Source organism: Psychrobacter cibarius, from assembly GCA_030686115.1.
Lineage (GTDB): Bacteria > Pseudomonadota > Gammaproteobacteria > Pseudomonadales > Moraxellaceae > Psychrobacter > Psychrobacter cibarius_C.
The window spans coordinates 115,343-173,013 of sequence record CP131612.1 but is presented as its reverse complement, the minus strand read 5'-3'; the positions used below and the strand labels follow the sequence as shown (position 1 = coordinate 173,013).

At 41.9% G+C, this 57,671-nt stretch carries 43 protein-coding genes and 1 riboswitch (2 of these 44 running past the window's edge); of the genes, 7 read left to right on the top strand and 36 right to left on the bottom strand.

Translation table 11 applies throughout. The annotated features are described in order from the left end of the window. The 20 genes from Q6344_00730 to sdhC all read right to left on the bottom strand — a co-directional run. Positions 1-793 carry the 5' portion of a UDP-glucose/GDP-mannose dehydrogenase family protein gene (locus Q6344_00730; protein WLG13914.1) on the bottom strand. 629 nt of this gene lie to the left of the window's left edge, so the window shows 793 of its 1,422 coding nt (coding positions 1-793); its start codon is at positions 791-793; the stop codon falls past the left edge of the window. A 40-nt stretch (positions 794-833) separates the two neighbouring features. Then, positions 834-2,501: a glucose-6-phosphate isomerase gene (pgi, locus tag Q6344_00725; GenBank protein ID WLG13913.1), complete on the bottom strand. Its 1,668-nt coding sequence runs from the start codon at positions 2,499-2,501 to the stop codon at positions 834-836. A gap of 3 nt (positions 2,502-2,504) precedes the next feature. Then, a complete protein-coding gene (locus Q6344_00720) occupies positions 2,505-3,377 on the bottom strand; it encodes a UTP--glucose-1-phosphate uridylyltransferase (protein WLG13912.1) in 873 nt (290 codons plus the stop codon). Positions 3,378-3,450: 73 nt separating this feature from the next. Beyond that, positions 3,451-4,458 (bottom strand): glycosyltransferase, encoded by a 1,008-nt coding sequence (locus tag Q6344_00715; GenBank protein WLG13911.1) that lies wholly within the window; start codon positions 4,456-4,458, stop codon positions 3,451-3,453. Positions 4,459-4,665: 207 nt separating this feature from the next. Next, positions 4,666-5,418, bottom strand: a complete 753-nt coding sequence (locus Q6344_00710; protein WLG13910.1) for an IS5 family transposase — start codon at positions 5,416-5,418, stop codon at positions 4,666-4,668. A 684-nt stretch (positions 5,419-6,102) separates the two neighbouring features. Continuing rightward, complete coding sequence (locus Q6344_00705; GenBank protein WLG13909.1) at positions 6,103-7,278, bottom strand: SGNH/GDSL hydrolase family protein; 1,176 nt, start codon at positions 7,276-7,278, stop codon at positions 6,103-6,105. A gap of 78 nt (positions 7,279-7,356) precedes the next feature. After that, positions 7,357-9,555, bottom strand: a complete 2,199-nt coding sequence (locus tag Q6344_00700) for a hypothetical protein (protein WLG13908.1) — start codon at positions 9,553-9,555, stop codon at positions 7,357-7,359. A gap of 50 nt (positions 9,556-9,605) precedes the next feature. Then, the gene (locus tag Q6344_00695) at positions 9,606-12,560 is read right to left on the bottom strand and encodes a hypothetical protein (protein ID WLG13907.1); all 2,955 of its coding nucleotides are present in this window, start codon (positions 12,558-12,560) and stop codon (positions 9,606-9,608) included. A gap of 16 nt (positions 12,561-12,576) precedes the next feature. Then, positions 12,577-13,824 (bottom strand): UDP-N-acetyl-D-mannosamine dehydrogenase, encoded by a 1,248-nt coding sequence (gene wecC / locus Q6344_00690; protein WLG13906.1) that lies wholly within the window; start codon positions 13,822-13,824, stop codon positions 12,577-12,579. Between the two features lie 39 nt (positions 13,825-13,863). Beyond that, positions 13,864-15,003, bottom strand: a complete 1,140-nt coding sequence (gene wecB / locus Q6344_00685) for a UDP-N-acetylglucosamine 2-epimerase (non-hydrolyzing) (protein ID WLG13905.1) — start codon at positions 15,001-15,003, stop codon at positions 13,864-13,866. A 39-nt stretch (positions 15,004-15,042) separates the two neighbouring features. Further along, positions 15,043-16,074: a UDP-glucose 4-epimerase GalE gene (galE, locus tag Q6344_00680; protein WLG13904.1), complete on the bottom strand. Its 1,032-nt coding sequence runs from the start codon at positions 16,072-16,074 to the stop codon at positions 15,043-15,045. A gap of 99 nt (positions 16,075-16,173) precedes the next feature. After that, the gene (gene sucD / locus Q6344_00675) at positions 16,174-17,049 is read right to left on the bottom strand and encodes a succinate--CoA ligase subunit alpha (protein ID WLG13903.1); all 876 of its coding nucleotides are present in this window, start codon (positions 17,047-17,049) and stop codon (positions 16,174-16,176) included. A 152-nt stretch (positions 17,050-17,201) separates the two neighbouring features. Then, complete coding sequence (gene sucC, locus Q6344_00670) at positions 17,202-18,368, bottom strand: ADP-forming succinate--CoA ligase subunit beta (GenBank protein WLG13902.1); 1,167 nt, start codon at positions 18,366-18,368, stop codon at positions 17,202-17,204. Between the two features lie 156 nt (positions 18,369-18,524). Next, positions 18,525-19,979, bottom strand: coding sequence for a dihydrolipoyl dehydrogenase (gene lpdA / locus Q6344_00665; GenBank protein WLG13901.1), 1,455 nt, complete (start codon positions 19,977-19,979; stop codon positions 18,525-18,527). 221 nt (positions 19,980-20,200) lie between these two features. Next, entirely contained in the window at positions 20,201-21,442 is a 1,242-nt protein-coding gene (gene odhB / locus Q6344_00660; GenBank protein WLG13900.1) for a 2-oxoglutarate dehydrogenase complex dihydrolipoyllysine-residue succinyltransferase, read from the bottom strand. 153 nt (positions 21,443-21,595) lie between these two features. Continuing rightward, the gene (locus Q6344_00655) at positions 21,596-24,478 is read right to left on the bottom strand and encodes a 2-oxoglutarate dehydrogenase E1 component (GenBank protein WLG13899.1); all 2,883 of its coding nucleotides are present in this window, start codon (positions 24,476-24,478) and stop codon (positions 21,596-21,598) included. A gap of 923 nt (positions 24,479-25,401) precedes the next feature. Then, positions 25,402-26,112 (bottom strand): succinate dehydrogenase iron-sulfur subunit, encoded by a 711-nt coding sequence (locus tag Q6344_00650; GenBank protein ID WLG13898.1) that lies wholly within the window; start codon positions 26,110-26,112, stop codon positions 25,402-25,404. Between the two features lie 211 nt (positions 26,113-26,323). Then, positions 26,324-28,174 carry a succinate dehydrogenase flavoprotein subunit gene (gene sdhA, locus Q6344_00645; GenBank protein ID WLG13897.1) on the bottom strand — a complete coding sequence of 617 codons (1,851 nt, stop codon included), beginning with the start codon at positions 28,172-28,174 and terminating at the stop codon, positions 26,324-26,326. A 341-nt stretch (positions 28,175-28,515) separates the two neighbouring features. Further along, positions 28,516-28,902, bottom strand: coding sequence for a succinate dehydrogenase, hydrophobic membrane anchor protein (gene sdhD, locus Q6344_00640; GenBank protein WLG15105.1), 387 nt, complete (start codon positions 28,900-28,902; stop codon positions 28,516-28,518). 20 nt (positions 28,903-28,922) lie between these two features. Beyond that, positions 28,923-29,309: a succinate dehydrogenase, cytochrome b556 subunit gene (gene sdhC, locus Q6344_00635; GenBank protein WLG13896.1), complete on the bottom strand. Its 387-nt coding sequence runs from the start codon at positions 29,307-29,309 to the stop codon at positions 28,923-28,925. A gap of 1,029 nt (positions 29,310-30,338) precedes the next feature. Here sdhC and gltA point away from each other — a divergent pair. Beyond that, complete coding sequence (gene gltA, locus Q6344_00630; GenBank protein WLG13895.1) at positions 30,339-31,619, top strand: citrate synthase; 1,281 nt, start codon at positions 30,339-30,341, stop codon at positions 31,617-31,619. A 172-nt stretch (positions 31,620-31,791) separates the two neighbouring features. On the opposite strand, the gene Q6344_00625 is transcribed toward gltA, so the two are convergent. After that, positions 31,792-32,739, bottom strand: a complete 948-nt coding sequence (locus tag Q6344_00625; protein WLG13894.1) for a hypothetical protein — start codon at positions 32,737-32,739, stop codon at positions 31,792-31,794. 72 nt (positions 32,740-32,811) lie between these two features. Next, entirely contained in the window at positions 32,812-33,318 is a 507-nt protein-coding gene (locus Q6344_00620) for a type IV secretion protein Rhs (protein ID WLG15104.1), read from the bottom strand. Between the two features lie 439 nt (positions 33,319-33,757). On the opposite strand from Q6344_00620, the gene Q6344_00615 reads away from it, so the two are divergent. Together Q6344_00615 and ribBA are read left to right on the top strand one after the other, a co-directional pair. Then, positions 33,758-35,047 (top strand): replication-associated recombination protein A, encoded by a 1,290-nt coding sequence (locus tag Q6344_00615; GenBank protein WLG13893.1) that lies wholly within the window; start codon positions 33,758-33,760, stop codon positions 35,045-35,047. 325 nt (positions 35,048-35,372) lie between these two features. Further along, positions 35,373-36,485 (top strand): bifunctional 3,4-dihydroxy-2-butanone-4-phosphate synthase/GTP cyclohydrolase II, encoded by a 1,113-nt coding sequence (gene ribBA / locus Q6344_00610; protein ID WLG13892.1) that lies wholly within the window; start codon positions 35,373-35,375, stop codon positions 36,483-36,485. A 118-nt stretch (positions 36,486-36,603) separates the two neighbouring features. Here the strand turns inward: ribBA and Q6344_00605 are convergent, their stop codons facing one another. The 6 genes from Q6344_00605 to Q6344_00580 form a co-directional block, all read right to left on the bottom strand. Next, positions 36,604-37,092, bottom strand: a complete 489-nt coding sequence (locus Q6344_00605) for a thioesterase family protein (protein WLG13891.1) — start codon at positions 37,090-37,092, stop codon at positions 36,604-36,606. Positions 37,093-37,144: 52 nt separating this feature from the next. Further along, positions 37,145-38,122: a hypothetical protein gene (locus Q6344_00600; GenBank protein ID WLG13890.1), complete on the bottom strand. Its 978-nt coding sequence runs from the start codon at positions 38,120-38,122 to the stop codon at positions 37,145-37,147. Between the two features lie 101 nt (positions 38,123-38,223). Then, a complete protein-coding gene (locus tag Q6344_00595) occupies positions 38,224-39,213 on the bottom strand; it encodes a uroporphyrinogen-III synthase (protein WLG13889.1) in 990 nt (329 codons plus the stop codon). A 98-nt stretch (positions 39,214-39,311) separates the two neighbouring features. Continuing rightward, positions 39,312-40,346 carry a hydroxymethylbilane synthase gene (gene hemC / locus Q6344_00590; GenBank protein WLG13888.1) on the bottom strand — a complete coding sequence of 345 codons (1,035 nt, stop codon included), beginning with the start codon at positions 40,344-40,346 and terminating at the stop codon, positions 39,312-39,314. 217 nt (positions 40,347-40,563) lie between these two features. Beyond that, on the bottom strand, positions 40,564-41,301 hold the full coding sequence (locus tag Q6344_00585) for a LytTR family DNA-binding domain-containing protein (protein WLG13887.1): 738 nt from the start codon (positions 41,299-41,301) through the stop codon (positions 40,564-40,566). A gap of 304 nt (positions 41,302-41,605) precedes the next feature. Then, positions 41,606-42,757, bottom strand: a complete 1,152-nt coding sequence (locus tag Q6344_00580; protein ID WLG13886.1) for a histidine kinase — start codon at positions 42,755-42,757, stop codon at positions 41,606-41,608. Positions 42,758-42,882: 125 nt separating this feature from the next. Here Q6344_00580 and argH point away from each other — a divergent pair, with 125 nt between their 5' ends. Then, positions 42,883-44,256 carry an argininosuccinate lyase gene (gene argH / locus Q6344_00575; protein WLG15103.1) on the top strand — a complete coding sequence of 458 codons (1,374 nt, stop codon included), beginning with the start codon at positions 42,883-42,885 and terminating at the stop codon, positions 44,254-44,256. A gap of 306 nt (positions 44,257-44,562) precedes the next feature. Then, a complete protein-coding gene (locus Q6344_00570) occupies positions 44,563-44,853 on the top strand; it encodes an oxidative damage protection protein (protein ID WLG13885.1) in 291 nt (96 codons plus the stop codon). A 90-nt stretch (positions 44,854-44,943) separates the two neighbouring features. Here Q6344_00570 and phoU read toward each other — a convergent pair whose 3' ends face one another. The 5 genes from phoU to pstS all read right to left on the bottom strand — a co-directional run bounded on the left by phoU (position 44,944) and on the right by pstS (position 50,194). After that, a complete protein-coding gene (phoU, locus tag Q6344_00565; GenBank protein ID WLG13884.1) occupies positions 44,944-45,762 on the bottom strand; it encodes a phosphate signaling complex protein PhoU in 819 nt (272 codons plus the stop codon). Positions 45,763-45,881: 119 nt separating this feature from the next. Continuing rightward, the gene (pstB, locus tag Q6344_00560) at positions 45,882-46,640 is read right to left on the bottom strand and encodes a phosphate ABC transporter ATP-binding protein PstB (protein WLG15102.1); all 759 of its coding nucleotides are present in this window, start codon (positions 46,638-46,640) and stop codon (positions 45,882-45,884) included. A 265-nt stretch (positions 46,641-46,905) separates the two neighbouring features. Then, entirely contained in the window at positions 46,906-47,811 is a 906-nt protein-coding gene (gene pstA / locus Q6344_00555; protein WLG13883.1) for a phosphate ABC transporter permease PstA, read from the bottom strand. Positions 47,812-47,902: 91 nt separating this feature from the next. Then, on the bottom strand, positions 47,903-48,856 hold the full coding sequence (gene pstC, locus Q6344_00550) for a phosphate ABC transporter permease subunit PstC (protein ID WLG13882.1): 954 nt from the start codon (positions 48,854-48,856) through the stop codon (positions 47,903-47,905). Positions 48,857-49,030: 174 nt separating this feature from the next. Continuing rightward, positions 49,031-50,194 carry a phosphate ABC transporter substrate-binding protein PstS gene (gene pstS / locus Q6344_00545; GenBank protein WLG13881.1) on the bottom strand — a complete coding sequence of 388 codons (1,164 nt, stop codon included), beginning with the start codon at positions 50,192-50,194 and terminating at the stop codon, positions 49,031-49,033. Positions 50,195-50,486: 292 nt separating this feature from the next. After that, positions 50,487-50,629: riboswitch (TPP riboswitch) on the top strand. 248 nt (positions 50,630-50,877) lie between these two features. Here pstS and thiC point away from each other — a divergent pair. Beyond that, complete coding sequence (gene thiC, locus Q6344_00540) at positions 50,878-52,755, top strand: phosphomethylpyrimidine synthase ThiC (protein WLG13880.1); 1,878 nt, start codon at positions 50,878-50,880, stop codon at positions 52,753-52,755. A gap of 85 nt (positions 52,756-52,840) precedes the next feature. On the opposite strand, the gene Q6344_00535 is transcribed toward thiC, so the two are convergent. The 3 genes from Q6344_00535 to Q6344_00525 form a co-directional block, all read right to left on the bottom strand. Further along, positions 52,841-53,581, bottom strand: a complete 741-nt coding sequence (locus Q6344_00535; protein ID WLG13879.1) for a hypothetical protein — start codon at positions 53,579-53,581, stop codon at positions 52,841-52,843. Between the two features lie 94 nt (positions 53,582-53,675). Then, positions 53,676-54,578: a fructose bisphosphate aldolase gene (locus Q6344_00530; GenBank protein ID WLG13878.1), complete on the bottom strand. Its 903-nt coding sequence runs from the start codon at positions 54,576-54,578 to the stop codon at positions 53,676-53,678. A 192-nt stretch (positions 54,579-54,770) separates the two neighbouring features. Further along, a complete protein-coding gene (locus Q6344_00525; protein WLG13877.1) occupies positions 54,771-55,619 on the bottom strand; it encodes an EamA/RhaT family transporter in 849 nt (282 codons plus the stop codon). A gap of 318 nt (positions 55,620-55,937) precedes the next feature. Here Q6344_00525 and Q6344_00520 point away from each other — a divergent pair, with 318 nt between their 5' ends. Continuing rightward, positions 55,938-57,671: the 5' portion of an ABC transporter ATP-binding protein gene (locus Q6344_00520; protein WLG13876.1), read on the top strand. 174 nt of this gene lie beyond the right edge of the window; the window shows 1,734 of its 1,908 coding nt (coding positions 1-1,734); it begins with the start codon at positions 55,938-55,940; its stop codon lies off the right edge, out of view.

Genomic DNA, 57,671 nt, shown 5'->3' with positions numbered 1-57,671 from the left:
AGCGTGACATCTCATTCATAAAACTCACTCGCGTCGCCAGCATCGCCATGATACTGCTACGGGCAAACTCTATCGTTGCGATATCAGCGTGATGAGCGGCACGCGCATGCTGCATTAACGGCTTCAATACTTCTAGATGCTGGCTACTGTTGGCTGTTTTTTCACCAAGCAACCATAGTGAAGGATTTAACATTGAGCTATAAGCATCAACGTCTTGCAAGAATACAAACGGCACATAGTAGACCCACGCGCGCTGTAAACGCTGAGCCAGTGCTGAGACAACCCCTAGTTTCTCAATGCCACTTATAATCACGGGTAGCGATTGCCGATGGCTATGGTTGAATGCGGTAATCCAGCTGGCTTCTGCCCATACTGGCTTGATACTGTCTAAAAATAACCAATAAAGCGCAACGGTGCTTTGGTCGTCAACCTTACTAACCTCATTGCTCTCATTGATGTGACGACTGTCGCTAAAATTTGTCGTTTCATAATACTGTATTAACGTGTCAGCGCTAGCCGGTAATGCTGTATTGATAATAACCTGCTGCTGCTCATACATCTGCCACAGTGCTTGTAAATGATGCTCAAAGCCGTATTGCTGTATTTGCTGCGTCAATAGCTCAATATCTGCATAAAGATGCACGCGCTGACCTAGACTTGCCAGCACCACGGCGCTAGTAATGGCCTCAATGCTATGACCAATAAGCACACAAACTTCCTTGCTTGCAGTGCTTTGTGATCTAGATTCATGCGTATATTTAGGTGTATTGTCATTTATAGAAACAGCGCTCATGCGTTCACCTTTAATGATTATTGACTTAGTAGCAAAACGATCAAGACAGCTGCTGAATATGTTTTAACAGCTGGTTAGTGGAGCTGTCAAACTGACTCTCACCTGCTTGCTGCATGGCTTGATGTACGGACTCTGCCATTTGCTTGCCCATCTCGACGCCCCATTGATCAAACGGGTTAATATCCCAAATGCTGGCCATGACATAGACTTTATGTTCATAAAGCGCAATCAGTGCTCCCAAACTGTGCGGCGTTAGCTCGTCGATAAGTAGCGTAGTTGAAGGCTGATTGCCACGGTAATATTTGTATTTATCAGCGGCAGAAGCTACTTGAACCTCAGACTCTTGAAGCGCGGCATTACCAAAAGCCAGCACTCGGCTCTGTGCTAGACAATTGGCCAAAGACAGCTCATGCTGCTGCTGTAATGGCGCATTTTGCGATTGACCACTATAGCGGCGCACACAAGCGATAAAGTCACAAGACACCTGCTGTGTGCCTTGATGTAGCAACTGATAAAAGGCATGCTGCGCGTTAGAGCCAATCTCGCCCCATAAAATTGGGCAAGTATCATAATCAATATGATCACCGTGTTGAGTCACTGATTTACCATTACTCTCCATCTCAAGCTGGGTTAAGTAGCTTGGTAAATAGCTAAGCCGACCATCATAGGGCAATACGGTATGAGCATTCACTTGTAAAAAGGTACTGTTCCAAACAGCAAGTAAACCCAACAATACTGGTAAATTTTCTGCAAAATCAGCCTGAGCAAAGTGCTCATCCATACTATGCGCACCAGCTAATAACGCTTTAAACCCTGCCATGCCGATACGAATGGCAATCGCCAATCCAATCGCCGACCATAAAGAAAAACGCCCACCAACCCATTCCCAAAGCTGTAGCTGATGCTCAGGATGAATACCCCAAGCACTCATTTTTTCGCTGTTAGCGGAGATACCAATAAAATGGCGGCGTAGCACACTGTCTTCAGTACCTGCACGCCGCTTGGCAGTGGCAAGCAGCCATGATAATGCTGTTTTAGCATTAGATAACGTATCAACCGTACCAAAGGATTTAGATGAAATAATAAACAAGGTGGTCTCAGGATTGAGGTGCTTGAGCAAGTTATCAAGCTGAGTACCGTCCATATTAGAGACGAAATGTACTTCAATGTCGGTATCTGCCCACTCATCTAGCGCGGTCGTCGCCATAAGCGGGCCAAGATCAGAGCCACCAACGCCAATATTGACCACATCCGTAATAGCTTGACCAGAAAATCCGCGCCATGTACCACTACGGACACGTTCAGATAAACGTGCTACTTGCGATAGACTATCATGCACATCAGCGACGACATTTTGCCCATCAACGTCTAGTTTGGCAGACTCTGGCAATCGTAGTGCTGTATGCAAGGCAGCACGCTCCTCGCTAGTATTGACCATCGCACCTTGCATAAGTGCATCAATCCTTGTGGACAATTCACAGCTTTCTGCTAACTGCAAAAGACTTGCCAGTACCTGCTCGTCAATACATTGCTTGCTATAGTCCATATATAGCGCGCCAGCTTGCATGCTAAAGCGCGTTGCACGACTGTCATCTTGTGCAAACAAAGCTGCCAGTGACCATGGCTGCTTTGCTAGCATTTGTAGCTGCTGCCAGTATGTAGAGTTTCGAGCACTGTTATAAGCGCTATTGCCCTTTATCTCAGCCATCAGCTATTCATCTTCTGCTAATTGCTGCTCGGCAAAATAGATAAATGCTTGCATATATGAGCGCATATCGCCTGCATCATAGCTGTCGCCACGCATGGTTGTGACATTCACGCCGTATTCACTAATCAAGGCATCAATCGCATCGGTCAGCTGAATTTCACCACCGACCGAGGCTTCGGTATTGGCCAAATAGTCAAAAATGTGATTGCTAAAGACATAACGACCAACGACTGCTAACTTAGAAGGAGCATCGGCTAAGTTAGGCTTTTCTATAAATCCCGCGACTTTAAAGCTGGCATTTATGTCTATTTGATCATCAATATTGCTGGTATCACTCAGCTTAGCAATACCATATTTATGCACATCTTCATCAGCGACTTTATCAACCAATATCTGTGAATGGTTGTCTTCAGCAAAAGCATCAATCATAAAGGCTAAGTTCTCAGTAGCCATGTCGCCCGTAAAAGGATCAAGCACAACGTCGGGCAACAATACGGCAAAATCATGCTCACCAATAATGGGGCGAGCCGCGAGTACCGCATGACCCAAACCTAACGCCTTACCTTGACGTATCATCGAAACTGTCACATCGTCTGGTAGCCAGTTCAAGCTATCGGCTAGCTCATCCTTACCTTTATGACGCAGCTGGTTGTCCAGCTCAGCATTGATATCGAAATAATTTTCAATCGCGCTCTTTTGTGCATGACCAACCAAGACAATATGCTTAATACCAGCAGCAATCGCCTCTTCAACCACATAGTGAATAGCGGGACGGTTACCAAGTGGCAATAGCTCTTTTGGCACAGATTTAGACAATGGCAACATACGTGTACCAAAGCCTGCAACAGGGATAACGGCGTGGGTGATTTTTTTCATAATTTTTAAACTGTATTAAAAGAAGATTTAGATAAAAATAGCACGTTAAAATCGGTCATTTTAGTTCCATTACTTATAATTCAATAAATTCTACAATGTGCTTTATCCATTGATCATAAGTATAGTTTTGCAATACATGGTCACTGGCATAGCGCATCATCTCTACCTGTTGTTTAGTATAGCCTTTAGATAACTGTGCGAACAATTTATCTGCCTGCTCTTTGCTATCAATGACTTCGCACATCCCTTCAAAGCGGGTACTGACCGATAAGCTAGGATTGGTCACTGCCAGTCTCCCACATGCCATAATCTCAATCAGACGGCGGGAAAACATACTTGGAGAGTCGGTCACGGTGTTGACGTTAAGGCAGTGCGAGTACTGTCTAAAAAGCTCACCCGTCTGGTCGTAGGGCACAGCAGGCTTGATAGTCATATTTGGTAGGTCAGGGTAACGATAGACATCAGACTTACGATCAGAGTTACGGTCAACGATGGTCAGTCCATAAGGAGAGGCTGTAGTAAACGCCATATCCTGCCATTGCTGGCGCGCATTGTGAATATGATGACTATAACTACCAACAAACAGACTTTCATTATAGCGAGGTGGAAAATCAGTGGGATGATGAAACTTAGGCTGCACTGCAAAAGGCAGCACCCCTACTTTCACACTATTACCCAAAATAGCTTGGTAGCGCTCAACACAGTTTTCATCAACGGTTAGCACGTACTTGAATAGACTGGCAGAGTCAATGAAACGGTTAAAGTGAGCACCGTCTTCTTTATTCCAAAATACGGCAGGAATATTGTATTTATCTGCTAGCTCTAGGAGCTTGCGCAACTCGACATTGTTACGTCCAGGGTAGTCGGGATAATTGGCAATCTTATAACGCCACTTGTCTTTGTAGCCTCGCCATGCTGATTCGACTAGGATGATGTCAGGTTTATTTACTTTAAACAACCAATGCCAGTTGTTATTCGCTATATATTTAACTTTAGTATCTTTTTCTTTAACTAAAGATATAGCAGTGAGTTCATCCGTAATTACTGCTATTTTAAGGTCTTTGGAAGTTAATGGATACATGCTTAAAACTCTTAAATACAATATTATTGATTATATCATTTTTCTATAGTCGGTTTTAGTCAAACAGTTCTTACATCTTAATTAGTATAGTTAGGACGTGTAATCAATTAGCACAGTTATTTTAGGATAAGTTATACTAGGGCGTATTGAACATTGTTAATAAATTGATGGCAAAAAAATAGCAAACAGTTAGGGCGTGTTGAACATTCATAATTTCAGCCAGATATAGGCACAAGCGAGAGCCACTGTGTTCTCATAACTTTGTTTGAGCTTATCAAATCTAGTTGCAACCGCCCTGTAGTTTTTTAACTTAGCAAAAGCATTTTCTACTAAGTGCCGAGCCTTGTACAAGTGCCAGTCCATATGGTTATTGGTGAACTTAGTATTCTGTTTTCTAGGAATATTATTGAAGCAACCCGCTTGTTCAATATGGTCTCGCAGCGGATCAGAATCATAGCCCTTATCGGCACATAGCATGTCTGTACCACTTAAATTAATCTTATCCACTAAATCTGGTGCTACCTTTACATCGTGAGTCGTGCCATCTGATAAGATAAAAGTAATAGGATTACCGTGAGCATCAACCGCTAAATGAATCTTGGTGGCGCGTCCTGCCACACTTTTACTAATGGCTTGTTCCACCTCATTGCTACCATTACTGTGCTGATGCGCTTTAATGTGTGTGCCATCGATAAATACCCATTCACAGTCTGAGTCTTTAATTAATAAAGCGAACAGTGCAATCAGTTTATTGCTACGAAACCAGCGCTGATAAGCCTTGTAGACGGTATTAGGCTTACCAAAGTAAGGTGGCAGATCACGCCAAGGACAGCCAACACGCATACGATATAATACGCCTTCGACTGTTTGTCTAAGATTTCCTTTGTCATAGATATTAAGTTCTAGTAATATAGGTCTTAGTCTTGTCCAGTGTTGATCTTTGAGCATTGTACGAGGCATAGCAAACGAGGTCTTTTTTGTGTGAGAACTTAAAGACTAACCGTTTGCTATTTTTTTGCCATCGTTTTATTCCCAATGTTCAACACGCCCTAGTCTTTAAGTTCTCATAAAAAAAAGGCATATGGGATCAGATATTTAATCAGCTATCTGAACAATCAGATGATGAACATGCCATGCTAGATGCTACTATTGTTAATAGCACATTAGGACAGCGCTGAAAAAAGGGATAAAGCCATTGGAAGCAGTAAGTGTGTACTAACGACTAAAATACATACTCACACTGATGCGCTAGGTAATCCTACTGGCTTTTATCTAACAGAGAGCGTGTCTCAAGACCTATATGGATCAGATGAACTGCTCGATGTGAGTATTAGCTAAGTCTGTCTTGCTGATAGACCTTACGACGGTAATGTACATGTCACTAGAAAGATCAAAGCGCTACAAGGCACTGCAGTTATACCGTCTAAGTGTCACCGACTACAGCCAAGAGTCTTTGATAAAGAGCTTTATAAAGCGAGGCATATGATCGAGAACTTCTTCGCCAAGATTAAACACTACCGTGCGATTGCTACTCGCTAAGATAAGTTAGGTAGTCATTTACTCAGTGCAATTTATCTAGTTTCTTATGTCATCTGGCTGAATTGATGACACGCACTAGTTGCACCTATTTAATTATTAAATTAATCATGCATTAACTACAGAAACAGATGCTTTTATAACTCTTACCTGCTGACTCTTCCAACTTCTTAGTCCGAAACGTATTTTCTCACAGCCATTTGGAACTTTTAAATCAATTAACAGTTCCACCCTCTTGCCAGCAGGTGCAGATATATACTTGAAGTAGCCTATTTCACTATTCTCAGACTTAGGTAGTTCACTCTGAATATCTTCCTTCCCATAATCAATAGATAACAGCATTTGCTTGCTAGAAGAATCCATAGGAAAATCAGCATCAATGATAACTCTAATAGTACTACCAATTAGCAGCTTTATACTCTCAGACCAAATCATTGTGTTAGTCAAAACCATATCATTACATATATCATAGATAGATAGATAAGCTAAGCTATTAGACACTAAAGTAGAATTTATAGCGTCAAACACACCCTCAGAATAATAAATACTCCCTGACGGCAGAAGATGCAGACTGTCATAGAAATAATCCTTACCTTCTTTAAAAACAGGCTCAAAGTTAATAAATGGAACTTTTTTATGTGAACAAACTTCTGATGCTATTTTATTTAATTTCTCATAAACGGTATTTTCACCATTATAAATTATTGATGTCATAAAAAGCTTTAAATTTAAGATATCGCATAACGCAATAATCATCTTTATATTCTTTTCAAAAGGTTCATAATCAATTTTTTCTGCGCGGGTTGAGATCCTGTTAAAAGCTGGTACTATAGAAGAGTACCTCCAATGATCACTGAAATAGTTATTTTTAAGATCTAATGCACCTTCGTCGTTACTAGGTATAGAAACAACTAAAGTAGATCCTGGCTTATTACCTAATTTATTAATAATTAAGTTAACGATATTAAGTGTTTGAGAGCCAGATACACCTAAATTATACACAGAATATTCAAAGCCATTCTCTAAAAGCATTCTTTCTAAAATAGATTGAGGTTTCATGCTTAGTCTTAAATAGATAGACTCTACTGAAGAATCCCCTAACAGAAAAACATTATTTTCTGACTTAAAACCCCAAATACTATCTTGGTTACCATCAGAATTAGTTTTAGCTAAATATATTTCATTTTTCTGTAACTTGGTATTAATTAAGTACTCATCACTTGGTACATAATTATTAAGCAAGCCAGGCTTTAGTTCTTTCAGACGGATATATCTTTTCGTCATTACTAAATCTCATCCAAATCATGTCATTATAGAGTCTACTAAATGACCACTATGAAATTATTAATATAAAAACATTGATTAATCAATGATACTATGCTCTCTAAGAATAGTTATAATATCGGCTTCTTTGATACTACTATTAATGCATCTTATAAAGGTAATCAGACAATGATTATTTGAAAAATCAGAACTAGTGTTTGAAATACAACCATCAATGAGTTCAATATTATCACCAATGCTACTTATTAGAAAACTATGATTTCCCAGACTACCATCCACCTCATTCCGATAAAAACTCTCATGTAGATTTAAATGAAATTTAGCTTCAGGAATTATCTGGTTTGGAGATACAATCTTATCCACTATAATTAAGTTGAATTTGCTTTCTTTTAATATTACATAATACCTAATATGTTCTTTTATTAGGGGTGAGTCTCTATAGATAAAATACGAATAAGTTTCGTGCTTAAAAACATATAGATCATTATTTTCTATTAACTTTGCAATATTACCATTTATATTTCTGGGTAATTTATACTCATTAATATCCAAATCTTCAGCTGAAACCACTATATCATTAATCAGTAATTCTTTAATTAAAACAACGTTATGATTCCTTATATCTAGTCCTTGTTTTTTTATAAATAAATTACCCTTGCTATCATCTAGATAAAAAGAACCCAAGTCGTTATCTTTATTATGGGTCTTATGTAACTTCGAACCATTTATCCAAAGATAAAAATTATTTTCTAAATTATAATGTTTGATGCAAGTAAAACCATTAATTTCAAAAACATGATATTGAGTATGTATACTTTTAACTCTATCAGTTCTTTTAACTACTCGATTCTCGTAGTTCAAGAATTGGTAATAAAGCTCATTTTTCCCATTAGAAGTATCAAAATCAAAGTCTAACTTACCTTCCGTTCCATTTAGTTGAATCACAAACTTTAAAACAGAAACAAACCATTTAGGGTTAGGTTCACAATCTCCATAAACTGCAAAATATTTCCCTGTATTCTGGTTAGTAACAGCATTAATGAAAATCAATGATGAAGACAACTCTTTAAATTCGCTATCTCCAAGCTCTGCTAATGTTAATGATGTCAACTTAGAAAGATAATGAAATAATGGTATTAACTCTAGAGCAACGAATTGGAAATATGAAACACTCTCAAGATAACTTCCATCTGCAAAAGATTTAGCTATAATTTCTTTGAGATCATTGTACAGTAAATCAACTTTTTCATTCTTAAAAACCCCTAGTACGCACGCCCCAACTAGTATCGTAGACAGTATAACAATTCCATGATTAGTGGATCTATTAACCCAATGAACTACGGGAGGAAATTTCTCGATCATTCTAATATCTTGAACGTTTCTTTTATCAACCAGCCAGTCTATTCCTTTAGTAAAGAAATCATCAAAGCTCTCTTTTTGTAATATTTTTGAAGCCAGTGCATATGCACCTGGAATATAGCCATTACACCAGTTGTTTGTCTCCCATGTCCCTTCACCTAGCGATGTATAACTACTTGGTCGCCATTTCGGCCAAGCAGTAAGGATTTTAAATACTAAATCTGCAAAGCTAAATATCTTTTTTTCTAAATCACTACTTATATTAGCTTTTTTATTTATGAGCTCACACGCTATTAATAGCGCATGATAAAGCTCTTTAGATCTATGTTCCCAAAGAAGAACATACTTAGGTGAGGTATTATAGATCTCATTGCTAACAGTATTATTTAAGTATCCAAACTCTTTAACCTTTAGATTCCATGTTTCATCATAAAACTGTTGGCTTAATAAGGATATGCTCGTACTGTGAACTTTAATAAACAACCATTTTATTTCAAAATCAGTTACATTTTCTCTTAAAGAAAACAACCTTCTTTCATTAATCGCTAAGTACAACTCATTATTTACTATACGCATGCAAATAGTAAAATGTTTTTGAATAGGTAATGATGCAATTTGTCTTTCTAAATGATGAACCTTCCCTCTTTTGTCACCAATATTTTTAATCAGTTTTAAATTAACCTCACCAATCGATATTTCTATATCGTACTGATTTTCATCTTCAACTACAAATTCAAGATTAAATGAGATAATATTCTCTACAATAATTTCATTATATATATTATTAACTTTTAGACCATAAATTTTTGGATACTGAGACAGAGGCATAAATATTTTATGCATATTCTTATCATTTGGTGAAAGATAAGAATCAATAATACTTTCTATTAAATCAGATTGAACACTAAAAATACTCATAAAATCAGCCAAAAAAATTGTAGTAAAGAGTTTAATTTTCTATATAATTTTTAAAGAATAAATCTATTCAGATGATTACTTATCACTTTGAAACTATACTCATTAGTTAAATGAAGTCTATTTTCGGCCTTAAGATTATTGATATTATTATTACTCATATAACTCTTAATTAGCTCTTGTGCTTCGTTAATATTATTGATTACCCAATTTTTAGGATAAATAACATCTGCCTCTTTCCAGTTCCATATCACAGGCAAGCACCCCGATAGCACACCGTCAGCTATTGCATAGTGAAATGATTCATTCTCCGAAGGAGATAAAATAATATCTATGCCTTCATACCAACTACGCACATTAGCACTCCATCCTTCAAAATCAACATAATCACTTAGCTTGAGATCTTCTATCATTTTATATGTATCATAATAATGATCTAACTCCTTGACTCGTGAAGGTGCATGCATAAATTCCAGCTCTTCAGGTCTATGACCTTTTACACTCAGCGTTGCATCAACTCCAGACTTACGCAGAGAATCTAAAAGTAATACAGCTCGATCCAATCGCTTTGTTTGTGGAACAAACCCGAGCAAACCTAAAACTACGCTATTTTTACCTTTATTTTTTTTACTAAAATAAAACTCATCATCCATGACGAAGTTGGGAATAAAGTTAGTCTTATTTTCTTGATAGTCAAAAATATCAATAGCTTGCTCACGTATGTTTTGAGAAACAAAAATGATTTTTTCTATATTATTCACTTCAATCTGATTGCCGAATTTTTGGGCTCTTGCTCTTACTTCTTGAGCATGCATCCTAATATATATTGGCTTATTATTACTATTGTTTTTAGAATACCAAACAGCGTTAGCTAAACCCCACTCACAAAATATCGTATCCGCCCAATTATAGCTTTCTAATAACTGCTTCTCATTCTTATGACCACCCCATTCCCAAACCTCTTTTCGTACAGGTACGTGTTGTGATTTCAAATATGAAATATATGCATCAATAAACTTAAAGTCATGGCTTGCGAAGAGTAGCTTATTTTTAGATAAAGATTCTGATGGAAAATAGCTATGGAAATTTTCACTAATATTTTTTAATGAATGATTTTTCTGAATCTTTTTAGAAAAATTAGTATCAAGCTGCAATTTATTTTTACCCAATACTATTTTGAAATCATGATAGTCCTTAATAAAAAAAGGATAATTTCTTCCCAATGATTTGATATTAATAGCACTTGGATAACACAAACATCTACCACCAATCGCAACAGATTCCACTAACTTCGTTGATAATTCTAATGTAGAATTTTCAAAATTAGCTGGTCTAAAACACCATATAAAATCCATTTTAGAAAGCATTTCAAGGCTTTGCTCTCTATTGAAGTCATTGTAGTAATTTATATTAAGCTTATTAAACCAACTTTGTATTTGTTGTCGAAATTCTTGTAAATTAGTGGGTGAAGATATTTTATTTGCTGCCATATAAAGCTGTACATTTACACCTTCGTTTTTCAAATTTTCAACAAACTCGAATAATTCCAACACTCCCCAACCTGGAGTTATTTTACCCGCATACCCTATTTTTATTACTCTATCTTCTAATGGGTTATTATCTTCTATTTTTTCAACGCTCGAATAAGTGGAGTTAAAGAACTTATCATTAATTGGCGGTGGAATATCAATATAATTAATCTTACATTCAACAATCTTATTTAATTCATTTTTAATTTGTTGAGTCTGTGTGAGAAAATATGCTGAACGATTACTAATCAATTTTATTTTTTCTGCTTTATCTTCATTTATCAGTAATTTATTGTCTTCTATACTATAAAAATCGGTAATATAGCTAGCTAACCTATTAAAAAACTGTCTGGTTTGAGAAATTTGATAAGCTACTTCGCACCCTCTAACGACAACAATTCTTATGTTAGGAGAAATGTCATCAATTTTCCTTAATAAATCCACACCTTTTTCTATATTGAATATACCATCATACCCTACCTTTTCAGGTGTGATTAGCTGTATGTTTTGGCTGTTTTCAATATTTGAAACAACTTGATCATGCCTGAGGTTTTCTTTTATGATTACTGCTGTTTTGCCTTTAGATGCTAATATGCTTGCCATTGATGAAAACCATACAGAAGAGCCATCAACGACATTTGCATTTATATCTGCATATAACAAGAACTCTATACTTTCAGTATTAATGTTATTTAAATTAATATTTGACCATACATTGTTTTTTTCAGAAGCGCCTTCACCAATCTCATTTTTAACGAGAGCACAATTTTCTATGACAAAACTATCAATATTCAAGTTTGCAATAGGTGAATAAAAAAACAACTGAGCCTTTTTTATTTTCTCATCAATTTCCATATAAAAGTCTTGATAGTATAATCCATCCTTCTTTGATCCCGAACCCATATAACAAAAAGCTTGATTATTTGAATCTCCTAAAAGAAGGCCTTTTTCTTTCCTTATATAAGTTGGGAATTCACCAAAAAAAAGAATTAATGCTTTTTTATTTTTAAATACTTCATCGTTCTGATGCGTAATCAAGAATCTATATTTCCCATTTGCATATTCAGATAAAGAAAAATAATTACTTGTGTTGTTTGGAAAAGATATATTAGCCCAAACCTCGTTCACTTTACCATCTTGTACTATTTTATTTTTATCTAGTTTCTTTAAATATCTTGTGAATTTTATACTATCAATATTTTTATCTTCAATTATCGATATAAGGTTATCAATATTATTCGTCTCTTCTATTATTCTTAAAGCCTTATTTATAATAATGTTGTATTTCTCTGAACCATGCTTTACCCCTTCACTCCTAAGATGAAGTATTAAAATTTTAGCGATAAAATCTGTACTAGTAATATTCCGTCTTTTCAGTTTTTGTATTAAATTAAATAACCTATATGATATATATTGCGAGTTCTTTTCGTTAATATTTTCAGATTCATTATAAAATTTAAAACTCTTAAAAATTTTCATATTTACACTGCTCCTTTTAACGGAATATTCCAGCTATATCTAACAAGAATGTTCTATCTCTAGCTGATAATGTCTTAAATTCATTATGAGCGACTAAGATAACCAACAAATCTGCTGAATGAACTGCTTCCCCTAGAGAAATAAGTGTCCCTAATTCTAAGTCTTTCGGTAGTTTATCAATATTAGGCTCAACGAACAGCATATTAACGGATAAGTCTTTTAGCATTAGTCTCGCAATATGAACTGCAGGGCTCTCACGTAAATCATCAATATCAGGTTTAAATGCTAAACCTAATAACGCTACTGTCGGCTTATCAATCCCTTGCTTTTTTAACTTGTCTACCTCGCCCTTAATTTTTCCAATAACCCAGTTAGGCTTATTATCATTTATCTCACGTGCAGCACGAATAATCTTAGCTTCGTCTGGGTTTTGATTAACGATAAACCAAGGGTCCACAGCGATACAATGACCCCCGACTCCAGCACCAGGCTGTAGAATGTTCACCCGTGGATGATGATTGGCCAGCTCAATCAGTTCCCATACGTTAATATCTAATTTATCAGATATGATAGAGAGCTCGTTAGCAAAAGCAATACTCACATCACGAGAGGCGTTTTCAGTGAGCTTTGCCATTTCAGCAGTGCGAGAGTTGGTTGCGAGCAAATCACCTTCTACGAATATACGATACACTTCTTGGGCTTTTTCCGTCGATTCTTTGGTCATTCCACCAATAATACGATCATTTGAAATCAGCTCTTCTACTACCTTACCTGGCAGTACACGCTCGGGGCAATAAGCAACAAAGATATCGGCTTCATTTTCAGGCTCATGATACTTAGGAAAAGTAAGATCAGGGCGCTCTTCAGCGAGCCATTCGACCATTTTCTCAGTGGCACCCACTGGTGAGGTTGACTCTAGAATTACCACGTCACCTTTTTCTAACAGAGGAGCTAATGCTTTACTAACAGCATGAATATAGGATAAATCAGGTTCGTGATCATCACCTTTGAAAGGCGTCGGTACTGCGATGAGATAAGCATCTGAGTGTACTGGTGTAAGGCTAGCTTTAAGCTTACCATTATCAACAGCTTTTTTGACAATTGCTTCTAAACCTGGCTCTACGATATGAATCTTGCCTTGATTAATCGTTTCAACCGCATGCGGATTAACATCGACACCAATAACATTGGCACCATGATGTGCGAACATCGCGGCTGTCGGTAAACCAATATATCCTAGACCAAACACACAAATATTTTTCATCTTTCTCTCACTTAATTTATTCATAGTCGATTCAATTTTCTAAGCTTCTTTATGTCCAAAAAAATTAACAATCGTCTTTGCTATACGTTGTGAAGCCTGCCCATCACCGTACGGATTATGTGCCTCACTCATCTTTAAGTATAAAGCCTCATTTTCAATGAGATTACTAACTTCAGCCACAATAGTAGCGTGATGAGTACCAACTAATTTAACGGTTCCTGCTTCAACTGCCTCTTGACGCTCAGTTGTTTCACGCATCACTAGAACTGGAATACCGAGCGACGGAGCTTCTTCTTGAATACCACCAGAGTCAGTTAAGATAATATGACTGGTACTCATCAAATAGACGAATGGTAGGTAGTCCTGCGGTTGAATTAACCTAACATTATCAAGACCACGTAATAAACGTCCAACTGGTTCTTTCACATTGGGGTTCAAATGTACAGGATAAACAAACTCATAATCTGGGTATTTTTGAGCAAGCTCCTGAATTGCTTGGCAGATCGACTCAAAACCATCACCAAAATTTTCTCGGCGATGCCCGGTAATCAATACACGACGCTTGGTAAAGTCTAATTCTGAGAACTGTTGCTGTAATTCAAATCTCAGCATCTCATTAGTTTCTAGTTTATTTTTAACATCTAATAGTGCGTCAACGACTGTATTCCCAGTGACATAAATGAAGTTAGGATTATTATGTTCATCATATAGATGCTGAGCAGCCGTTTTGGTGGGTGCAAAATGTAGTTTAGTAATAATGCTGGTTAGTTGTCTATTAGCTTCTTCTGGCCATGGAGAGTAAATATTGTAGGTACGTAATCCAGACTCTACATGACCAATAGGAATCTGTTGATAAAAAGCAGCCTGCGCTCCGCATAAGGTAGTTGAGGTATCACCGTGAACCAATACTAAATCTGGCTGACACTCTTCAAGAATAGGTTCAAGAGCAAGTAGCATTCTTGAACTGGCTTGAGTCAAACTTTGACCAGACTTCATAATATCTAAGTCATAATCAGGTGTGATCTCAAATAACGACAATACCTGATCAAGCATTTCACGATGCTGTGCTGTCACACAAACTAATGATTGAATATTAGGGTTAGCTTCTAAGGCTTTGACCACTGGTGCCATTTTAATGGCTTCAGGACGTGTGCCAAAAATGCTTAGTACTTTTATCATAAAGTTCTCTTATTAATTACAATATATTTTCGATATAAATTATTTTATATAATACCCATTAGGATTCATGCTTTGCCACCGCCATGTATCTTGGCACATGTCAGTGATAGATAGTTTTGCCTCCCAGCCTAATAGCTCCTTTGCCTTATCAGCACTTGCATAGCAACTAGCAATGTCACCTGCGCGGCGGTCTGCAAATTGATAAGGAATTGGTTGTCCAGAAACGTTAGAAAATGCCGTTACTAACTCTAATACAGAAGTACCTTTACCAGTGCCTAAATTAATCGGTAAAAATCCTACTGGTGCCACTTGTCGCTCTAAATAATTTAACGCAGCGACATGACCTGTTGCCAAGTCAGTGACATGGATAAAATCACGCACACCAGTACCATCAATAGTTGGATAGTCATTACCAAAAATATTAAGTTTGACAAGCTTACCAACAGCTACTTGAGAGATATAAGGCATCAAATTATTCGGTATATCATTTGGATCTTCGCCAATCTGACCTGATGGATGCGCCCCTACTGGATTAAAGTATCTCAGAGGAATCAGGTTCCAACTGTCATCGGATACGGCAAGGTCTTCTAATATGTGCTCGACGGCAAGTTTGCTCTGACCATAGGGATTGGTACAAGAGCGCTTTGAGTTCTCATCGATAGGTAGAGTTTCGGGATCACCATAAACAGTCGCAGAGGAAGAAAAAACGAGGTTTTTGACATCATACTCTGCCATCACCTGTAGTAAGGTAATGGTACCACTGACGTTGTTATTGTAGTACAGCAATGGCTTGGCAACAGATTCACCAACTGCTTTTAGTCCAGCGAAGTGAATCACGCCGAAGAAACGATGGAACGAAAATACTTGTTTAAGTGACTCAGCATCGCGAATATCGCCTTCGATAAAATCAATAGGTTGACCAATGAGAGCCGAGATGCGATTGATTGCTTCACGACTACTATTAGATAAGTTGTCGTAAACTACAATATCATACCCAACTTCATGCAGTGCGATACAGGTGTGTGTGCCAATATAACCCGCACCGCCCGTAACTAGTATCTTGTTTTTCATAAATTTATTTTTGAGACAAAAAAAGACACCCCATTGTAGGGGTGTCTTTGTTTCTTTGCAATGCAGTTTTGGTAGTTAAACTGTAGACTTATGCCTATCTTACCAACCAGTAACTTCTTTTAATTTCTCGCCAAGCTTAGATGGGTCACGTGTATACGCGATACCAGCATCTTCAAACGCTTTGAATTTCTCTTCAGCAGTACCTTGACCACCAGAGATAATAGCGCCAGCATGACCCATACGCTTGCCTTCTGGAGCGGTAACACCAGCGATATAACCAACGACTGGCTTGGTTACATGGTCTTTGATATAAGCAGCTGCTTCTTCTTCAGCAGTACCACCGATCTCACCGATTAGAATAATCGCTTCAGTTTGTGGATCTTCTTGGAACAGTTTCAACGCATCAATTTGGTTCATACCAGGGATAGGATCACCACCGATACCGATACAAGTTGACTGACCAAAACCAAGCTTAGTGGTCTGAGCAACGGCTTCATAAGTCAATGTACCAGAGCGTGAGATGATACCGACTTTACCTGGTAAATGGATATGACCTGGCATGATACCGATTTTGCACTGACCTGGCGTGATAACACCTGGGCAGTTAGGACCAACCATGCGTACGCCTTCAGCTTCTTCGATATAACGTTTTGCTTTTAGCATGTCTAAAGTAGGCACGCCTTCAGTAATAACGATAATCAATTTAACACCAGCATCTACCGCTTCAACGATAGAATCTAGTACGAACGGTGCTGGTACATAGATAACAGAAGCGTCAGCTTGGGTGGCTTCCATAGCTTCTGCCATCGTGTTGAATACTGGTAGGCCTAAATGCGTTTGACCGCCTTTACCTGGGGTTACACCGCCGACGACTTTAGTACCATATTCGATCGCTTGTTCAGAGTGAAACGTACCATTTTTACCCGTAAAACCTTGTACCAATACTTTGGTATCTTTATCGATTAATACACTCATTATTTATTCCTTGTATTCGGTTGTCTTGCAATAGCCACTTGATGATGTGTTATCCATTAAATGTTAATGATAAATTTATACCAACAAGCTGCTATCACGCGTTGACTACTATGTTTAAGCACGTATATTTAGAGGGCTATGCCTCAAATATATTAAGCTTTAACAGCATCGACAATTTTTTGAGCCGCATCTGATAGGCCTTGGGCAGAAATCAATTTCAGACCAGACTCTTCTAGGATTTGCGCGCCTTTTTCAGCGTTGTTACCCTCTAGACGGACAACAACAGGTACTTTTACGTCAACTTCTTTGATAGCAGCGATAATCGCTTCTGCAATCATGTCACAACGTACGATACCACCGAAGATGTTGATTAGAACACCTTCAACGCTGCTGTCTTCAAGAATAATCTTGAATGCTTCAACAACGCGATCTTTAGTTGCGCCGCCACCAACGTCCAAGAAGTTAGCAGGCTTGCCGCCATACAATTTGATGATGTCCATCGTTGCCATAGCAAGACCAGCACCGTTAACCATACAACCGATATTGCCTTCTAGAGCAACATAGTTTAGGTCAAACTCAGCCGCTTTAAGCTCACGCTCATTTTCTTGTGACTTGTCTTGTAGTGCTGCGATTTTAGGCAGACGATACAGTGCGTTTGAATCGATACCAATTTTGCCATCAACACAAACGATTTCGCCATTTTCACGAACGGCTAATGGGTTGATTTCTAACAAGGCAAAATCGTTATCGATGAATGCTTGATAAGCGCCCGTCATTAATTTAACGAATTGATTGATTTGCTTGCCTTCTAAGCCTAGTTTGAATGCCACATCACGTGCTTGGAAAGGCATCAAACCAACTAAAGGATCAACGTTTACTTTAAAGATTTTTTCTGGTGTCTCATTTGCGACTTCTTCGATATCAACGCCGCCTTCGGTTGATGCCATGAACGTTACGCGACGCGTAGAACGATCAACAACTGCACCAAGATATAGCTCAGTTTGTACTGGGTACATATCTTCTGCAACCAATACGAAGTTAACTGGTTGGCCATCAGCGTCAGTTTGGAAAGTAACCAAATTGGTTCCGATTAGCTCTTCAGCAACTTGCTTGGCTTCTTCACGAGTTTTAACCAGCTTTACGCCACCCGCTTTACCGCGACCACCAGCATGTACTTGCGCTTTAATAACCGCAATGTCTGTTGGCGTTTTATCAAAAGCAGCAGCAGCTTCGTCGCCGTTATAGGCAATAATGCCTTCTTGAATCGGCAAACCATAGCTTTTTAATAGCTCTTTTGCTTGATACTCATGTAAATTCATTGATTGTATCCTTTATTTTTTACAATTAATAAAAAGTGAAAACAAGTGCGCGTATATACATATTAGACAAGCATATGGCGCACTCATGACCGTGGTGGAAGCCATAACAACCCCACCGCGATCAGGTTATAAGTTGGTACTGATCAAACTAACGACTTATTTCTTACGCTTTTTACGCTGAATGGCGTGAATAGCACGGCCATCAGCAGACAGAGCAGCTTCATGCACGGCTTCTGAAATGGTTGGATGAGCAAAGGTCATCAACTGCAAATCTTCGATACTAGAGACAAATTCCATCGCAATCATACCCTGATGGACGATATCACCAGCACCAGCAGAGATAGCATGCATACCTAATAGGCGATCTGTTTTGGCATCAGCCACGACTTTGATAGAGCCTTCTGCTTCGCTTTGAGCCAATGCACGGCCGTTCGCTGCTAGGTTGAATGAACCTGTTTTAACTTCGTAGCCAGCGGCTTCAGCTTCTTGCTCAGTCAAACCAACCCATGCGATTTCTGGATGGGTATAGATGACGTTAATGATCGTGTCATAATTGACTTGGGCTTTTTCGCCATGAATGCGCTCAACGGCCATCATGCCTTCTTCCATCGCTTTATGTGCAAGCATTGGACCACGAACCAAATCACCGATGGCATAAACACCATCAAGATTGGTTTTACATTGATCATTCACGTCGATAAGACCACGTTCAGTCAATTGAATGCCACTGTCATCACCAAGCAGTTTCTCAGAGTATGCACGGCGACCAACACAAACGATCAGTTTGTCGAAGCTTTCTTCAGATGACTCGCCTTTGGTTTCGCTCGTGACGACAACTTGATCGCCTTTGACTTCAGCATTGGTTACTTTGGTATCAACGCGGATATCAAGACCTTGCTTTTTAAGCATTTTGCCCGCTTCTTTAGCAATGTCTTTATCAGCAGCTGCTAAGAAACTTGGCAACGCTTCATAAACAACCACTTCAGCGCCTAGGCGACGCCATACTGAACCAAGCTCAAGACCGATAACACCGGCACCAATCACGCCTAGACGCTTAGGAACTGAAGTGAAATCAAGTGCGCCAGTAGAATCAACGATACGATCGCCATCAGTTTTAGCAACTGGGATATCGATCGGCACAGAACCTGCCGCAAGAATCACGTTTTTAGCCGTGATAGTCGTTTCTGCTTCATCAGCAAGGGCAGTAAATTTAACGGTTTTATCAGCGCCTTTACCATCAACCAGCGTACCCCAGCCTTGTAGCCAATCAACGCCATTGCCTTTTAATAATGCTGCAACGCCGCCCGTCAATTGCTTAACGATGCCTTCTTTACGAGCAATCATTTGCTCAATATCAATAGCAACGTCACCAGTGCTGATACCATGTTCAGCAAGGTCATGCTTAGTCGCTTCGTAACGATGCGAGCTATCAAGTAGTGCTTTTGATGGGATGCAACCAACGTTTAAGCAAGTGCCGCCAAGTGCTGGCTCACCTTTATAAACACGCTTTTCGATACAAGCAACGCTCATACCTAACTGACCTGCACGGATAGCGGCTTCATAACCACCAGGACCGCCGCCGATGACGACTAAATCATAATTGTCTTTCATAGTACGTTCCTATTTCTAATTATCGTTCTAATTGTGAATATCATTTAAACTGAGGATTGTCTCGTTAATAAATAAGCCATGTTTTGGTTCAAATTTTTTCACTTTACGGTAAATACACCACATCAGTGAAACATTCTTATTTATTAATAAACAACGAGCACCACTGTTTAGACTAAAGTTAAAAAGCTTGTATCAGCGGTTGCCAATACAAGCTTAAAAGCTTACAGGTCTAGTAGCAACATGGCTGGATCTTCAACCAATTCTTTGATGGTTACTAAGAACTGTACCGCTTCTTTACCATCAATCATACGATGGTCATAAGACAATGCAAGATACATCATCGGTAGAATTTCAACTTTACCATCAACAGCCATTGGGCGGTCGTTGATCGCATGCATACCTAGGATAGCCGTTTGTGGTGGGTTCAAAATAGGCGTTGACATCAATGAACCAAATACACCACCGTTTGAAATAGTGAAAGTACCACCAGTCATGTCATCTAGACCAAGTTTACCTTTTTGAGCCAAGCCACCAAGCTCACGGATACGGCTTTCAACGTCCGCCATGCTCATGCGATCGGTATCACGTAGTACTGGAACAACCAAACCACGGTCAGATGATACAGCAACACCGATATCGTAGAAACCATGATAAACAATGTCATCACCGTCTAGTGAAGCGTTTACTGCTGGGAAGCGCTTAAGTGCTTCGGTTGCCGCTTTCACGAACAATGACATAAAGCCTAAACGTACGCCATGACGTTTTTCGAACTGGTCTTTATATTTAGCGCGCATGTCCATTAATGGCTTCATGTTCACTTCGTTAAACGTCGTTAGCATCGCCGTTTCTTGTGAAGCTGCTAGCAGACGATTGGCGACTGTCTTACGTAGACGTGTCATTGGAACACGTTTTTCAGTACGCTCACCCATTGATTCAGCCACTGGACGGCCGCTATCAGATTTGATGCTGCTGTCTGCTTTCAATGTTGGGTTAGCCATATCGGTTTTGGTCACACGACCGCCGCGACCACTACCTTCCACTTCTTTAGGATCTACGCCAGACTCTTTCGCTGCTTTACGAACTGCTGGGCTTTGATCTTTATGATCCGCTTCGTCTTTTTTATCTGTTGCTTGGACAGGCTCGCCACCATCTGCTGCTTGCTTGGCTTGTACTGGCGCTGCTGGTTGATCTGGATCTACCGCAGGAGCATTATCTGCACTGGCGCTTGCACCAGCTTCGAATTGACCAATGATCTCGTCAGACAACACGGTATCATCAACCTGCTTAACGATTTTGGTCACAACGCCGTTATCAGGCGCCACAACTTCTAATACGACTTTATCAGTTTCGATTTCAGCCAATAGGTCATCACGATTGACTTGCTGACCTTCAGTGACATGCCACTCAACGATAGTACCGTCGGCAACTGATTCTGGAAAAACGGGGGCTTTGATATCAGCCATCGATATACTCCTTAGATTGGGATATTCATATTTGTTATTAAGTCGTGATAGGCAGTCAGTGCCATCTTGCATAGCGATCTTAGATAATACTATCTAGATTTTATTACAACATACTGACTGTTATCGCCTGATTCATTTATCTTCAATAATCTGTTACTTAGCCAACTCATCGACACTGATACCAAGACCACCAGCGATCAACGCTTGCTGCTGCTGAGCATGCAGTTTCGGTGACCCTGTAGCAGGTGCTGCACTTGCAGGACGCGCCACTGGCTCCATGACTTTCGCCTTGGTTGGGTGTGGTACGACGATACGGAACATATGCGGTGCTAAATAATACCAAGCGCCTTGGTTCAGCGGCTCTTCTTGTGTCCAAACGATCTCAGCCAAGTTGCTATATTTTTCAATCTCAGCCATCAAACGCTGCTCTGGTAATGGGTAGAGCTGCTCAATACGGACAATAGCGACATGATCTAGACCTAATGCGCGGCGTTGCTCTAATAGGTCATAGTAAACTTTACCACCACAAAGCACCATACGAGTGACTTTGTCTGCATTTTGGTTGTCCATCTCTGGCAGTACCGTTTCAAACTTACCATTCGCCAGCTCTTCAAGATTTGAAGTGGCTAGCTTATGACGTAGTAAACTCTTCGGCGACATGACAATCAATGGCTTACGAATTGGGCGAACTGCTTGACGACGTAGCGCATGGTAGATCTGTGCAGGTGTCGTCGGCGTTATTACTTGCATATTGTCTTCAGCACATAGCTGTAAGAAACGCTCAAGACGAGCAGATGAATGCTCAGGACCTTGACCTTCAAAACCATGTGGTAATAACATAGTTAGACCACAAACGCGCTGCCACTTGGTTTCACCACTTGAGATAAACTGGTCAATCACTACCTGCGCGCCGTTGACGAAGTCACCAAACTGCGCTTCCCAGACGATCAAGGCATTTGGTACTGTCGTTGCATAACCATATTCAAAGGCTAATACCGCTTCTTCTGACAATAATGAGTTATAAGTAGCAAAGCGGGCTTGAGTGTCACTCATATGAGCCAATGGCACATACATACTGCCATCATTGATATTATAGATTTCGCTATGACGATGTGAGAAAGTACCGCGACCCACATCTTCACCAGTAATACGTACCAATACTTTATCGTTATCGACTAGTGATGCGTATGCCAACGTTTCAGCTGCACCCCAGTTTAATGGCTCTTCGCCTGTCTGCATGGCTAAGCGCTGCTCAACCACTTTTTGGACTTGGCGTTGTAACTTATAGCCTTCTGGCATTTCCGCCATACGACGTCCATAACCTTTTAGAATCTCGATGTCGACACTGGTATCCCAATCATCCACCAAATCGTGACCTAAATAAGGTTTCCAATCGACGAACAATTCTTCGTTAGGCTCATTAACCAATGAGTTTGCAACATAGTCACCACGGTCTAAAGACTCACGATAGTCATCTTCATACTGCTTTTCTTCTTCAGCATTCAAAATACCGTCTTCGATAAGTTTTTGTGCATAAATCGTACGAGTCGTTGGTAGCTTCTTGATAACTGCATACATGAGTGGCTGAGTCGCTGACGGCTCATCGGCTTCATTATGACCATTACGGCGATAGCAGAACAGATCGATAATGATGTCTTTATCAAACTCATGACGGTAATCTAATGCTAACTGCGCGGCAAACACGACCGACTCAGGATCATCACCATTCACATGTAGGATAGGTGCATGTACCATTTTTGCAACGTCAGTACAGTACTCAGTCGAACGCACGTCTTCTTGGCGGCTGGTCGTGAAACCGACTTGGTTATTGATCACAATATGTACAGTACCACCAGTGGTATAAGCACGGGTTTGTGACATTTGGAACGTTTCTTGAACCACGCCTTGACCAGCAAACGCAGCATCACCATGAATAACGATTGGCAATACTGAATTACCACCTTTATTATCCAATAGCGGCTGATCGTTGCGGCGCACCTGACGGGCACGTACAGAGCCTTGCAATACCGGTGCGACAATCTCAAGATGTGATGGGTTAAATGCCAAAGCCAAATGCGCTTCACCGCCTGGCGTCATCACGTTTGATGAAAAACCATTATGGTATTTAACGTCACCTGAGCCTTTTTCTGGCTGTACTTTACCATCAAACTCGTCAAACAAGTCCGCAGGATTTTTACCTAAGATATTGACCAATAGGTTTAGGCGACCACGGTGAGCCATACCAATGACCATCTCTTTAGTGCCATAGCCGCCTGCACGTTGAATGATTTCATTAATAGCAGGGATAAAGCTTTCGCCGCCCTCTAGTCCGAAACGCTTAACGCCCGTATATTTACGTGCTAAGTATTTTTCTAGACCTTCAGCTGCTGTGAGCCGCTCAAGAATAGATAAGCGCTTTTCTTTATCAAACTTGATGTAACCTAAGTTGGTTTCTAGATACTTTTCCATCCAGCGTTTTTCAGTACTGGTGGTAACGTGCATGTATTCAGTACCAATGTAACGGCAGTAAACACGTTCCATAATTTCGATGATTTCACGTAAAGGCGCTTCGTCTTTACCGATGTTCAAATCATTGGTAGGAAATACTGTATCAAGATCAGCTTCTGAAAGATTATGATAAGCAAGGGTCAAATCTTCCACTTCTGCACGTGGATGTAGATTTAACGGATCAAGCTTGGCGCGGCGATGACCACGGCGACGGTAAGCTGAAATCAGCTGTTGTACACCCATTTGTTTAGGGTTAGCACAGTCGGCTAAGCCTGCATTTTCAGCAGGCGCTTGAGTGCTGGCTTTATTAGCAGTTTGGTTGCGAGCAAGCAACAAAAACTGTTCTTTAATAGCGTTATGCTGTGCATCGTTTGGCGATTTGTATTGTTCAAAATACGTCTGCCAATCGGTATCAACGCTATCAGGATCGTTTAGGTACTGCTCATAAAGAGCTTCTATATAGCTGGCGTTGTCAGCAGCCAGTTCTGTATGTCCTAGGCTTGCGGCTTCTTTAGTTATACTATTCATAATAATCGTCTATTTGATAGATAAATGAATGGAATCGTGCTTATTATTGTGTAATCTGTTGTATGTGAGACATCTAAATACTTAATGCTATAAAAACTCAATCGTATTCTGTTCAGTACTGATTTATGAACCACACTTATTACTATAAAAGAAAAGTACGCTTATCTGTGCTTTTGCTTATGACGGACAGTGATGCTAAATAGTGATAATAAGTGCCATTACAATACCTATATTAAAAATATAATTATTTGTGAACGTCCAGTTTTGTTATCTGACTCGTCTCACAACATTAATTTATATATACTGAAGTTAGTCATAACCAATTCATCAAAGATAAAAGATCGATGAATTATTGACGCCTTCAGCTGGCCTATCATTTGGCTATCCTCGCTGGAACGTCTGGTTATTTCCGAGCTATCATTGCTTTTATGGCAAACATACGTTGCTGTATAGAGTAGCATGACAGCGTTTCGCGCCATAGTTTGTTTGTTCAATACTAACTATTTAGGTAATGAATATCTACTATCATTTTGGATGCATTATTCCAGTCTATTATTTGTTTTGAATACTTATTTATCAGTAAGTTAAACATTAACGACTGATAGTGGTTCGTCAAAACAACTAATTATTAAAATAATGCGCTATTCTAACATTTAACGTAGTGAATATCTCTGGCTGAATACTTTTTTCTAACACCAATTATATAGATTGCTGACGTATATATCATGCCTTCTTACATACAACCAACGTATTGATAGCCCAGCCTTACCTTTAACCATGTCGAATAATCGTCTCTATAAGCCCTATCTGGCACTGAAAGACAATCAAAGAATCTCAGATTATTGCTCATAAAAAACACCACCTAATGATTAGGTGGTGTTTTTCGTACGCTATCTGCAAAAAAACCAGACAATTATAAACGATTAACCTGCTTGGTCAATGAGCATATTACGTAAATGACCAATTGCTTTGGTTGGGTTTAAACCTTTTGGACAAACTGATACACAGTTCATGATACCGCGGCAACGGAATAGGCTAAATGGATCATCTAAGCGCGCCAAACGTGCTTGCGTATCACCATCACGGCTATCAGCCACGAAGCGATAAGCATGCAGTAGTGCTGATGGACCTAAGAATTTATCAGGGTTCCACCAGAACGATGGGCAGCTGGTTGAACAGCATGCGCATAGAATACATTCGTACAAACCGTTTAGCTTTTCGCGTTGTTCAGGTGACTGCAAACGCTCTGTCGGCGGTGCTGGCTGGTCATTGATCAAGTAAGGATGTACTTTCTCATACTGCTCATAGAATTGGTTCATATCAACAACCAAATCGCGAACAACAGGTAGACCTGGTAATGGACGAACCGTGACTTTTTCTGGCAGAGTGTTCATGTTAATGAGACACGCTAGACCATTTTTGCCATTGATGTTCATGCCATCAGAGCCACAAATACCTTCACGGCAAGAGCGACGGAAGGTCAGTGTTTCGTCTTCCTTTTTCAGGCGTAATAACACGTCAAGCAACATACGATCTGAGTCTAGCAACTCAATCGTATACGTTTGCATGCGCGGCGCTGCGTCCAGATCAGGATCGTAGCGATAGATTTCGATGGTGCGAGTACCTCGGCTCATAATGCTAAACTCCACACGTAGGTGATGGCGGGCATACAAAGGTTGCAGCATGTCAGCGCTATTGATTAGCCCATATTGACAGTAATTATCAAATATCAACTAATCATATTGTCACGCTGGCATGAGCATGTAGCTGGCGGTCACCTTTTAATAAATGAATAAAAAATAAAACGTTTACGCTGTTCGTATCGCTAAATTGCGCAGTCTAAAATTAATAGACGCGAACTTTTGGTTCGATATAATCAACCGTTAGTGGTACTTTACGAACTGGCTTATAAATGATGCGATTGCCTTCAGAATACCATAAGGTATGCTTCATCCACTCGTGGTCATTACGGCCATTTGGTGCGTAATCATCATCTTCTGGACGGTCATAGTCAGACACACTATGAGCACCGCGGCTTTCGTGACGCATTGCCGCTGATACCATCGTCGCTTTGGCCACTTCATACAAGTTAGCCACTTCGAATGCTTCAATGCGCGCTGTGTTAAATACTTGTGATTTATCGGCCAAATGGATTTTTTCAATCTTATCACCAAGCGCTAAAATCTTCTCAACGCCTTCGTCCATCATCGCTTGCGTACGGAACACACTCGCATGCGCTTGCATGGTTGCACGAATCTCGTCAGCCACGTCTTGGGCATTGTAGCCTTCAGTCGACTGTTGCAGCTTGTCTAAACGACCGACCGTATAATCTAGCACGCGTGGATCTAGAGGCTTATAGTTATGATCGGCATGATGGAATTCATCAACGATATGCTTACCAGCAGCACGACCAAATACCAATAGATCAAGTAGTGAATTCGTACCTAAGCGGTTGGCACCGTGAACACTGACACAAGCACATTCGCCGATAGCATAAAGACCTTTAACCACGTTGCCTTTTGCATATAGACCGTCTTCATCCGTACCTGCTTCTAGATCAGGCTTAATGACTTGACCATGGATAGTGGTTGGAATACCGCCCATCATATAGTGAATGGTTGGAATAACGGGAATTGGCTCTTTGGTGATATCAACGTTAGCGAAGTTTTTACCAATCTCAAATACCGATGGCAAACGCTTCATGATGGTTTCTACACCCAAATGGGTCATATCCATTACGATATGGTCAGCGTTTGGACCACAGCCGCGACCTTCTTTGATCTCTTGATCCATAGAACGAGAAACCAAATCACGTGGTGCCAAGTCTTTCACGGTTGGCGCATAGCGCTCCATGAACGCTTCGCCATCTTTATTACGTAAGATAGCGCCTTCACCGCGGCAACCTTCAGTTAACAATACGCCTGCACCATGAACGCCCGTTGGGTGGAACTGCCAAAACTCCATGTCTTGTAATGGAATACCAGCACGAACAGCCATACCAATACCGTCACCAGTATTGATATAAGCGTTAGTAGAAGCAGCAAAGATACGACCTGCACCACCTGTCGCTAGGACAGTAATTGGTGACTGGAATACGGCAACCGTACCTGTCTCCTGCTCAAGCGCGATAACACCGTTGATATTACCCGCTTCGTCTTTAATCAAATCAAGCGCAATCCACTCGATAAAGAACTCAGTGCCTTGCTGCAAATTCTTCTGATATAACGTATGTAGTAGTGCGTGACCCGTACGGTCAGCTGCAGCACACGCACGTTGTACGGCTTTTTCGCCATAGTTTGAGGTATGACCACCGAATGGGCGCTGATAAATCGTGCCGTCTTCGTTACGGTCAAACGGCATGCCCATGTGCTCAAGCTCATAAACGACTTTAGGCGCTTCACGGCACATGTATTCAATCGCGTCTTGGTCACCCAACCAATCTGACCCTTTAACGGTGTCATAAAAGTGGAAATGCCAGTTATCGTTGCTCATGTTGCCCAAACTTGCGCCGATACCGCCCTGAGCCGCAACCGTGTGCGAACGGGTTGGGAACACTTTGGTCAAAACGGCAACTTTCATGCCCGCTTCTGCCAAATGTAGTGAAGCACGCATACCTGAGCCACCGCCACCAACGATGACTGCATCGTAGTTTAGCGTCTTAATATTACTAATGGTATTATCTTGTCTAGTTGCCATTACGGTTTTCCTAATGCCTATTAATGCTTAGAAGTAAATAAAAAGGCTGTCTCAAAATCATCCTATTGCTGGACAAAACACTTTATTGTCTTGCCACTATTTGCAATTATCAAAGTGGATGACGCTCACAACCTTTAACCACCTAATTTGCATATCTATCGTTATATTGGGTTCGTTCACTGACTAAACCATAGCGCACCTATTATATAAGTGACTGGCTAAGTCAATGATGTCCAACGCTATGATTGGCTATGACTATTTTTGGCTACTAACGGATGACTTTGACATTTGCTAGTCGCGTCCGTTATTGTTTATAGATAGTAGAGGTGATGACTCATTGGTTAAACAGCAACCACACCAAAACCAGTACCCCAAAAAATCATAATGCCCCAAAATAGAAACACTAAAATAGCGATAATCATCAATGACTGTAGCACTAAGCGTAGACCTGCTGCGCTTGAGCCTAATTTTCCAGTCGTGATATAGTCGGTGAACACGGTCCACATACCAACCCAAGCATGACCAGCTAGGGCAAGTACCGCCACCAAGCTAAATAGGCGCATCGGTAAACTGGTCATAAATGATGACCATTCAAGATAGGTAACATCGCCGTGCGTCAAAAAGAAGCCCAGCAATACCACACTATAAACGGCTAAAACGACAGCGCTAATACGCTGGATAATCCAATCGCGTGAGCCTGAACCTGTCAGACCAGTCGCACTTTTGATTCCTGAATCATTTTTTATCATTAGAACATCACCCATACAAATGACGCGACAATTAGAATCGCTGCAATCACAAAACTAACCATAGACGCAGTGCGGCCAGATTTTAGCTCTTCGTTCATGCCCATATCAGCAAATAAGTGCTTAATGCCCATCACAAAGTGATAAGCAATCGCGGCAACAAATATCCATGCTAAAAAGCGCACAAGTACGTTGTCAAATACGGTTTCAAAGCTCTCAGCCGAAGCCAATGAGTTCTGTAGTAACCACAGCATGACAGGAATCAATAAAAATAAAATAATGCCAGAGATACGATGCAAGATAGAGGCGATCGCAATCGGTGAGCGATTAACGCTAATCACTTGGCTTAAAGGCAGATCAATAGGTCGGTTGCTTTTCACAGCGGGCATCCTTTTTGCGGTTATACTCCTGTATCTGCTATCAACGCTTGATATCACTGATGTCGATTAAGCATTGAGCAACACACGAGACGAATAAAGTAAGGAAGAGCTAGCTGACTTCGTTTAGTTTGCGCTAAATATGAAGAAAGGATCGTGGGGTACAAGGTATTGATAAACTGTTTAATATCGCTCGTCAAATCGACAGGTCTATAAAACAACCCGTCTATTATACAACAAAGAAAATAAACATGAGTAAGATCGATTAACTAGTCTATTTTTACTGGTCATATCAATAAAAACAACGCTACTCCGTCATCGATATCAATACAGCCCTTTTACTAATCACTTAAAAATAGAACAGTTAACAAAAGCATTCAAACCCTGGATTACAGATATTGTCTATCAAAACGCTAGTGCGTCGTTGCTCTGGTGCTACTCAGCCATAACCGAGTATGAATAGAAAAACGACACTACATCATGACCACTTATCAATTCGCACAAAGCGAGTGCCAGTTAAGTCCCTACAATTATAAAATGACTGGGCGATAATTACAAATTTATCCCCTAAGTAGTAAAAGGCAAACGCTGGGTTAACAAATAAATAGACAGCGGTCATACGTATTTGCCAAAATTGCTCAATTTTGAGGGAATTTACGCCAAACTCAATTCGTCTACTACGCATACTCTGTCTGTTTTTAACCCGAATATTAATCAAACCTGCTACATTATTATCGTAAAATTCTTTAAAAATTATGCGGATAATGTAGCTGTACTTACTGTCATAAAAACAAGCTTTCTAAGCAAAATAACCAATCAGACATATTTTGATACAAAAATTACAGTGAATAAACACGACTAAACCGTGCCTATTGGTGCTATTGATGGTAAAAGTCTTTTCAAATCATAAGTAATTACTGCTAATATACCCTGCGTATTAAATGAGTTAAATGCATTTTTATGATTTGACTAACGATAGACCGAGGGTGTGCGTCTGTCGTAATTTTATTCTAACAAGCTAAAACCAATGGAGAGCAATTTATGGCTGACACTAATGCCAAACTAACCGTCAATGGTAAAGAATACGAGTTTCCTATTATCGAAGGTACTTTAGGGCGTCCAGTTCTAGATATTGCTGCTCTACAAGAATCAGGATTTTGGTCTTATGACCCTGGCTTTAAAGTAACCGCTCCTGTTGAATCAAAGATTACTTATATTGATGGCGGTAAAGGTGAGCTACTACACCGCGGCTACCCTATCGATCAATTGGCAAACAATGCTGAATATCTAGAAGTGGCTTATGCCTTGATTCATGGCGACTTGCCGAACGCTGAGCAAAAAGCAGATTTCTTTGAAAAAATCCGTAAGCATACGGGTGTTCATGATCAATTGCGCAAGTTCTTTGAAGGCTTCCGCCGTGACGCACATCCAATGGCCATTATGGTTGGTGTCGTTGGTGCTTTATCCGCGTTTTATCATGAAGCATTAGACGTCAGTAACGAAGAGCATCGTGAAATCACGGCTATCCGTCTAATCGCTAAAATGCCAACGCTTGCTGCGATGAGTTATAAATACTCGCAAGGCGAACCGTTCATGTATCCACGCAATGACTTTAGCTATGCTGAAAACTTCTTGTACATGATGTTTGCCACGCCTGCTGATGTTGATTATAAAACCAATGACGTTATCACTCGTGCCATGGATAAAATCTTTACTTTGCATGCTGACCATGAGCAAAACGCGTCAACGTCTACGGTACGTCTAGCAGGTTCTACTGGCGCTAACCCGTATGCGTGTATCGCTGCTGGTATCGCCGCCCTTTGGGGACCATCACATGGCGGCGCGAACGAAGCCGTGCTTGAGATGTTAGATGAGATCGGTTCAGTTGAAAATGTGCCTGAATTCATGGAAAAAGTGAAGAGCCGTGAAGTGAAGCTCATGGGCTTTGGTCATCGCGTTTATAAAAACTTTGATCCACGCGCACAAGTGATGAAAGAAACTTGTGACGAAGTATTAGGCGCATTGGGCATCAATGATCCTAAGCTTGAGCTTGCCATGGCACTTGAGAAAATCGCTTTAGAAGACCCGTTCTTCGTTGAGCGTAACTTGTATCCAAACGTTGATTTTTACTCGGGCATTATCCTTAAAGCCATCGGTATCCCAACGTCAATGTTTACCGTTATTTTCTCATTGGCTCGTACTTCTGGTTGGATCAGCCATTGGTTAGAGATGCACAGCACACCGTTCAAAATTGGTCGTCCACGTCAGTTATACACTGGTGAAACGCATCGCGACTTTGTTAAAGTTGAAGACCGTAAATAGTCACTTATATTTTAGTTTTTAGAACCATAAAAAATCCCGCCATCGTGCGGGATTTTTTATGGTTCTTGTTTTATGGTTCTTACTGTCTCATTTGATACGGTTAGCCACATTACATTTTATAAAAACCCTATCCGTTACTGAATGAATAACTGATTGAGTGACAGAATTGCGGCTACTGGAATTCTTTTAGTGTCTGCTCATATTTGGCAATTTGCTCATCATAACCTTTAATGGTGTCATTAAACTTAGTCATAAGCGTCTCAAACTCTTTTTGTTGATTCAGTTTCATCTGCTGCATATCAATCACTTGCTGAGCTTCTATCTGCTCCCAAACCTGATGCTGAATAATCAAACGCGCTAATGCTGGGCTCTTGGCACTGAGCCTACCAGCAATTTCTGCATGCTCAAATAATTGCGGTACTAACGTTGCGATATTGATTAACGCATCAACATCTTCTGCGCTAAGAGGTGTCGTTACAGGCTGATAAAGCGCTTCCATCGCTTGCTGGTAGCTTTCGATGATTTGATCTTCTGTTAGCATGACAGGCTTACGCGGCTCAAGGCTAATGCGCTTTAACACCGTTAAATCACGCTCGCCAACTTCCGTACTGGTATTGATATCAGCCTCAGCGGGGATATCCACTTCATCATCTGTGGTGTCAGCAGATAGTGTGTTGCTATCAGCTGTATCGCTGTTATTCTTCATCACGTTATTAGTATTAGTATCGCTAGCAGTATCATCATTCAGCAGCAATGAATCCTCACTATCTGAGCTATCAGCGGCTTGTAGGGATTCATACTCTGCTTGCAAACGACGCTGTAGCCTTTGTGCTTGCGCGACATATATCGGCTGGAACTGCTTTATGCGGGCAGCAGCAGAATCACTTGGGCGCATAGGCTGACTGTCTTCAGTGCTCGTTTTTTCAACGCTCTGACTGTCTTCTGGCGCAGGTTGAGTCTCTGCTTGCTGCTGACAACCACTTAACAGCAATACGCCGCTTAATGTTGCCGCAAGCAAGATTGACGAGTGCTGTAAAAGGGTGTTGTTTTGATTGATAGAATTATCAACCACACCTTTACTCATTTTATAATTAGGCTTTTTTGGCAAAAATTTAAACATAAGGGTACGTGTCCTTGTTAAGGCAAAATAATAAAAACCAAAGTCGTCATGGCAATCCATTGCCAATGGATATCACTTCATATTGTCGTCAGACTTTACGATCAAAAATGGAATACAAGTTTCTAATGTTTGACAGTCTTGTCCACGCTGACGACGAATAAAATAATCCTGAACCATACGCGCCTGCTGTTCGATACCGTAGTTAAAGAAGGATTTGCCTGTCTTGAGCACATAATCATAACGGCGATCAATAAGTGCACCGCGCACCACTTTTAAGCCTTGCTGTAATTGCCATACATGGGTTAATTCATGTATCAGCCAGCTTTTTTTACTCAATGAAGCATCGCTAAAATCTATTATCCAATCTGCTCGGTTAAAATAAATATGGCCATTAGGACTAACGGCATAATGTTTCAACACCCACCAAGCAGTCTTGAGCTGAACCTCATCGAGATTGATACTGTCGCCAAATACTGAACGCGCCAGCGCTATCTCACCTGTAGTAAGCAAACGTGATTGCTGCTTGGCACTGCCATATAAATAGCGAGCAAACAAGCGCTGCAATATCGGCGGAGACATCATGACGGTAATACCTTATGCCTAATGAATGGATGATCAAAAATGATAGATCGTAAATCGCGCGTATCGCGCGTGATATCTGCGATCTATCAATGCTGTTGAACCGTTAATAGGGATAAAAGCATAAAAATCAAAGTGTTTGGGACATAAGCTGTACACTTGATTGACTTTTATTAACGTAAATCTGCGTTAGCCTATTGTGTATGCCACATACCAAGACACATACCAAATAGCATCTTTATAAATTAGCCTACTTTCACCATTAATGTCTAATATTCATTAGTGCGAAAATCATGCCAAACAGATAGATATAATATTTTTCCATAGCAATGATGAATGTAATCTAGGATGTAGTCATTTAGATGCAGCAATAAAAACCCATTAATCACTGTCGTTATGAACTAATTGATAGCTGTTTAAATTGATAATAGAGATTTCTATGCCGCCTAATTTTCATGCTGATACACCCCTTGCCCAGCGTATGCGCCCAACGACACTTGATGCAATCATTGGTCAAGAACATCTACTGGCGGCAGGTGCGCCCTTGCGGCGTTTGGTCGAACAAGGGCATCTGCCATCGATTATTTTGCATGGTGAAGCTGGCATCGGCAAAACTACTATTGCCATGCTGTTGGCTGATGCTGTTGGCAGACCTTTTCATGCCTTGTCTGCCTTGAATACTGGGGTCAAACAGCTGCGAGAAGTGTTAGACAATAAGGACTCATTGGCATTTGAATCGCCAGTGGTTTTTATCGATGAGATACACCGCTTTAACAAGGCTCAGCAGGATGCCTTACTGGGCGCGGTCGAATCTGGTGATATTACCTTGATTGGTGCGACAACTGAAAACCCCTCCTTTAGCGTCAATAATGCCCTGCTATCACGTTGCCAAGTGTATCGTTTAGAGCCACTGACGCCTGAGCAAATCAGTGCGGTATTGCAAAGGGCAATTTCAGAAGATTCAGTGCTGAAAAATTTGACGGTTGATTTACAAGCACAGGACACTATCAGCCAACTGGCGCACGGCGATGCGAGGAAGGCGCTAAATTTATTAGAGCTGGCTATTCAAACGGCGGACACTAAGCAATCACCGCTCGTCATTAACGATGAATTGGTCGCTCGTGTCGCTCAGACCGCGCTGGTACGCTATGACAAAGATGGCGAGCAGCATTACGATATTATCTCGGCGATGATAAAGTCCGTACGTGGCTCAGACCCTGATGCTGCGCTTTATTGGATGGCGCGGATGTTAGTTGGCGGTGAGCCTGCTGATTTTATCGCGCGGCGTTTGGTCATCTTGGCCAGTGAAGATATTGGTAATGCCAACCCTAATGCTTTACTGCTTGCCGATGCAGCATTACGTAGTGTGCAATCAATTGGTATGCCAGAAGCGCGTATTATCTTGGGACAAGTAGTGGTTTATCTGGCGACCAGTGCCAAAAGTAACAGCACTTATAAAGCCATCAATGCTGCGATGGCGTTGGCAGAAAAAGACGCTTCCCCTGTACCGCTACACCTTCGCAATGGCGTGACTAAACTGATGCGTAATCAAGGCTATGGTCAAGGTTACGCCTATCCACACGATTATCCCAATCACTATTATCCACAAAGCTATTTGCCAGACAATTTAGTTGGTAGCAGCTTTTATGAATTTGCCGACAACCAGCGCGAGCAACACAGTAAACAGTTTATGGATTGGCTAAAAAGCCAAGCAGCCAGTAATGACTGATGGCTCACATGGTCGATTAGCCCTTTGCTTACTATGTTATTGAATGCATGAATCGTCGTGACCATTAGTAATACTTATCACTATATTTGACAGACTGGCCCATATAGTTTTGAGATGAAGCAGCACAGTGGGCTGAAAAGCGTTAAAATGTCCTCATATTGATATATGAGCAATGATTAGATAACGTCTACGGTGGATCAATTTGATCCAATGCACTTTGCCTAACCGCAACAGCGCTCTGTAGCATCTACTGCTACAATAGACAGATAATGCTTTATATTCCACATCACACCTATTTATAAATAATAAAATATTGAGACTTACTATGAGTTTAAATACGATTCCTGAGATTATCGAAGACATTCGTGCTGGCAAGATGGTCATCTTGATGGATGATGAAGACCGTGAAAATGAAGGTGATATCATCATGGCAGCGACCCATGTGCGCCCTGAAGATATTAACTTTATGATTACTCATGCACGTGGTTTGGTCTGCTTGACCTTGTCACAAGCACGCTGCCAACAGTTGGCGTTGCCGCTGATGTCTGATCGTAACGAGGCAAAATTTAGCACCAACTTTACAGTTTCTATCGAAGCCGCTGAAGGCGTTACAACGGGTATCTCTGCTGCTGATCGCGCGCGTACTATTCAAGCGGCGGTATCATCGGCAGCGAAGCCAGAAGATATTGTTCAGCCTGGTCATATCTTCCCAATCATGGCACAAAATGGCGGTGTCCTACATCGTGCCGGTCATACAGAAGCAGGTTGTGATTTGGCGCGCCTAGCAGGTCTAGAGCCAGCAGCCGTCATCGTAGAAATCATCAATGCTGATGGTACGATGGCGCGCCGTGATGACCTTGAGATATTTGCCGAAGAGCATGGCATCAAGATGGGTACAATTGCTGACCTCATCAACTACCGCATCGCGAACGAGCAAACGGTAGAAGAAATTGAGTCGCGTCCTTTTGAAACAGAATACGGCACCTTTACGCTACATCGCTTCCGCGAATTTGGCGCTGATGAAACGCATTTGGCTTTGGTAAAAGGCGATGTGAGCGAAGGCGTCAGCACCGTCCGTGTCCATGGTTTTCACCCACTACGCGACTTGTTTGCTGCCAAAAATGATATGACGGGTCGTAGTGGCTGGAGCGTACGCTCAGCGCTGGAGGAAATTAGTAATTCAGATCGCGGCGTATTAGTTTGGATTGGTAGCAACCAGCCAATAGATTTAGGAGAGGCGTTAGACAAAGCGGCAGACAATGAATCGCAATCGACCATTACTCAGCAGCCGTATCGCAGCATTGGTGTCGGTGCACAGATTTTGCGTCACTTAGGCGTTCGTGATATGCGTTTATTATCATCACCCATGAAGTTTTACGCATTATCAGGCTTTGACTTGAACGTCATCGATTTCGTACATGCGCCAAAGCAAGATTAATGTTTGACTGTTTGACTGTTTGACTGTTTGACTGGCTAATTCGATATCAGTCAAATAGCAAAAGGGCACGCTAACATAACGTTAGCGTGCCCTTTTTTCACTTATTTAATATTCAGTGCTAAAGCTTTGGTATATGACCAACTTTCGCTTCTAATGCCAATAGCCGAGCTCGCTCTTCCTCTGTCCAAGCTAACTTACGCTTTCCCTCACTATCGAGACGTACCACGACTGCCTCAGCCGTCGCGACGATGGCTGCTTGCGCGGTGCTATAGTAGCTATATTCCATCACGATACTCGTATTGCCCAAGCGCTGACAGCGCACTCCTAATAGCAAAGTATCAGGATAAGTCACTGGGCGTAAATACTGGCAGCTAGATTGTGCCAATACCGTCACCATACTGCCATCAAACATACCTAGCGCCTGCAAATAGTCAATTCGTGCTGATTCAGCGTAACGGTAATAAATCACATTATTTAAATGATTAAACGCATCCATCTCGCCCCAGTGAATGGGCTGGTGATGAATAATGGGGTAATGAGACAATTCGTCAGGATGATTATCTGCGATATTGGAGGCTACATGTGCTGCTTGATTCAAACTGTCCATAACGTCACTTCTCTTATTTTTATAAATCTATCAATCAACATCCACTGAACCACTAACGCTGAGATTTATCCAAAATCTGGGTGGTCAACAATGGCGTTGGTTTCGGTGCATTGGCAATCAATTTATCTAACCAATCTATGACTTCTGCGATATTTGTCGGAGAGGATCTGGTTTGTAGGTTCTTGTCGGTAGAGGTTTGCTTTTTGTCTACGGACGCAGCATTAGAGGTACTTTCAGTATTAGTCATGGCTGCCTTTGGCGCTGACTCTTGAGGAATAGCAGACTTCGGCACCAAGGTTTGTAGTTGATTTCGTGCTTGACGCAGATAACCAATCAGCTGCTCTTGTTCGCGCATATTACTGGCTTGACTGGCCAGATTTAAGGTCATAATCACTTCGTGAATGGTCAGTTGTTTGCGCGAGAGGCTCATATTATTATCAGCGCTATTGTGCGGTGTCGCCTCACTACTCACACGCTCATAGCGGTGCAAAAACTCTTGAATATTTTGGATGGCGAGGTTTTGTAGCTGCCAAGGACTGGGCTGAGAGCTGCTTGCCTGCAAACGTTCGATGTCTTTCATCAAACTTTGTTTGATCACAACCGTTAGCGCTGGAGCAATCTCATTGCTGCTTTGCGAAAGCTGCCAGTGTAGACCACGCAACAAATCAATCGCTGCACTGTCGTTATTGTCTGCCAACAATCTATCAGCGGCTTGTATCTGAATACGCAATAAATCTAACTGGTTTTGCGCTTGGCTACTGGCGGCAGATCGAGGCTCTGGCAGCGTCTGCTGACTCATCGCAAATAGACGGTCATCCATCTCATTCAGACGGCTGACGACTTGCTCGTTGCTTTGCAAACGCTCATTAACACTATGCTGGAAACGCTGCTGGCTGATGTAGAGCCACAATAGAGCGGCGATAAGCAACAAGATAACCAGCCACTGTAGGCGCAACAAAAACACATTTGCTTGTCGGCGCTGCTGAGTAGCAGAAGGTTCCTGAGATAACGATTCAGAATTGATTGACATAAGGCAGCACCGTTATTTTGGCTAAAACAGGTTTAAAGCAAATAAATAAAAAGTGAAACATAATAGATAAGGACAGGTCATCGGTTGGTACATTTATACATTTAACAGGCTTTAGCATGGATAGCAGCAAGAATGGTTTCTGGCGCCAAATCTTCCACACGCCAATAGCTTAACTGCTGATCAGCGACCATATTGGCTAAACGCTCACCCAGCACCACATAAGCAAAGTCTGACAATTTATAGGGCAAAATAGCGGGGGTTTCTCTGGCTGTTTCTTGATTTAATGCCTTTTCTGCTACAGCCCGAACAATGCTTTCCCAGTATTCAAAAGCTGTACCGCTACTGACCACAACGATTGGCTTTGGCTGACTAGCTGATGTATCTTGCATACCATTGCGAGCTAAAAACCCTTGTAGCCACTGCTCGTATTGAGTCATTGCATCGACTGGCATTATGCGCTCATACCAAGCAATGCTATCGATATGCACACCGCGTGCCAGCAACGTATCGACCAATAATCGTCTACCACCCAATCCGCGCCACACGAGCAACTTGTCACCTGCTTGCAAACGTTCAATTTCAGGCATCGCTAGCATACCTTCGTTATTGGCAATATGAGGCTGAAGCACTTGATAATTCGATGCCTCTATTTTGGCATTATTTAATACCGACGCAGTCGCTTCACCCACGGCAATCAAGTAGCTCGGAGCTTGCAGAGCATTAATTGCTATATCTTTTCGCTCATTATTATTATCATCGTCATTGTCATGGTTTTGAGCTTGACGCTCATCTTCAAGCGCTTGCCAAACAGCCAGTCCTGAAGCAGCCGCCGTTGGGCTAACAATCACAAGCGCCTTATAATCGCCTGCTAGCCACTGGCGCATCAGCGTCATGTCTTGCTCAGTCGTTGGGCGCGATTGTAACGTCAACATCGGTATCTCTACCACCGTCAGCCCTGCTGCTTGTAGATGATCCGTCAATGCAGCGGCACGCTCCACTGGGCGAGTATTGATGACTACTTGCGTGAGTGATGACTCATTATTTAATTGACTGTTAGCAATAAGCTGGGCGTGATTTAATGTTGATGACATAGACGTACCATGACAAAAGACTGATAGAATTGGCTTAACGATAGCCCTAGCATCAATAATACTGGGGCTATGACTAAGATAATCAAAATACTGGCCTGTTATTCAGGATGATAAATCGCGGATAAGATATCACCCGCGCCATCGGCAAGCAGTATATTGGCAACATCAATACCAAGCTGATTAGCCTGTACTTCTTGCTCGGCTTGTGTGCCGATCAAGGTGACGCGTTTTTCTGCTTTTAGCAGCTCGCTGCCATCCGCTTGACCGACGCGGCCACGTAGCCATAACACATTGCCGTTGTCGTTATTGCCATTGTCACCGTTATCATCATTGTTGCTGCTCGTTTCATCCGCCATTTGTAACACGGCATAAGCGGCGATCGGCACTTGGCAGCCACCCTCTAAGTGACGGTTCAGCGCGCGCTCAGCAATGAGACGGATACGAGCTTTATCATCATTCAGTGGTGCCAGTAATTTTAACACTTCATCATCACCTTCACGGCATTCAATCGCTAAGGCGCCTTGACCAACCGCAGGCAGGCAGGCATTGATATCAAGCTCGCCACGTATGCGCTCATCCAGCTCGATACGCTGCAAACCACTGGTTGCTAAAATAATCGCATCATACTCGCCAGCATCTAGCTTGCCCAAACGTGTACCAACGTTACCGCGTAAGGTTTTGATTTGTAGGTCTGGGCGATAGGCTTTCAGCTGACACTGACGACGCAAACTTGACGTGCCAACGACTGCCCCTTGCGGCAACTCATCAATACTATTATAAGTATTGGACACAAAAGCATCAGTCGGTGAGGCGCGTTTGCAATAGACGCCCAGCATCAAGCCTTCAGGAAGCTGCATCGGTACGTCTTTTAATGAATGTACCGCGATGTCCGCTTGTTTGTCATATAGTGCTTGCTCAAGCTCTTTGACAAACAAACCTTTACCACCTATTTTAGCCAAAGGTGTGTCCAAAATCTTGTCACCCTTAGTGACAATTTTTAGCAAGTTAATCGTCAATTCAGGATACAAATCTAGTAGACGAGCACGGATATGCTCAGCTTGCCATAGTGCTAAAGGGCTCTGACGCGTGGCGATATTCAAGGTAGTCAAAGCAGTTTGCTGCGGATTGCTCATAAAGGGCCTCAATAAATTCGATACTGTTCACGTCATTACTATGCAGGTCAGTATTAAACAATACTGCAAATTTTCCACAAAAAATGGGCAATATAAACCATATATAGTCAATGCTGACGCAAAAAAATACCCCTATTTAAGCATAAATAAGGGTTTGATGATATGGGATGATTATTTCACGGTTATTTTGCTGTTATTTCACTATGCAAACCGCAGCTTACATGCTTTGAATCTTGTCACGTAATGCAGGTAAGTGACGGCGGCTAACCGCGAGTGTCTCATCAATGCCTTTAAAGCGTATTTGATATTGTCCTGCATCCAACGTTTCTAAAAAGTCCAAAAAGCTAAGGTTGATAATGGCATTACGGTGCACCCGAAACAGCCGATCCTCAAATTCTTGCTCAAGCTCTTTTAGCGTCTCATCAATCAGGACAATGCCATCTTTGTGACGGACTTTGACGTACTTTTGATCGGCGGTAAAATAATAGATATCTTTGAGCTTGATGAGCTCAACGCCTCGGTGAGTACGAGCAGCGATATGCTCACGTACTGGACGCGCTGTTGGGTCTTCGAGTTTACGAATCTCATTTAACTGCGCCGCGTTCAAATTTTTCGCTTTATCTAGTGCTTCTAGTAACTCGTCTTTATTGGCAGGCTTTAATAAATAACCAATCGCATTGGCTTTTAGCGCGGCAATGGCATAATGATCATAAGCGGTGACAAATATAATGGCTGGCGGATGCTCAAGTTTGGCAAGCTCTTGCGCACAGCGCACCCCATCCATCTCAGGCATACGAATATCTAATAATATGATGTCTGGCTGCTGAGTTTTGACAGCGATAATAGCTTCTGCACCCGTGGTTGCTTGAGCAACGACTTGATGACCTGACTCCTGTACAATTCTAACCAAACGCTCACGTGCTAGTGGCTCATCATCACAAACTACGATACGCATGCAAACTCCAATCCCAGGATAAACTTAGTATTTTTTTCAATAGCCTTACCAACATATTAGCACTCATTACCAATCACTTAGCATAAAAACCTTTAATTATTTCATAAAATAATAACTGGCTATATTGACGTTGAGAGCCTTGTGCATTGAGTTTTATTTCAATGCATTTATCGATAATAATTTTTATGGGGAATCATGGCTAAATATAAAGTAAAACAACCCATTAGCTATAAAGATGGTGCAATAACTATGCCATACCTATTTCTTGAAAAATAAAATACAAAATTAAGCCCAAAAAAAATGGTCATAAACTAACATCTTGCAGCGGATAGTCGATGACGGTAATAATTCGACTACTGGTAACGCTACTTTTAATATCCGCACTTTGACCGAAATAAGCCCGTAAGCGTTCCGCTTGAATATAAAAATTCATGTGCTGACGTAAATCATAGTTAATAATCATGGTTTTTTTCGGCAGCTCGACACCAATCGTAATCGCAACCCGATGCTGCTGCCAAGTGACTCTAATATTGATATAAATGGTTTCAGTGGTCATCTCCACCACATTCAGCAGCATTTTTTCTAGCACGCTCTGTAAGGTCAAGGCGGTAATCACCATGTCATACATGACATCTTCGTCAGGCAATTGCCAACTCACTTCAAGCTTATCCGCTAAGCGACTAGACTCAATCGCTAGATAGTGCTCACAAAGAGCAATTTCTTCTTCAAAGCTAATTTCTCGTGCCCCATTGAAACTGGCGCGGAATAAGGCAGAAACGTGCTGTAATAAAGCGGAAGCTCTTGCTGGATTGGACTCTATCAGTGACACAAGGGTATTAATGGTATTAAAGAAAAAATGCGGAGCGATTCGTGCTTTGATCACATCGTTTTGTGCACTCAATTTCTGCTCAAAAGATTGTTTGAGCGCATTCGTCTCACGATAACGACGTAAAAAATACAGTAAGAACACTAAGGTAAAGCCACCACTAATCATTACATCAAACAATATATTTAGAATAAAAGTTTGACGATCATATTCAAACCAACCAACATTAATCATCACCAGCATGACTAAGATCATGGATATGATAGAGGTAATCATTAGTAAGGCAAGCACATACATGCTGGCTTTAGGTATGCTCATGCCCTTAAAAATGGGGCGCAAATAATCAATGATGTATAACGCAGGAATAATGTTTAAGGTGTTTTGCAGGACTCTGCTGAACAGCTGAATCAAAAAATCTGACCACGTGGCAATATCATAGCGATTCGTCACCGTGACAAATAGCGACCAAAAAAAGATATAAATGAACCACTGCCAAGGCTTCATGACTTCCATGAGCTTAGGAATAAAAAACTCTAAGCGCTCCGCTAGTAAGGCAACCTCATCCTTTGCTATACTTGAGCTCTTATTCTGCTGACTTGTCTTGTACCGATATGAACGCCAATTCTTCAAAACCTAGTAGTCCCGAATCAAATGTAAACCCATCTGTCTCTGATTCTAGCACAGATGCTCCGATAACAAATAACGCTGCACAAAACAACCCTGTAAGCAGCCCTTCAAACAGCCAAGGCCAACAGATGTGGGGCGGACGCTTCAGTGAAGCGACGGACAGCTTTGTCGCTGCCTTCACCGCCTCTGTTGGCTTTGACCAACGCTTTGCGCGTCACGATATTCAAGGCTCAATCGCCCACGCGACCATGCTTAAAGAATGTGACATTTTGACCGCTGACGAAGTAGCCACCATTATTTATGGTCTGCATCAGGTACTGCGCGAGATTGAGGCTGGCGAGTTTAACTGGTCAATCGCGCTAGAAGACGTGCACATGAATGTTGAGTCGCGCTTGACTGACATCATCGGCGCAGTTGGTAAAAAACTGCATACGGGTCGTAGCCGTAACGATCAGGTTGCCACCGATATTCGTCTTTGGCTACGCGAAGAGACTGATAATATCATTGCCTTATTAGTACGCTTGCAAAGTGGTTTGCTTGATTTGGCTGAGCAGCATACTGACACTATTATGCCCGGCTTTACGCATTTACAAACGGCGCAGCCAGTGAGCTTTGGTCATCACGTCATGGCGTGGTTTGAGATGTTATATCGCGATACCGAACGTCTGGTCGATGCGCGCCGCCGTATCAATCAGATGCCACTTGGTAGTGCTGCCCTTGCTGGCACGACATTCCCAATCGATCGTACCATTACTGCTGAGCTGTTAGGTTTCGAAGGTATTTGCCAAAACTCGCTTGATGCCGTCTCAGATCGTGACTTTGCGATTGAATTTACCTCAGCCGCTTCTATCTTGATGATGCATATGTCACGGATGAGCGAAGAGATTATCCTATGGATGTCAGCGCAGTTTAACTTTGTACAAATCCCTGATCGCTTTTGTACTGGTTCATCGATCATGCCGCAAAAGAAAAATCCTGATGTACCAGAGTTGGTGCGCGGTAAAGCGGCACGTGTCTTTGGGCAATTAATGACACTATTAAGTCTAATGAAGAGTCAGCCACTGGCTTATAACAAAGACAACCAAGAAGACAAAGAGCCACTGTTTGATTGCGTCGATACGCTTACCGGCTGTTTATTGGCTTTTGCTGATATGCTACCGAATATCACCCCAAATAAAGAAAACATGCGCGCTGCCACAATGAAAGGCTATGCTACCGCCACTGACCTTGCAGATTATCTCGTACGCCAAGGCGTGGCGTTCCGTGATGCTCATGAAGTGGTGGGTAATGCCGTTGCTTTAGGTATCAAAGAAGGTGTTGATTTGAGTGATTTATCATTGGCACAGCTCAAACAATTCAGCGATGCTATCGGCGATGATGTATTTGAATATCTAACGCTAGAAGGCTCATTGGCAGCTCGTGACCACTTAGGTGGTACAGCACCAAATCAAGTTAAGCAAGCCGTTTCTCGCGGTCGCAGCCGTTTAGAGGTATTTGCGTAAAAGCGCATTGTTGACCTGACAGCTTCTACCATAAAAAACACCCGCCCCTGCTGCGGGTGTTTTTGATACCATGATGAGGTAAAGTAAATTCAGCTAATAATATTTAAGTCGCTTATGCTGAATAAGTGCTAACTAATACCATTCACAGAAATTAGAGTAGCAAGGAAAACGAGTGAAAGTACTACGCCTTGTAGGCTAAGCGAGTTTGACACAGCTAATCTTACTTTTTGGGTTTGGTATAACTATTCTTATGAGTGATCCAATAACATATTTTTATAATAACCAAACCATAATAAGGAGCGCCTCATGACTGAGACTTTTAATCCGCAAGCCAATACGGTATTTTGCCGTAAATATCAGCAAGAATTGCCAAAAATGCCGCACCCCCCTTTTCCTAATAAAAAAGGTCAGGAGCTACAAGAAACGGTATCTGACAAAGCGTGGAAAGAATGGCTTGAACAGCAAACGATGCTGATTAATGAAAATCATCTAAGCATGTTAGATCCTGCTGCCAAAAAATTCCTCACCGAACAACGTGATAAATTTTTAGATAATGAAGATTATGAGCGTGCACAAGGTTGGACGCCGGAGAGCTAGTTATTTTTTATTATTGCCACAATATAAAAAACGCGCTATTTAATATAGCGCGTTTTTTTTGGATGTAAAATTAACGATGAACTGTTTTTTTCAGCCCTCATCACCGTTTGAGTCTACAAAATCCGTGGCTGACTTGACGGCAGGTTTAGTGGCAGATTTAGCGGCAGACAGGGTGCTGATTTGGCGCGCCGCCATACGGTCATTAGCTTCTTGCACGGCTTTTTCGACCAGCGCATAGTCGGAATGACGCACATCTTGCCCACTAATATAGTTAATCACCAGTTCTGCAATATTTTGTGCATGATCGCCTACCCGCTCAAGCGCGCGCAATACCCACATAATATTGATAACTTTTGAAACGTGCCGTGAATCTTCCATAATATAGGTCATCAAAGCACGGATGGCTGACTGATACTCATCATTGACCATGCTATCGTTACGCATGACCTCAAACGCTTGCTCAGCATTTGATTGGCTAAATGCCTCTAGTGCATTGTGTAGCATGAGACGCACTTGATTGCTTAGGTGTTGAACTTCTGCATAGCCATACGACAGCTTACCTTGTGCCGCAATTTTTTTGGCCATCTGAGCGATTTTGACAGCTTCATCACCGATGCGTTCTAAATCAACCACGCCTTTACTGATGGACATGACCAAGCGTAAATCACTGGCGGCGGGCTGGCGTTTGGCGACCAATAGCAAGATATGCTCATCCAACTCGACTTCCATTCGATTGATATCAAAGTCCATATCAATCACCTCTTGCGCCAGTGTCTCATTTTTATCTATAAGCGCATGGATCGCTTTCGCCACTTGGTTGGCCGCGCTATCACCCATGTATAGAAATAGACGGATAGCTTCATCAAGATCTTGGTCAAAACTTTTGGAGATATGCTTATCGCTTTGCATAAGAGGTATTCCCTAAAATCCATATTTTGGTAGCGCGGTGTGGCTGTTGAGTCGAACAGATTGGCTCACGATATCCTATTGAACGTATCAAGCACGTCGTCCTTGCTCAGACCGCGATGTTAGCCATAACGACCCGTAATATAGTCTTCTGTGGCGGTTTGGGCAGGCTTGGTAAATATCTGGTCGGTCTCGCCCATCTCAATCATATCGCCTAAGTACATATAGACGGTGTAGTCTGACACGCGCGCGGCCTGTTGCATGTTATGCGTGACAATAGCAATGGTGTAATCCTGTTTTAAGTCTTCAATCAAATCTTCGATAGCACCTGTCGAGATAGGATCTAACGCAGACGTTGGCTCATCAAGCAGCAATACTTCAGGCTTGGTCGCGACGCTACGCGCAATACACAAGCGTTGCTGCTGTCCGCCTGATAACGAAAGCCCTGACGCTTTGAGCTTGTCTTTTACCTCTGGCCACAATGCAGATTTTTTTAGCGCCCACTCTACCCGATTGTCCAGCTCAGCCTTGCTCAACTTTTCATAAAGGCGTACTCCAAAGGCGACATTGTCATAGATTGACATCGGGAACGGGGTTGGTTTCTGAAAGACCATACCGACTTGGGCGCGTAGCAAATTGACATCGACGTCTTTACCCAAGATATTGTTGCCATCAAGATTAATATTGCCTTCTGCCCGCATCCCTGGATATAAATCATACATACGGTTGAAGGTACGCAACAGCGTCGACTTGCCGCAACCTGAAGGACCAATGAAAGCAGTGACTTTTTTATCAGGAATATCGATATTGATATTTTTTAGCGCCTGAAAGTCACCATAATAAAAATTCAGATCCCGAATTTGCATTTTTGCTGCAGGCATGTTTTTGGGAATATCATGAAGCGTCTGTTTGGTTAGGCTGGCAATATCTGGCTGCTCCATTTGTGCTGCCGTCGACATCGGTCTGTTTAATAAACTGTCTGTTGTTGGATTAAATTTATCTGCCGCATTGAATTTATCGACAGGCTTTTTTGTACGGATTTTGCTCATGACGTCATTCATAATATGTTCCAACCCAGCTTAATGAATATAAATGGAAGTAAATGCTCGAGGTAATCTAGGACAAGCCTTAATTTACCATCAGCCTTTATTTAGCCTGACCTCTACTACCGATAAACCTTGCCAAAATATTGAGTACCAAGACAGAGGTCGTGATCAGCAACGCTGCCGCCCACGCTAAGGTATGCCAGTTATCATAAGGACTCATCGCAAACTGGTAGATGGTATTGGGTAAGTTAGCAATAGGCTGGCTCATATCGGTACTGAAATATTGGTTGTTAAGCGCCGTAAATAGCAACGGTGCTGTTTCACCAGTGATTCGAGCAAATGCCAGTAACACCCCAGTGGTCAGTCCTGCTCTAGCCGCCTTAATCGTTACTTGAGTCACCATTTTCCACTTGGGTGTGCCAAGTGCGTAGGCCGCTTCACGAATGCTATTAGGAACCAGATTGAGCATATTCTCAGTGGTACGCACGACCACAGGAATAACGATTAATGCCAATGCTAACGCGCCTGCCCAACCAGAGAAACTTTGACCTTTTACCATCAATGCATAAATAAAGAGACCGATGACAATCGAGGGTGCGGATAGCAAAATATCATTTAAGAAACGCGTTACCTTGCCAAGCATACTGCCTTGAGCGAACTCAGATAAATAAATACCGGTCATAAGACCAATAGGGGCACCGATGAATAATCCTGAAAACGCGAGCATTACTGAACCGACAATGGCGTTACGCAGCCCGCCCGCACTCATCGGTGGCGGTGTATCAGCAGTAAAAATAGGCAGCTGCACAATACCTTGAAAGCCTTCCACGAAAAGCGTAAGCAAAATCCAAAACAACCAAAACAGTCCAAAAACCATCGCCGACATGGCAAAGCCTAGACCTAACTTGTTGGTCAAACGGCGCTTGTTATAAAGACTTTGGTTGTAGCGGCTAGCGCTGTTTGGCTGAGTCGGTAGTGGTGCATTGATCGCATTGTTAGCAGCCATACTATTTATTTCCCATATCTTTTATCAATATCTATCAATGTTTATTGATGTCCAATAAATCCGTAAAAGACCTATCGAGATTGTCAAACGACTACCGATTGCCTGCCTTGTGATCCATGCGCATGAGCATGAGTTTTGCTAGAGATAGCACAATGAAGGTGATGACAAATAAGATTAAGCCTAAATGTAATAAGGAAGCCAAATGTAGCTCACTCGACGCTTCGGCAAACTCGTTAGCCAATGCTGAGGTAATGGTGACACCAGAGGTAAATAAACTCGGACTGATGTTAAAGGCATTACCAATCAAGAAAGTCACTGCCATCGTCTCACCCAATGCCCGACCCAGTCCTAAGATCACACCACCAACCACGCCAGCTTTGGTATACGGCAAAATGATCTTGAACATGACTTCCCACGTCGTTGCGCCCATGCCATAGGCTGATTCTTTAAGCAGGTCTGGCACGACCGAAAAAACATCGCGCATGGTGGCGGCGATAAATGGAATAATCATGATGGCCAGTACCAGCGAGGCGGTAAACATGCCCAATCCCATTGGCGCGCCCGCAAATAGCTTGCCAATGATGGGTAGTGGACCGACGTGTTCAATGAACCATGGCTGAATGTGATCACCGAAGAAAGGCGCAAAGACAAACAAACCCCACATACCGTAAATGATAGAAGGGATACCCGCTAATAATTCAATGGCGATACCAAGTGGTTTTTTGAGGAAGGTTGGGCACATCTCGGTCAAAAATATGGCAATGCCAAAACTGATTGGTACTGCAATGAGAATAGCTATAAATGACGTTACTAGCGTGCCATAAATAGGGGCAAGAGCCCCGTACTCATTGGCGACCGTATCCCAATTATTACTGGTATAAAATCCAAGACCAAATGTTTGAATGCTCGGCCACGCTCCGATGATCAAGGAGACTAAAATGCCGCCCAACGATAAGAGTACTAATATGGCAAAAGCCTTAGTAGCATTCACAAACAATAAGTCATAGCGCTTTTGTTTAGCCAGTTGGGACCTTAAATCATTCATAAGTGTCTCAGCATTAAATAGAATCAAGTCAAAATAGTAGAAGCATTCATTCGGTTTTATCACAACAAACTTGTCATCAAACTTGCTGTGATAAAACCTCTCAAATAACTACCGGAGAATAGTTATTCGAGAGGATAATTAGAAAATTATTGACTCATGATTAGCATGGATAGGTTACTGAGCAGGCTTATAAACAGGCTGTCCATCACTGCCTTTTACCTCATTCCATTTTTCCTTGAATAAGGCAACGGCCGTATCAGAGAATGGTACGTAATCGAGTGCCATGGCATCATCGTCGCCTTGGGTATAAGCCCAATCAAAGAAGTTCAACACGCCAGCCACTTGCTGAGGATTCTCTGGCTGCTTATGTACCAAGATAAAGGTCGCAGCAGCTATCGGCCATGCTTGCTCAGTCTCAGAGTTGGTGATGACTTTATAAAAGCCTGCTTGCTGTGACCAGTCGATATCACCTGCCGCAGCAAATGTCTCAGCAGATGGCTGAACGATGTTGCCAGCAGCGTTTTTCAACGCAGTATGTGACATGTTGTTTTGCTTGGCATAAGCATACTCAACGTAGCCGATAGAGTTTTTCATACGATTTACATAGCTTGATACGCCTTCGTTACCTTTACCACCTGCGCCAGTCGCAGACGTTGGCCATTTGACTGTTTTATCAACACCAACTGTGTCTTTCCAGTCTGGTGAGACTTTGGCTAGATAATCCGTAAAGTTAAAAGTCGTGCCTGAACCATCTGAGCGGAATACCGTGGTGATTGCTGCATCTGGCAAGGTCAAATCTGGGTTCATGGCTTTGATAGCAGGGTCATTCCAGTTGCTAATCTTACCCAAATAGATGTCTGCCAACATTGCACCGTCTAATTTCAACGCGCCCGGCTCAATACCATCGATGTTGACGATTGGCACTACGCCACCGATAACCGTCGGAAACTGAATCAAGCCTGCTGCGTCTAGCTCTTCAGGCGTCATCGGCGCGTCAGACGCCCCAAAATCGACTGTTTTTGATTCGATTTGTTTGATACCACCAGAAGAGCCAATCGACTGGTAATTGACTTGACCACCGGTAGCAGCGTTGTAGTCGTAAGACCATTTAGCATAGATAGGCTGCGGGAACGATGCCCCTGCACCCGTGATGTTCATAGCGATATTCTCAGCAGATTTAAAACCTGCTGCAGAAGCAGATGTTGTCTGAGTAGTTGCTTCAGTGGTGGTGACAGCGCTACTGCTATCCGCAGCTGGCTCTGTCGTTTCAGTCGATTTATTACATGCCGTAAGCACTAATGTACAACTAACGGCCACTGCTAATAACGAATAACGCATGTAGGACTCCTAAAGTTTAACAACGATACAAAAAAGCATTGTTTGTGACATGCGTGCTATCTTGCCAAATCTTTATGACAGTTTAATGACAACCTCCAGAATCTTTCATTCGCTTTACATAATATTTAGATAAGCTATCTACAGCTCAGTAATATCAAGTGATTTCAATCACTGGTACTCTAGAGTCGTTCTCATAAAAACATCGAACCTCAAACTCAAAGCCTGATATTTTCATCTAAATATCATTAGCCCTCATTGCAGAACTTTGTTAGTATTAAGTTGATTTACAACACTGACAGACTCGGGGTGCGGTGTATTATCGACTCACTTTTAAGCTTGCTTTATTAAAGTAGTCGCCTTTATACATTCGCTGAGAGATCACCCGCCGAACCTGATGCGGTTAGTACCGACGCAGGGAAGTCTTAAGCACTTTGTTATTTATGGCAAAGGACGTGCAGAAATGCCTTTTTTATCCTCATTACTCCCTTAATGTGCCTGATGTACTATTAAGTAGTGAAGACTGATATAAAGCTGCGTCCAACGTTTGATGAGCATCATCCGCGACTATGTTTTTTGGTCGTAGGCTGATGCTCATGAGCTGAATTTGTCTGGATCACAGGTGCTACCCCCGCAGCTACTGGCGGTGTTGCTTTTATTCAAAAACCAACACGCTAGGACAGCATATGACAACTTTATTAGCCACTTCTCCTTCTCAAAAACCTTCTAAGACAGATGCGTTAAAGACCCCTGCTCACCGCAGTGCCAGTGATGCACGCTTTGAAGAAGACGCTCGCGACTTACACCGCATACTCCCCGCCTCCCGTAAAGTCTATATCGAAGGCTCACGTCCTGATATTCAAGTACCCATGCGCGAAATCACCCTTGACCCCACTCCTGTGCAAGGCGTTTCTGAGAACGAATGGGAACAGAACCCACCATTCTATGTTTATGACACATCAGGCGTTTATACCGATCCCAACGTCGAGATTGATTTGACCAAAGGCTTACCAAAGCTGCGTGAAGGTTGGATTGCTGAGCGCGGTGATACCGAGCAATTAAGTGGACTGTCTAGTTCATACGGAATGGCACGCGCCCGCGATATCAGTACTGCCAATCTACGATTTGCTCATATCGACAAACCTCGCCGCGCCAAAGATGTCGATGGCAAAGCTGGCAACGTCACGCAGATGTACTATGCACGCCGCGGCATCATTACCCCTGAGATGGAATACATCGCCATTCGCGAAACGCAAAAACAACACGCATTGACTGACATGCGTCAGCACGATGGTGAGAACTTTGGTGCCAATACGCCGACGGTTATCACTCCTGAGTTTGTGCGGAGTGAAGTAGCGGCAGGTCGCGCAATTATTCCTAATAACATTAACCATCCAGAATCTGAGCCAATGATTATTGGGCGTAATTTCCTAGTGAAAATCAACGCCAATATCGGTAACTCAGCGTTAGGTTCTTCTATCGATGAGGAAGTGTCAAAAATGACGTGGGCCACGCGTTGGGGCGCGGACAACATCATGGATTTATCTACGGGCAATCATATTCATGAAACCCGTGAATGGCTGATTCGTAACTCACCGGTACCAATTGGTACGGTGCCAATTTATCAAGCACTCGAAAAAGTCGATGGCGTGGCAGAAGATTTAACGTGGGAGATATTCCGCGATACCTTGATTGAACAAGCGGAACAAGGCGTAGATTACTTTACTATTCACGCCGGTGTACTGCTGCGGTATGTGCCGCTAACTGCTGGACGCTTAACGGGCATCGTCTCGCGTGGCGGATCTATCATGGCGCAGTGGTGCATGTTTCATAATAAAGAGAGCTTTTTATACACTCATTTTGAAGATATCTGCGAGATTATGAAGCAGTACGATGTGGCGTTTAGTCTAGGCGATGGCTTACGTCCAGGCTGTTTGCAAGATGCCAATGACGAGGCGCAATTTGGTGAGCTGCGTACCCTTGGCGAGTTGACCCAAGTGGCGTGGAAGCATGACGTACAGGTCATGATTGAAGGTCCCGGTCACGTGGCGATGAACCGTATTAAAGAAAATATGGATTTGCAGTTAGAAGTTTGTGCCGACGCACCTTTTTATACCTTAGGACCCTTAACCACCGATATCGCACCCGGTTATGACCATATCACCAGTGCAATTGGTGCGGCAATGATCGGCTGGTTTGGCACCGCAATGCTGTGCTATGTGACGCCAAAAGAGCATTTAGGTCTGCCTAATAAAAAAGATGTTAAAGACGGTATCATCACCTATAAAATCGCAGCCCACGCGGCTGATTTGGCTAAAGGTCATCCCGGTGCGCAGGCACGTGATAATGCGTTATCTAAAGCACGATTTGAATTCCGCTGGGACGACCAGTTCAATCTGGCGCTCGACCCAGATACCGCCCGTGAGTTCCATGATGAAACCTTGCCTAAAGACGCGCATAAGACGGCGCACTTTTGCTCGATGTGTGGTCCTAAATTCTGCTCAATGAAAATCACTCAGAACGTGCGAGATTATGCGGCAGGGCTGAAAAGTAAAGAAGCTTAAAACTTTATAGACAATAGCTTTTAAGATATAAAAAAGGGACTCATCAGATGAGCCCCTTTTTTTATCAAGTAAATACAGATAATTATTAAAATACTAATTTTACCTTTTTTATCTCACTAAATATCTCTTCATCAGCTAAAACAAACAACAGCATTTCAATGAGATATGGTTTTTCAGATTCTCCATATATGCTTTGAGCCGCTTTTTTTATAAAGTTGCAGTAAGTGAAATATGCTATCTGTTGGTCATAATACATGGCTGAAAAATCAGTGTATTGTCCTGAATGATATATATTTAGAATAGTTTGTATGTCAAAGTTTACTAGAATTTTATTTCTACTGGTTGGTATAGGAAAGTATGAATAGCATAACTCGTGCCTGTTTTCACAAGTTAGAATTAACCAGTTTAACGCATATATTACTCTAGAATCATAGATGAAAAACTCTTCTGGATACATGAAGGATGCAATTTTAGAAAGAGAGGAAATAGTACTAAAGCTGTCTTTTGTTAACTTACCTACATTTAGCTGTTGTTTGAACTTTTTAGTTTTATCAATATTATTTTCAGTGTTTTTAAATCCATGAATACCGCCCCAATGATTAATAATCCAAAAATCTAACTCTGAACTGTCTCCTTTAGACTGATATTGATATTCCAATTCATTTTTAAGCTCTATATTTTTCTCAAATATAGTGATCGCATTGTCAATCTTTTCTAAGTTTAAAGAGTCGAAAATACTAACATTAGTATTAAAATTATCAGTAAACCTCTGCTCTAAATCAATGTCTTTACTTAGGGTTCTAATTTTTTCTATCACCTTATCCATGATAATCCTAGTCTTTTATAATAAAAAACCTCAGCAAGCTTGGCGCTTTCTGAGGTTAAATAATAACTTATAAGCTAATAGCATTCGGGACAACCTACACTTTCGACGCCTCATAAATCTCTTCGATAGATGTGTTGATAGTATTAGCAAACTCATCATCACTTTGCTGTTTGCTCAATCCTTCGGTAAAGGCACGTGAGAAGCTGGCTATCATACCGGGGTTTTGCTTGAGCTTAGCACAAGCATCGCCACGGCTGTAGCCGCCCGATAACGCCACGACTTTTAATACTTTTGGATGATCAATCAGCTCTTGGTAAAAACCCGCTTCTTCTGGCAAAGTCAGTTTTAGCATGACTTGCTGGTCGTCAGTCAAACGATCCAGATTGTGCAAAATGCTGGTCTTTAGTATGACTTCACATTCATGTTTTTTGCTACTGTTGATATCGACTTCAGGCTCTACGATTGGCATCAGGCCTTTTGAGAGTATCTGTTTTGCCACATCGAATTGCTGTTGCACGACCAGCTCAATGCCATCGACATTCGGCTCATAAATTACTGAGCGCATTTTGGTACCAAATACTGGATAGTTTTTGGCTTTATCGAGTAACAAATCTAAATTTGGCATCGGACGCATCACTTGGACGCCATTCATTTGCTCAGCCAAACCCTTATCCACTTTTAAAAATGGCACAATATTTTTATCTTCCCATAGATAATTGGCCGTCGATTTGCCATTGACCTCACGTTCCATAGTATCTTCGAACAAAATCGCCCCAAGCACACGCTCATTATCAAAGGCATCACAAGTCATGATACGCGCTCGCATCTCATGCACTTGGTCGAACATGGCTTCATCGTTGTCATAATCATCGCCTGTGACACCATAATTCTCTAACGCTTTTGGCGTGCTGCCGCCACTTTGATCAAGTGCCGCAATGAACCCTGAACCATTTTTGATACGTTGTAGCTGTTTGTTATATTGGTTTTGATATTCCATTGAGAGTGAGTCCTATTGTTATTTGTTGAGGTCAAGTGTCACAAAGTAAATCGCTTTTTATTAGCTTATATCAGCCTTACTGTTTGTAGACAACCTTATCATAGGACGCTCTTTGTGCCTATATCTGATAAGTTAACGCGTTGATAAAATAATTATCACCTATCCTATGAGCGAACTCACTAGGCTAAACGTTTATGCTAAAAACAGCACTGCCACACAGCAAATGGCTAATAATAAACCCAATACATTAATACGGTTAAGCGACTCTTTAAACACACCGACCCCTATCAAAGTTGCCACTGCAATGACACCGACATTCATACCGGTAAAGACGATGCTAGGCGACTCGGACATTAATTGATGCGCACGTACATAAGCATAAATATTGCCTATATTGAGCGCACCTAATAACAATCCTGCGATCAGCGCATTCCTTTGCCAGCGCACCCGCGTAATCAGCAAATAAATAAACAGCAATAATCCTGCTAAACCAAAACTGACAAATAATGTAAGAGGAAAAGCAGTGCCCTGCTTGGCAACTTGCTTGAACAAGATATCAATGATGCCATAGCCTGCCCAGACGCCAAACAACCATAGCGGTGTATGCTTCGCTTGTCTGCTAATCTGACCCTGCTGTGGACGATAAATCAACGCTCCGAGTGCTAGAAAGCCTAATAACAGCCCAAATATTCGCGTGCTGGTCAGTACTTCACCAAACAATAAAAAAGCCGCGACGATAGGAATAATCAACGATAGCCGCTGAGCCGCATCGGTTGCTACCATTCCCACAGATTCAATCGCCCTTCCAAGGATAATAAACACGGCGGGAAGCAGGATACCAAGCGCGATAATAATGCCCCATGCAACGCCAAGTGCATTCATGCCACTGACGTCTGGCTTCAATAAAAACCACGTCAGCAGAAAAGCCACCGGATAGCCTGAGACGATGGTCTGGCGTATGTCTATATTTTTCTGTCGTAACACTTTTAGCAATACTGAAACGGCGACACTACAAAGCACCGCAATCGTCAAATATATCATGAGCTATTACCTTGTTAAACTGCCGCTTTATGGGGACATTATTCGCTCATCATTCATATACTGAAGATAAAGCGCGAACCGCCAATTAGGATAAAGCCATAGAATGTAACAAAGTATTTCTTACACAGCAATCTATTTATTGGCTTTTATTCGACTGGTAATAAGTGGCTCTTTAGCGGTCAATTTACAATTAGCATGCAGGTCTGATTGGGAAGTTTGCTAAAATAGCACTCAATCCTAATAACAAAAGTAAAGATTCAAAATAACGAGTAATGTCGTTGATTTTGGCGTACTGCTATTGATGTTTTATGACTGCCTATGAATGCTCTATTTCGATTTTTTGAAACTCGCCTCCCTGCCTTTCCTGAAACCCCTATGCCGCTACCTTCACCCCGTGATGGCATGCTAAAGTTCTTGTGGGCGTGTACCAACGGTTTACGTGGCTGGCTATTGATATTTATGATTTTGTCTGCGGGCATTGGCATCTATGAAGCGATGCTATTTGCTTGGATTGGGAATATCGTTGACTGGCTAGGCGTCTATACACCTCAGAATCTGTGGTTAGAAAAAGGCGATATGCTACTGCTCATGCTAGCTGTCATGATCGTGAGTCCGCTATGGATTGCATTGTCATCATTCATCCATTTTCAGACCTTGCAAGGCGTCTTTCCTATGCAAATGCGCTGGCGCTTTCACCAGCGGATGCTTGGGCAATCGATGCAGTTTTATCAAGATGAATTTTCTGGACGTGTCTCAGCCAAAGTAATGCAAACCGCACTGGCCGTACGTGATACAGTCATGACCGTCACCGACATGTTTATGTATGTCACCGTTTATTTTATTACGTCAGGTGTCATTTTATTTAATCTGGACAGCCTATTATTAATCCCGTTTATCGTTTGGCTGGTCTTGGTTGCGCTGACCATTTGGTACTTTATCCCTAAGCTCAAACAAACTGCCATTGTGCAAGCAGATGCCCGTGCTTTAATGACTGGCCGCATTACCGATGCTTATGCCAATATCATGACCGTCAAACTGTTTAGCCATTCACGCCGTGAGCTGAGTTATGCCAAAAACGCCATGGGGCAATTTTTAGGTACCGTCCATGCACAGATGCGCTGGGTCAGTTATTTAGAAGTATCAACCCATCTAATCAGTGTGATTTTGGTTAGTGGCACTGCGGCTATTGGCTTATATTTATGGCAACAAGGCGCGGTCGGTGTCGGTGCGATTGCTGCCGCGACAGCCATGGCACTACGTTTGAACGGTTTGACTCGTTGGATCATGTGGCAAACTGCCAGCCTATTTGAAAGTATCGGAACCGTACAAGATGGCATGCGTACCTTATCAGCGCCGCAAAAAATCATTGATAAGCCCAATGCACCCGCTTTGAAAGTCACCGAAGGTCGTATCGTTTTCGATCATGTTGATTTTAGTTATGAGAATGATAGCGATGCGATCGAAGGCGATAGCTTAGATACAGTGAAAACATCAGCAACGCCTACTACGAAGACTAAACTACTCGATAACTTTTATTTGGACATTAAACCTGGCGAAAAGATAGGCTTGGTTGGGCGCTCAGGTGCTGGCAAATCTACCTTGGTTAATTTATTGTTACGCTTCTTTGATGTTGATAGCGGTAAAATCCTAATCGATGGACAAGCAATTGATGAAGTCACCCAAGAGTCCTTGCGCCAGCAGATAGGTATGGTGACGCAAGATACGTCTTTGCTACATCGGACAGTACGTGAAAATATCGCTTACGGTCGTCCTGACGCAACCGATGAAGAAATTATTACGGCTGCCAAGCAAGCGCAAGCATGGGACTTTATCAAAGACTTATATGATGATAAAGGCAATACAGGGCTTGATACCCAAGTCGGTGAGCGCGGCGTCAAACTCTCTGGCGGTCAACGTCAGCGTATCGCCATCTCACGTGTTATGCTAAAAAATGCGCCCATCTTACTATTGGACGAAGCGACCAGCGCCCTTGACTCTGAGATTGAATTTGCCATTACCGAAAGCCTGAATGACATCATGACAGGTAAAACG

Coding starts and splice junctions, on each gene's coding strand:
- pgi (WLG13913.1), bottom strand. CDS start 2,501: ATGGCTGAGATAAAGGGCAATAGCGCTTATAACAGTGCTCGAAACTCT.
- Q6344_00720 (WLG13912.1), bottom strand. CDS start 3,377: ATGAAAAAAATCACCCACGCCGTTATCCCTGTTGCAGGCTTTGGTACA.
- Q6344_00715 (WLG13911.1), bottom strand. CDS start 4,458: ATGTATCCATTAACTTCCAAAGACCTTAAAATAGCAGTAATTACGGAT.
- Q6344_00710 (WLG13910.1), bottom strand. CDS start 5,418: ATGCCTCGTACAATGCTCAAAGATCAACACTGGACAAGACTAAGACCT.
- Q6344_00705 (WLG13909.1), bottom strand. CDS start 7,278: ATGACGAAAAGATATATCCGTCTGAAAGAACTAAAGCCTGGCTTGCTT.
- Q6344_00700 (WLG13908.1), bottom strand. CDS start 9,555: ATGAGTATTTTTAGTGTTCAATCTGATTTAATAGAAAGTATTATTGAT.
- Q6344_00695 (WLG13907.1), bottom strand. CDS start 12,560: ATGAAAATTTTTAAGAGTTTTAAATTTTATAATGAATCTGAAAATATT.
- wecC (WLG13906.1), bottom strand. CDS start 13,824: ATGAAAAATATTTGTGTGTTTGGTCTAGGATATATTGGTTTACCGACA.
- wecB (WLG13905.1), bottom strand. CDS start 15,003: ATGATAAAAGTACTAAGCATTTTTGGCACACGTCCTGAAGCCATTAAA.
- galE (WLG13904.1), bottom strand. CDS start 16,074: ATGAAAAACAAGATACTAGTTACGGGCGGTGCGGGTTATATTGGCACA.
- sucD (WLG13903.1), bottom strand. CDS start 17,049: ATGAGTGTATTAATCGATAAAGATACCAAAGTATTGGTACAAGGTTTT.
- sucC (WLG13902.1), bottom strand. CDS start 18,368: ATGAATTTACATGAGTATCAAGCAAAAGAGCTATTAAAAAGCTATGGT.
- lpdA (WLG13901.1), bottom strand. CDS start 19,979: ATGAAAGACAATTATGATTTAGTCGTCATCGGCGGCGGTCCTGGTGGT.
- odhB (WLG13900.1), bottom strand. CDS start 21,442: ATGGCTGATATCAAAGCCCCCGTTTTTCCAGAATCAGTTGCCGACGGT.
- Q6344_00655 (WLG13899.1), bottom strand. CDS start 24,478: ATGAATAGTATAACTAAAGAAGCCGCAAGCCTAGGACATACAGAACTG.
- Q6344_00650 (WLG13898.1), bottom strand. CDS start 26,112: ATGAGCCGAGGTACTCGCACCATCGAAATCTATCGCTACGATCCTGAT.
- sdhA (WLG13897.1), bottom strand. CDS start 28,174: ATGGCAACTAGACAAGATAATACCATTAGTAATATTAAGACGCTAAAC.
- sdhC (WLG13896.1), bottom strand. CDS start 29,309: ATGCCCGCTGTGAAAAGCAACCGACCTATTGATCTGCCTTTAAGCCAA.
- gltA (WLG13895.1), top strand. CDS start 30,339: ATGGCTGACACTAATGCCAAACTAACCGTCAATGGTAAAGAATACGAG.
- Q6344_00625 (WLG13894.1), bottom strand. CDS start 32,739: ATGTTTAAATTTTTGCCAAAAAAGCCTAATTATAAAATGAGTAAAGGT.
- Q6344_00620 (WLG15104.1), bottom strand. CDS start 33,318: ATGTCTCCGCCGATATTGCAGCGCTTGTTTGCTCGCTATTTATATGGC.
- Q6344_00615 (WLG13893.1), top strand. CDS start 33,758: ATGCCGCCTAATTTTCATGCTGATACACCCCTTGCCCAGCGTATGCGC.
- ribBA (WLG13892.1), top strand. CDS start 35,373: ATGAGTTTAAATACGATTCCTGAGATTATCGAAGACATTCGTGCTGGC.
- Q6344_00605 (WLG13891.1), bottom strand. CDS start 37,092: ATGGACAGTTTGAATCAAGCAGCACATGTAGCCTCCAATATCGCAGAT.
- Q6344_00600 (WLG13890.1), bottom strand. CDS start 38,122: ATGTCAATCAATTCTGAATCGTTATCTCAGGAACCTTCTGCTACTCAG.
- Q6344_00595 (WLG13889.1), bottom strand. CDS start 39,213: ATGTCATCAACATTAAATCACGCCCAGCTTATTGCTAACAGTCAATTA.
- hemC (WLG13888.1), bottom strand. CDS start 40,346: ATGAGCAATCCGCAGCAAACTGCTTTGACTACCTTGAATATCGCCACG.
- Q6344_00585 (WLG13887.1), bottom strand. CDS start 41,301: ATGCGTATCGTAGTTTGTGATGATGAGCCACTAGCACGTGAGCGTTTG.
- argH (WLG15103.1), top strand. CDS start 42,883: ATGTGGGGCGGACGCTTCAGTGAAGCGACGGACAGCTTTGTCGCTGCC.
- Q6344_00570 (WLG13885.1), top strand. CDS start 44,563: ATGACTGAGACTTTTAATCCGCAAGCCAATACGGTATTTTGCCGTAAA.
- phoU (WLG13884.1), bottom strand. CDS start 45,762: ATGCAAAGCGATAAGCATATCTCCAAAAGTTTTGACCAAGATCTTGAT.
- pstB (WLG15102.1), bottom strand. CDS start 46,640: ATGCCTGCAGCAAAAATGCAAATTCGGGATCTGAATTTTTATTATGGT.
- pstA (WLG13883.1), bottom strand. CDS start 47,811: ATGGCTGCTAACAATGCGATCAATGCACCACTACCGACTCAGCCAAAC.
- pstC (WLG13882.1), bottom strand. CDS start 48,856: ATGAATGATTTAAGGTCCCAACTGGCTAAACAAAAGCGCTATGACTTA.
- pstS (WLG13881.1), bottom strand. CDS start 50,194: ATGCGTTATTCGTTATTAGCAGTGGCCGTTAGTTGTACATTAGTGCTT.
- thiC (WLG13880.1), top strand. CDS start 50,878: ATGACAACTTTATTAGCCACTTCTCCTTCTCAAAAACCTTCTAAGACA.
- Q6344_00535 (WLG13879.1), bottom strand. CDS start 53,581: ATGGATAAGGTGATAGAAAAAATTAGAACCCTAAGTAAAGACATTGAT.
- Q6344_00530 (WLG13878.1), bottom strand. CDS start 54,578: ATGGAATATCAAAACCAATATAACAAACAGCTACAACGTATCAAAAAT.
- Q6344_00525 (WLG13877.1), bottom strand. CDS start 55,619: ATGATATATTTGACGATTGCGGTGCTTTGTAGTGTCGCCGTTTCAGTA.